This window comes from Sinorhizobium sp. 8-89 (genome assembly GCF_030124325.1).
Taxonomy (GTDB): domain Bacteria; phylum Pseudomonadota; class Alphaproteobacteria; order Rhizobiales; family Rhizobiaceae; genus Sinorhizobium.
Genome location: NZ_JASKLR010000031.1, coordinates 1 through 45,596, shown reverse-complemented (window position 1 = coordinate 45,596; position 45,596 = coordinate 1). Strand labels below are relative to the sequence as shown.

Annotated in this window: 36 protein-coding genes and 1 riboswitch; of the genes, 19 read left to right on the top strand and 17 right to left on the bottom strand. The window is 62.6% G+C overall.

The features are described 5' to 3' along the window. Positions 1 to 121 precede the first annotated feature (121 nt). The 11 genes from QN219_RS30025 (at position 122) to QN219_RS29975 (ending at position 13,462) form a co-directional block, all read left to right on the top strand. On the top strand, positions 122 to 1,582 hold the full coding sequence (locus tag QN219_RS30025) for a mannitol dehydrogenase family protein (protein ID WP_284004068.1): 1,461 nt from the start codon (positions 122 to 124) through the stop codon (positions 1,580 to 1,582). A gap of 375 nt (positions 1,583 to 1,957) precedes the next feature. Continuing rightward, positions 1,958 to 3,205, top strand: a complete 1,248-nt coding sequence (locus QN219_RS30020) for a glycosyltransferase family A protein (protein ID WP_284004067.1) — start codon at positions 1,958 to 1,960, stop codon at positions 3,203 to 3,205. Positions 3,206 to 3,432: 227 nt separating this feature from the next. Next, complete coding sequence (locus tag QN219_RS30015) at positions 3,433 to 4,458, top strand: ABC transporter substrate-binding protein (RefSeq protein WP_284004065.1); 1,026 nt, start codon at positions 3,433 to 3,435, stop codon at positions 4,456 to 4,458. A 70-nt stretch (positions 4,459 to 4,528) separates the two neighbouring features. Continuing rightward, entirely contained in the window at positions 4,529 to 6,034 is a 1,506-nt protein-coding gene (locus QN219_RS30010) for a sugar ABC transporter ATP-binding protein (protein WP_284004064.1), read from the top strand. Continuing rightward, positions 6,034 to 7,023 carry an ABC transporter permease gene (locus QN219_RS30005; protein WP_284004063.1) on the top strand — a complete coding sequence of 330 codons (990 nt, stop codon included), beginning with the start codon at positions 6,034 to 6,036 and terminating at the stop codon, positions 7,021 to 7,023. The genes QN219_RS30010 and QN219_RS30005 overlap by 1 nt, the downstream gene beginning before the upstream one ends. Beyond that, a complete protein-coding gene (locus QN219_RS30000; RefSeq protein ID WP_284004061.1) occupies positions 7,020 to 7,976 on the top strand; it encodes an ABC transporter permease in 957 nt (318 codons plus the stop codon). Before QN219_RS30005 ends, QN219_RS30000 begins: the two co-directional genes overlap by 4 nt. After that, on the top strand, positions 7,973 to 8,992 hold the full coding sequence (locus tag QN219_RS29995; protein ID WP_284004060.1) for a LacI family DNA-binding transcriptional regulator: 1,020 nt from the start codon (positions 7,973 to 7,975) through the stop codon (positions 8,990 to 8,992). The genes QN219_RS30000 and QN219_RS29995 overlap by 4 nt, the downstream gene beginning before the upstream one ends. Positions 8,993 to 9,054: 62 nt before the next feature. Continuing rightward, positions 9,055 to 10,299: a Gfo/Idh/MocA family oxidoreductase gene (locus QN219_RS29990; protein ID WP_284004059.1), complete on the top strand. Its 1,245-nt coding sequence runs from the start codon at positions 9,055 to 9,057 to the stop codon at positions 10,297 to 10,299. Between the two features lie 228 nt (positions 10,300 to 10,527). Further along, positions 10,528 to 11,295, top strand: coding sequence for a 3-hydroxyacyl-CoA dehydrogenase (locus tag QN219_RS29985; RefSeq protein WP_284004058.1), 768 nt, complete (start codon positions 10,528 to 10,530; stop codon positions 11,293 to 11,295). A gap of 500 nt (positions 11,296 to 11,795) precedes the next feature. After that, positions 11,796 to 12,215, top strand: a complete 420-nt coding sequence (locus QN219_RS29980; protein ID WP_284004057.1) for a DUF1236 domain-containing protein — start codon at positions 11,796 to 11,798, stop codon at positions 12,213 to 12,215. A 173-nt stretch (positions 12,216 to 12,388) separates the two neighbouring features. Beyond that, positions 12,389 to 13,462 carry an AI-2E family transporter gene (locus QN219_RS29975; protein ID WP_284004056.1) on the top strand — a complete coding sequence of 358 codons (1,074 nt, stop codon included), beginning with the start codon at positions 12,389 to 12,391 and terminating at the stop codon, positions 13,460 to 13,462. A gap of 61 nt (positions 13,463 to 13,523) precedes the next feature. On the opposite strand, the gene QN219_RS29970 is transcribed toward QN219_RS29975, so the two are convergent. Next, complete coding sequence (locus tag QN219_RS29970; RefSeq protein ID WP_284004055.1) at positions 13,524 to 14,015, bottom strand: LysR substrate-binding domain-containing protein; 492 nt, start codon at positions 14,013 to 14,015, stop codon at positions 13,524 to 13,526. On the opposite strand from QN219_RS29970, the gene QN219_RS29965 reads away from it, so the two are divergent. Next, positions 13,951 to 15,417, top strand: coding sequence for a catalase (locus tag QN219_RS29965; RefSeq protein ID WP_284004053.1), 1,467 nt, complete (start codon positions 13,951 to 13,953; stop codon positions 15,415 to 15,417). The genes QN219_RS29970 and QN219_RS29965 overlap by 65 nt on opposite strands. Before the next feature lie 121 nt (positions 15,418 to 15,538). Here the strand turns inward: QN219_RS29965 and QN219_RS29960 are convergent, their stop codons facing one another. The 9 genes from QN219_RS29960 to QN219_RS29920 all read right to left on the bottom strand — a co-directional run bounded on the left by QN219_RS29960 (position 15,539) and on the right by QN219_RS29920 (position 27,861). After that, positions 15,539 to 17,155: an SMc04171 family calcium-binding repeat protein gene (locus QN219_RS29960; protein WP_284004051.1), complete on the bottom strand. Its 1,617-nt coding sequence runs from the start codon at positions 17,153 to 17,155 to the stop codon at positions 15,539 to 15,541. Positions 17,156 to 17,486: 331 nt separating this feature from the next. Then, the gene (locus tag QN219_RS29955; protein WP_284004050.1) at positions 17,487 to 18,563 is read right to left on the bottom strand and encodes a sn-glycerol-3-phosphate ABC transporter ATP-binding protein UgpC; all 1,077 of its coding nucleotides are present in this window, start codon (positions 18,561 to 18,563) and stop codon (positions 17,487 to 17,489) included. Beyond that, a complete protein-coding gene (locus QN219_RS29950) occupies positions 18,560 to 20,818 on the bottom strand; it encodes a glycoside hydrolase family 2 protein (protein WP_284004048.1) in 2,259 nt (752 codons plus the stop codon). The genes QN219_RS29955 and QN219_RS29950 overlap by 4 nt, the downstream gene beginning before the upstream one ends. Positions 20,819 to 20,826: 8 nt before the next feature. Continuing rightward, on the bottom strand, positions 20,827 to 21,648 hold the full coding sequence (locus tag QN219_RS29945) for a carbohydrate ABC transporter permease (protein ID WP_284004047.1): 822 nt from the start codon (positions 21,646 to 21,648) through the stop codon (positions 20,827 to 20,829). Further along, positions 21,645 to 22,544: a sugar ABC transporter permease gene (locus QN219_RS29940; protein ID WP_284004046.1), complete on the bottom strand. Its 900-nt coding sequence runs from the start codon at positions 22,542 to 22,544 to the stop codon at positions 21,645 to 21,647. Before QN219_RS29940 ends, QN219_RS29945 begins: the two co-directional genes overlap by 4 nt. Positions 22,545 to 22,637: 93 nt before the next feature. After that, positions 22,638 to 23,912 carry an extracellular solute-binding protein gene (locus tag QN219_RS29935; protein ID WP_284004045.1) on the bottom strand — a complete coding sequence of 425 codons (1,275 nt, stop codon included), beginning with the start codon at positions 23,910 to 23,912 and terminating at the stop codon, positions 22,638 to 22,640. Between the two features lie 113 nt (positions 23,913 to 24,025). Next, positions 24,026 to 25,060, bottom strand: a complete 1,035-nt coding sequence (locus QN219_RS29930) for a LacI family DNA-binding transcriptional regulator (protein WP_284004044.1) — start codon at positions 25,058 to 25,060, stop codon at positions 24,026 to 24,028. Positions 25,061 to 25,276: 216 nt separating this feature from the next. Then, the gene (locus QN219_RS29925; protein ID WP_284004043.1) at positions 25,277 to 26,776 is read right to left on the bottom strand and encodes an FAD-dependent oxidoreductase; all 1,500 of its coding nucleotides are present in this window, start codon (positions 26,774 to 26,776) and stop codon (positions 25,277 to 25,279) included. Between the two features lie 149 nt (positions 26,777 to 26,925). Continuing rightward, positions 26,926 to 27,861 carry an AraC family transcriptional regulator gene (locus QN219_RS29920; protein WP_284004041.1) on the bottom strand — a complete coding sequence of 312 codons (936 nt, stop codon included), beginning with the start codon at positions 27,859 to 27,861 and terminating at the stop codon, positions 26,926 to 26,928. Between the two features lie 194 nt (positions 27,862 to 28,055). On the opposite strand from QN219_RS29920, the gene QN219_RS29915 reads away from it, so the two are divergent. From QN219_RS29915 to QN219_RS29885, 7 genes are all read left to right on the top strand, one after another. Then, the gene (locus QN219_RS29915; RefSeq protein WP_284004039.1) at positions 28,056 to 29,522 is read left to right on the top strand and encodes an alpha-glucosidase/alpha-galactosidase; all 1,467 of its coding nucleotides are present in this window, start codon (positions 28,056 to 28,058) and stop codon (positions 29,520 to 29,522) included. Between the two features lie 113 nt (positions 29,523 to 29,635). Further along, entirely contained in the window at positions 29,636 to 31,717 is a 2,082-nt protein-coding gene (locus tag QN219_RS29910) for an ABC transporter substrate-binding protein (protein WP_284004038.1), read from the top strand. 117 nt (positions 31,718 to 31,834) lie between these two features. After that, positions 31,835 to 32,848: an ABC transporter permease gene (locus tag QN219_RS29905; protein ID WP_284004037.1), complete on the top strand. Its 1,014-nt coding sequence runs from the start codon at positions 31,835 to 31,837 to the stop codon at positions 32,846 to 32,848. Then, complete coding sequence (locus QN219_RS29900) at positions 32,845 to 33,984, top strand: ABC transporter permease (protein ID WP_284004035.1); 1,140 nt, start codon at positions 32,845 to 32,847, stop codon at positions 33,982 to 33,984. Before QN219_RS29905 ends, QN219_RS29900 begins: the two co-directional genes overlap by 4 nt. A gap of 11 nt (positions 33,985 to 33,995) precedes the next feature. Further along, positions 33,996 to 35,666, top strand: a complete 1,671-nt coding sequence (locus QN219_RS29895; RefSeq protein WP_284004033.1) for an ABC transporter ATP-binding protein — start codon at positions 33,996 to 33,998, stop codon at positions 35,664 to 35,666. A 20-nt stretch (positions 35,667 to 35,686) separates the two neighbouring features. Then, positions 35,687 to 37,060 carry an alpha-glucosidase/alpha-galactosidase gene (locus QN219_RS29890; protein WP_284004032.1) on the top strand — a complete coding sequence of 458 codons (1,374 nt, stop codon included), beginning with the start codon at positions 35,687 to 35,689 and terminating at the stop codon, positions 37,058 to 37,060. Positions 37,061 to 37,295: 235 nt separating this feature from the next. After that, the gene (locus QN219_RS29885; protein WP_284004030.1) at positions 37,296 to 38,555 is read left to right on the top strand and encodes an adenylate/guanylate cyclase domain-containing protein; all 1,260 of its coding nucleotides are present in this window, start codon (positions 37,296 to 37,298) and stop codon (positions 38,553 to 38,555) included. Between the two features lie 19 nt (positions 38,556 to 38,574). Here the strand turns inward: QN219_RS29885 and QN219_RS29880 are convergent, their stop codons facing one another. The 7 genes from QN219_RS29880 to QN219_RS29850 all read right to left on the bottom strand — a co-directional run. Continuing rightward, entirely contained in the window at positions 38,575 to 39,180 is a 606-nt protein-coding gene (locus tag QN219_RS29880; protein ID WP_284004028.1) for a thiamine phosphate synthase, read from the bottom strand. Next, positions 39,177 to 39,950 carry a thiazole synthase gene (locus QN219_RS29875; RefSeq protein ID WP_284004027.1) on the bottom strand — a complete coding sequence of 258 codons (774 nt, stop codon included), beginning with the start codon at positions 39,948 to 39,950 and terminating at the stop codon, positions 39,177 to 39,179. The genes QN219_RS29880 and QN219_RS29875 overlap by 4 nt, the downstream gene beginning before the upstream one ends. 2 nt (positions 39,951 to 39,952) lie before the next feature. Further along, a complete protein-coding gene (gene thiS / locus QN219_RS29870) occupies positions 39,953 to 40,150 on the bottom strand; it encodes a sulfur carrier protein ThiS (RefSeq protein ID WP_284004025.1) in 198 nt (65 codons plus the stop codon). Next, positions 40,147 to 41,157 (bottom strand): glycine oxidase ThiO, encoded by a 1,011-nt coding sequence (thiO, locus tag QN219_RS29865; RefSeq protein ID WP_284004024.1) that lies wholly within the window; start codon positions 41,155 to 41,157, stop codon positions 40,147 to 40,149. Before thiO ends, thiS begins: the two co-directional genes overlap by 4 nt. A gap of 1 nt (position 41,158) precedes the next feature. After that, positions 41,159 to 42,994, bottom strand: coding sequence for a phosphomethylpyrimidine synthase ThiC (gene thiC / locus QN219_RS29860; protein ID WP_284004022.1), 1,836 nt, complete (start codon positions 42,992 to 42,994; stop codon positions 41,159 to 41,161). Between the two features lie 96 nt (positions 42,995 to 43,090). Then, positions 43,091 to 43,202, bottom strand: a riboswitch (TPP riboswitch). 73 nt (positions 43,203 to 43,275) lie between these two features. Further along, a complete protein-coding gene (locus QN219_RS29855) occupies positions 43,276 to 44,646 on the bottom strand; it encodes a sigma-54 dependent transcriptional regulator (protein WP_284004021.1) in 1,371 nt (456 codons plus the stop codon). Beyond that, positions 44,643 to 45,596 (bottom strand): ATP-binding protein (locus tag QN219_RS29850; RefSeq protein WP_284004019.1); only part of this gene is annotated, 954 nt, incomplete at its 5' end. The genes QN219_RS29850 and QN219_RS29855, both read right to left, overlap by 4 nt.

The window sequence follows — 45,596 nt, the reverse complement described above, 5'->3', positions numbered from 1 at the left end:
GCTTGTGAGCCGCTGCCGCATGTTTCCCTGAATCGGTGCCGATTCGGGTGAAACTTCTCGCACCACAATTCGTCAGCCCGACGCAGATCGTCGCGCGGGCAAAACAACAGCAGGCTTCATAATGCGGCTCTCACGACAGACACTCGACCGGTTGCCGGCTACCGTCAAACGGCCGGAATACGACCACACCCGGCTTGCCGTCGGCATTGTCCACCTCGGCATCGGCGCGTTCCACCGGGCGCACCAGGCCGTCTTCACGGACGCGGTGCTTGCACGGGACCCTGCCTGGGGGATTTGCGGCGTCTCGCTGCGCAGCCCGGAGACGCGCGATGCCCTCGCGCCCCAGGACGGGCTCTATACGGTCAAGGTCCAGGACGGCGAGGGCGAGGAGCTGCAGGTGATCGGCAGTGTCGTAGAGCTCCTCTGCGCGCCTGAGAACCCGGAAGCCGTTCTCGACCGTATGGCCGACCCGGCGACACGGATCGTTTCGCTGACGATCACCGAGAAAGGCTATTGCCACAATCCGGCAACCGGCAGGCTCGACGAAAATCATCCCGACGTTGTCCACGATCTCAGGAACCCCGCACGACCGAAGTCCGCGGTCGGCTTCATCGTGGAGGCGCTTGCCCGTCGGGCGGCCGCAGGCGTTCCCCCGTTCACGCTGCTCTCCTGCGACAATCTTCCGTCCAATGGCCACGTGCTGAAAAACGTCGTCACGCGCTTTGCAGAACTGCGCGATCCGGCCCTCGGCCGTGTGGTCGGGCAGGTTGCCTCGCCGTCGACCATGGTGGACCGGATCGTCCCGGCGACGACGGAAGGCGACCGGTCGGACATTTCCACGGCGATCGGCGTTGACGATGCCTGGCCGATCGTGACCGAACCGTTCCGGCAATGGGTCGTGGAAGACGACTTTCCGCTTGGCCGTCCGGCCTGGGAAAATGCCGGCGTCGTTTTCGTCGACGACGTCGCCGTCTTCGAGATGATGAAACTCAGGCTCTTGAACGGCAGCCATTCGACGCTCGCCTATCTCGGCTATCTCGCCGGCGCCGAGACGGTCGCCGAAGCCATGGCTCTGCCGGGCATGGGCGCGCTGGTCGAGGGATTGATGGTCGAGGAGGTCTCGCCGACCTTGCCGGCGCTGCCGGGTTTCGATCTCGCCGCCTATCGCCGGGCGCTGCTTCAGCGCTTCCGCAATCCGGCGCTGCGCCACCGGACATGGCAGATCGCCATGGACGGCTCGCAGAAACTGCCGCAGAGGCTGCTCGGAACGATCCGCGACCGCATTGCGGCCAAATCTTCCTATGACCGCCTTGCGCTCGGCGTTGCCGCCTGGATGCGCTATGCGCGCGGCATCGACGAAAAAGGAAATGTCATCGACGTCCGCGATCCTCTGGCCGCCCGGATCGCCGCGATGACGCAACCGCTGCATCAGCCAGAAGAGATCGTGGGCGCTTTCCTCGGCATCGCCGAGGTGTTCGGCGACGATCTGTCGTCGGATCAGGCGTTCCGGGAGACGCTCGTTCGCTCGCTCGCCGCCCTGATGTCTAACGGCGCCGCCACGGTGGTCAAATCCCGGGCATGACTCTAAGCACCCGGCAGCCTTGTTCTCGAAGGTAATAGAAGCCGTCGGCCTTGCCGCCACTGCTGGCGCGAAGCTGCACGCGGCGATCGATAGTCCCGAGCGTGGATCGACGATCGTGTTGGCCGTGTCCATGTGACCGGCAGGCCGTCGGCGCCGTCGCTCCCGCGCACCGCGACCGGGCAAGCCTCACACAAGATCGCAACGGAATAAGTGTGCTCATGGTTCTCAGTCTTGCGCGCAGGCTGCGCGGGGCTTTGGGGGCAGCGGCCTCTCGATGGCGTCCAGCCGCCCTTCGAGCGAACTCTTTGGAATTGCGCAATTCCGGACGGAAAACCGTTACACACTTTTCCTGGACTCGTTTTAGAGGAATACGCAGTGGATCCCGTGAAGCTCAGCATCTGCATCCCGACTTACAACCGGGCCCGCTTTCTGGAGAATGCGCTCGGCCGCTTTGTCGACCTCTACCGGATCCCGTTCAGCTTCGAGATCGTCATTTCCGACAACGCGTCCACGGACGATACCCGCGACGTTGTCGAAACCTTCGCCGACAATGGGCTGCCGATCCGCTATTTCCGCAACCTGGAGAACCGCGGGGTCGACGCAAATCTCGCCAGCGCCTTCCGCCACGCGGCAGGCGAGTATGCGGTCTATCTCGCAGACGACGACATGCTCGCGATGGATGGCCTTGCCGAGGCTATCGCCTACCTCGACAGGAACCCGGAACTGTCCGCCTGTTTTGCGCCGTGGTTCGTCCATAACGAAATCGAAGGAAGAGATACGGACCTCTTCTACCAAATCGATGCCGACATCAAATTCGACAAGGATCAATTCGAGCGGCTTTTCGCCTTCATTGTCGAGCGGCATATCTTTCCCGAAATCGGGATCTACCGTACCGCCGCGCTGCGCGTGGCGTGGCTGCCGCGTCACTTCGCCTATTGGGCCTTCTCCAACCTCGCGCATTTTCTCGAAAGCGGGGGCGTCGCGTTTCTGAAGAAACCCTTCTACAGGCAGGTCGTCCAATCGAAGATCGGGCGGGACCGCCCGCAGGCCGGCCACGACGAATTGCTGACCGCCTGGGACCGCTATCGGGGTGGTCTGGAATATTTCCTCCACGTCGGAGTGAAACGCGGAGCCGTGCGCATGACACCCGATCGTCGTGCGGCACAGGACACGTCGATCAAGCAATTCACCTGCATGCGCATGGCCGTTGCGATGCGGATGTGGGCGGCCAAAAAAGACTACGTCAAGGCCTATGAAATCTACACGCGGATGGCGCTTGCCGGGTTCGAGCACCATCCGGTCGCCCGGCAACTGAAGGATTCCTTGCCGCTGATGGTGGCCGTGCAGACGCTTGCATGGCAGATCAATGCGGCTGCCGAGGTCAACCGAGTGATCCTGCATGGCGTCGATAGCCCGCCGTCTCTTGAGGGCCTGCTGCGCGAGCTCGGCCTGCGCCAGGACGTTGCCGTCGTCGCCCCGGCTCCTGAGCTCGAGCCGAAAGAGATCGCGCGCTCGGCCGTCTTCGTCGTCGCCGAAAACGACCGCCAGCAGTTCCTTGCGCAAGGCTATTCGCCCAACCTCGTTTTCTGCGAAAACGACATCGTCGGCAACGTCGTGGTCTGAAACGCGCGGCGGCTGAAGGGCAGAGCGGATAGCGCCGCATTGGCGAGATCCTGCTGCAAGTCGACACCTGACCTTTGGAAGCGAGTGAACCGCCGGCGTCGCCCGTGGCCGCGCGGGACGTTTCGCCGCTGTTGGCCCGCCACACGGCGCAGTGCAGCTCGCCAAATCACCATTGAAATCGATTACATTTTCTGGCTTCATGTCTCCGCAAGATTTGGGAGGATCTTATGAAGAAATTAGTCGCGGTAGCGCTCAGCACAGTTGCGTCCATCGTTATCTCTGCATCGGCAGTCAACGCGGAGACCTTCAAGATCGGTCTCTCGAACGGCTGGGTCGGCAGTGAATGGCGCACCCAGATGATCGACGAGGCCAAGGCCGCTGCGGAAAAGTGGAAGGAAAAGGGCGTCGACGTCGAGGTCTCGGTTCAGAGCGCGAATGTCGACGTACCCGGGCAGATCGCCCATATCCGCAATTTCATCGCCGAAGGCGTGAACGCCATCATCGTCAACCCCAACAGCCCGACCGCCTTCGATCCGATCTTCGCCCAGGCGAAGGAAGCCGGAATCCTGGTGATCGCGACGGACGCGGAAGTCTCGTCTCCGGACGCCATCTATGTCGGCATCGACCAGACCGCCTGGGGTGCCGCCGGCGCGAAATGGCTTGCCGAGACGCTTGGCGGCAAGGGCAAGGTCGTCGCGATCAACGGTGTCGCCGGCCATCCGGCCAACGAGATGCGCGTGGCGGGCTATAAGCAGGTCTTCAAGGACTATCCGGACATCCAGATCGTCAACGAAGTCAACGCCAACTGGGATCAGGCCCAGGGCCAGCAGGCGATGCAGAACATCCTTGCCACCTATCCCGACGTGAACGGTGTCGTGGTGCAGGACGGCATGGCCGCCGGCGCCTGGAAGTCGATCATGGACGCCGGCAAGACCGGCCAGATCGCGGCAACGGGCGAAATCCGCAAGGACTTCATCGACCTCTGGGTCAAGGACAAGCTGAATTCCGGCGCGACCGTCAACCCGCCGGGAGTGATGGCGAGCGCGCTGAATGTCGCGGTGCTGATGCTGCAGGGCAAGGAACTGAAGGAGCCGGCAAAGGCCGGCCAGTACGGCAACGCCCTCTATCTGCCGATCCCGTTCATCGACAGCAAGAACCTGGGCGACGCTGCAAAGCAGCTCGAAGGCAAGCCCGGTTATTATTCCTACACCAGCTCGCTTTCGATCGAAGAAGCGGAAGCCCTCTTCAAGTGAGCGTTTCCTATGGTTGCACGGGCCGAGTCTCGGCCCGTGCTTCCCTTCGCACCGTAGTGGACGAAGTTCGATGTCGAAACTGAAACTGAGCGGCGTAAGCAAGGCTTACGGCGCCACCTTGGCGCTACGTCGCGGCGATCTGGAGGTCATGGCCGGCGAGGTTCATGTCCTCATGGGCTCGAACGGATCGGGCAAGAGCACGCTTTGCAAGATCATTGCAGGCAGCGTGCGGCCGGACGCCGGAAAGATCCTCATCGACAATAGGCCGATCACGATCACCGGGCCGCGCTCGGCGCGCGGACACGGGATCGGCATCTTCTATCAGGAGCTGAGCCTTGCGGCTCACCGCTCGGTCGAGGAAAACATCTGTCTTGCCGCGCTGCCGATCAAATCCCACCTGTTCGTCGACAGGGCTTTGCTCAAGCAGCGCGCGGCGCGCTACATCAGGCTCTTCGAAAACGTAGCCGGGGAAGGATTTTCCGCCGACGCTCTTGTCGGCAACCTGCGCCCCGACCAGCGGCAACTCGTGGAGATCATGAAGGCGCTGGCGAGCGAGGCGCCGATTCTGATCTTCGACGAGCCGACTTCCGCGCTCGATCGGGCCCAGGTCGATCGCTTCTTCGAGATCCTGCGCGACTTGAAGCGGCAGGACCGGGGCATCATCTTCATTTCCCACCGCATGGACGAGATCAAGGCGGTCGGCGACCGGGTAACGATCATTCGCGACGGCGAGACGATCACGACGCTCAACCTTGCCGAAACCGATGCGGCCTCGGTTATCCGCCTGATGGTCGGTGGCTCCGGCGACATGCCGGCTTCGCAATCGTCTGCCCCCGCTGTCGTCGACCTCGCCGACGGAACGGCGATGATTGTCCACGATCTCTCCGGTGTCGGCTTCCGCAATGTCAGTTTCGATGTCGCCAAGGGCGAGATCCTCGGCTTCGGCGGCCTCCACGGCCAGGGTCAGTCGGCGCTGCTCCGGGCGATCTTCGGTGCCGGCTCGATCTCGTCCGGCGAGGTGTTGATCGGCGACAGCCGCCTTGACGCCTCGAGCCCGCGCGACGCCATCCGGCGGGGCTGCGCGTATGTTTCCGGGGATCGTGGCCGTGACGGCGTCATCAGCGGCAGGCCGATCATCGAGAACGTCACGCCGATCCATTATCTGCGTGATCGTCTGATGATCGCGAGGCCTTCCAAGCTGCGCGACAAGGTCGCGCCGGCGCTCGAAAGCATGCACACCAAATTTGCGAGCCTGTTCCATCCGATCAGCTCGCTTTCCGGCGGTAACCAACAGAAGGTGATCATCGCCCGCTGGCTGATCGACCGGCCGGATGTCCTGCTGCTCGACGACCCGACCAAGGGCATAGACCTTTCGGCAAAGGCCGACCTTTTCGCGCTGATCCGTCAGCTGGCGGCCGAGGGCCTTGGCATCCTGCTCTATTCATCCGAAGACGCCGAACTGTTGGGCAACGCCAACCGCATCCTGGTCTTCAACGGTGGTTCGGTGAGCCGCGAACTGACGGGTGCCGACCGCACGCGCTATAATCTTTATCAAGCCGCTTACGAGGCCGCGTGATGGCAGATGTCGCAGTCACTCCGAGAGCGCGCGCCGGCGGCATCCGGAAGCTTCTGGAGCGCTATCCGTTTCTGCCGGCGCTGGTGATCGTCGCCGCGCTCCTGCTGCTCAACGGCGTCTTCTCGCCCAACAGCCTCAGCTACCGTTCGCTGACGGGGCTTCTCAGCACATATATGGCGTTGATCATGCTCGCGATCGCGCAGACTTATGTCGTCTATGCCGGCGATATCGATCTCTCCGCCGGCTCGATCCTGTCGCTCGTCAATGTCGCGATCGTCGTTCTGATGGAGCGATGGGGCGGCGGTGCCGGCGCCGTGCTGCTGGCGCTCGCCCTTGGCCTTCTGCTGGGGCTCGCCTGCGGCCTCGTGAACGGCATCGTCGTCGCCGCGCTGCGGCTGCAGGCGATCGTTGCGACTTTCGCCACGAGCATATTCTTCACCGGGTTCGCCCTTTACATCCTTCCCGTTGCCGGCACTCCGGCGCCGGCGCTGTTCTGGCGGACCTATGGCGGCCGGCTGCTCGGCGTGCCCTTTGTCTTCTATATCCTGGCGGTGCTGGTCGTCCTCCTCCTGGTGCTCAGCCGCACGCGCCTCGTCACGCAATTGCTTGCGGTCGGCGATGATCAGCAGGCGGCTTTCCAGACCGGGCTCCCGGTCGTTCCTGTGCGGATCAAGGGCTATCTGCTCTGCGGGCTTTTCTCCGCGCTCGCGGCCTTCTGCATCACCGGCGACACGGCGAGCGGCGACCCGTTGGTCGGCGGCAAGATGACGCTCTATAGCGTCGCCGCCGTGGTCCTCGGTGGCAGCGCGCTTTCCGGCGGCTGGGGCACGGTTGTCGGCTCGCTGCTCGGAGCGCTGACGATCGGCCTCATCAACTCGGTCGTCTTCTTCATGGGCACGCCGTCCGAATGGCAGAATTTCGTTCAGGGTCTCGCCATTCTCGTCGTGCTGATGGCAGGCGTGCTGGCGGGCAGGAGGGCGCGCGCATGACCCGGATCCTCACCTTCGTGCGTGAGCCGCTCATCATCGCGCTGGTGCTGATCGCGGCTCTACTTTACCTCGGCGAGATGCTGTCGCCGGGCTTTGCCTCCGGTGGACAGGTTCTGCGGCTGCTGATCGTCGCCTCACTGCTCGGCATCGTCGCGGCCGGCCAGAATGTCGTCATTCTCGGCGGCCGCGAGGGTATCGACCTTTCGGTCGGCGGCGTCGTTTCGCTTTCGGCGATCATTGCGGGCAACGTCATGAACGGGGCCGACGGGGGTATTGTGCCGGCTATCCTCGCCTGCCTCGCTGCCGGCGCCTTCTTCGGTCTTCTCAACGGGCTGGGCGTGACACTCCTGCGCATCCCGCCCCTCGTGATGACGCTCGGCATGCTTGGTGTTCTCCAGGGTCTGCTGGTCGTCATCCGCATGGGCATTCCCTCGGGTCGCGCCGCGCCGGGCCTTTCGGGCTTCGTCACGCAGCCGTTCTTCTTCGGCATTCCGGGCATCATCTGGCTGTGGATCGCAATCGGCGTGCTCATGGCCTTCATGCTCCACCGCACGGTTTTCGGACACCGCATCTATGCCATCGGCTCGAACGAGCATGCGGCCTACATGGCGGGTGTTCCGGTCCGGCTGATGCGCATCGCACTCTTCATGATCTCAGGCATGTTCGCGGCGATCGCCGGCATGTGCCTGCTCGGCTACTCCGGCTCGTCCTTCGCCAATGTCGGCGAGCAGTACACGCTCTCGTCGATCATCGCGGTCGTCTTCGGCGGCACGTCGCTTGCCGGCGGCAAGGGCGGCTATACCGGCACCATGGCCGGCGCGATCCTGCTCGTCATTCTCCAGAGCATCCTGACCACAGTGAACATCGATGAATCCGGGCGGCAGATGGTGTTCGGGGCGACGCTGCTCCTGCTGATGATGTTCTATGGTCGGGGTCGGGCGATGCGTGCATGAGAGAGCGGCTGAAGATCAAGGATATCGCCAAGCGGGCGGGCGTATCGGTCGCGACCGTGTCGCGCGCGCTGAGCGACTCGACACTGGTCACTGCTGAGACGCGCCAGCGCATCCATGATCTGGCGCGCGAACTCAACTACCGGCCGAATGTCAGCGCCCGCAATCTCAGGACCCGCAGGTCGATGTCGGTGCTGTTGGTCGTGCGCGACGTCGGCAATCCTTTCTATCTCGACATCCTGAAAGGCGTGGAGGCGACGGCTCGCGAAGCCGGCTATTCGGTTCTGATGGGCAATACCGAGAACGATCCGGCCCGCGAAACCGAATATTTCAACATGCTGCGCGACGGCCATGCCGACGGCATGATCCTGATGACCGGCAAGCTGCCGCCGGCCGGCGGAAACTGGAGCGGTGCCCCGACCCGAGTGCCGGTCGTCGTGGCGCTTGAAATCATCGAGGGCGCTGGCCTGCCGCATGTGCAGGTGGACAATGCCGGCGCCGCGCGTGAAGCGGTGGAGCACCTCATCTCCCTCGGTCATCGGCGCATCGCCCATATCAGTGGGCCAGTGCCGGAACTGATGAGCCTTCACCGTCGCGAAGGCTACCGCCAGGCCATGCGCGACGCCGGGCTCGATGTCCCGGATGCTTACGAGGTCCGCGGTGACTACCTGCTCGAAAGCGGGCAGGAGTGCTGCCGCGCGCTTTTCACCCTGCCGGAGCCGCCGACCGCGCTTTTCGTCGCCAATGACGAGATGGCCTATGGGGCTGCGTACGAACTGCGGCGCATGGGGCGCGACGTGCCGGGCGACGTGTCGGTCGTCGGTTTCGACGATCTTTACCTGAGCAAGGCGTTCTATCCGCCGCTGACGACGGTCAGCCAGCCACGCGCCGAGATCGGACACGCCGCCATGGAACTGCTTCTTAAGATCCTGTCCGGCGCCGATATCGATTGCGACGAGCCGATCATCCTGCCAACGGTCTTGCACATCCGGGGCAGCACGGCTCCGCCGCAGGGATGACAAACACGCGCGAACTGTGATGCGTCGCATCCGGTTCCGCAAAATACATTCGGGAGGAGAGAATGACTGAGCTGCCAAGGCAGACGCTGCGGGTGGGATTCGTCGGAACCGGCTTCATCGCCCATTTTCACCTGAAGTCGATGATCGGAGTCCGCAATGTGGAGGTCACGGGCGTCTATAGCCGCAGCGCGGAAAATCGCGCGCGCCTGGCAAAGGAAGTCGAGATGCTCGGGCTTGGCAAGTGCCGCACGCATGAAAGCCTCGACTCGCTGCTCTGCGCCGAGGACATCGACGCAATCTGGATCCTTTCGCCGAACTACACGCGGCTCGACGTGATGCGGGCACTCCACGCGGCGGTCACGGCGGAGCGCAGCAAGGTCTTTGCCGTCGCCTGCGAAAAACCGCTGGCACGCACGGTTGCAGAAGCCCGCGAAATGCTGCGGCTTGCCGAGGACGCCGGTCTCAACCACGGCTATCTGGAAAATCAGGTTTTCTGCACACCGGTTCTGCGCGGCAAGGAGATCATCTGGCGCCGTGCAGCCTCCACCACTGGCAGACCTTATCTCGCACGCGCCGCGGAAGAACATTCCGGCCCGCACGAGCCATGGTTCTGGCAGGGGGACAAACAGGGCGGCGGGGTGCTCTCCGACATGATGTGCCACAGCGTCGAGGTGGCGCGTCATCTCCTGACTGCGCCCGGCGCGCCGCGCGGTTCACTCAAGGTCAAGGCGGTCAACGGCACGGTCGCAAACCTGAAATGGACCCGCCCAAACTATGCGGATCAGTTGCGTGAGCGGTTCGGCAAGGACGTCGACTATCGCAACCGCCCGTCCGAGGATTTCGCGCGGGCGACGGTCACGCTCGAAGATGAGGACGGCAACGAGTTGATGATCGAGGCGACGACATCCTGGGCCTATGTCGGCGCCGGCTTACGCATCCAGCTTGAGCTTCTCGGCCCGGAATACGCGCTGGAATACAACTCGCTCGGCACTGGCTTGAAGATCTTCATGTCACGCGCCGTGAGTGGCTCTGAGGGCGAAGATCTGGTCGAGAAGCAGAATGCCGAGCAGGGGCTGATGCCGGTGTTGGAGGACGAGGCCGGCGTCTACGGCTACACGGATGAAAACCGGCACATGGTCGAATGCTTCCGCAAGCGGCAAAAGCCGATCGAGACCTTCGAGGACGGCCTCGCCGTGGTGGAGATCCTGATGGGGCTCTATCGCTCGGCGGAGATCGGCGCGACGCTCAAGTTTCCTGCGCCGGAACTGGAAGATTACGTGCCGATCGTGGCGCGAACCGGAGCGTGACGGTCCGCTCCCCCCGGTCCTCCGACGGCACGTCCAGTGGTAGTCCCCCTACAGCGCCGTGCGTCTTATCAGACACGCAAAGGACACTGTCGCCCTTTGAATTGCTCCATGTTCTTGTCCTTAAATCAGCTCCGATTTAAGGAAACAGTAGGATTCGCAGCGCAGCGCGAGACGGGAGGATGAGACGATGCAGGAGAAATCGGGCCCACGGCTTAAAGGAGCGCGGCCATGCTGATCCGGGACAAGGTCTTTCTGGTGACCGGGGGCGGATCGGGTCTCGGGGCGGCCGTCGCACGCGCCCTTGTCGCCGATGGCGCCTCCGTCGTCATTGCCGATGTCAATGTCGACGCGGGCTCCGCGATGGCGGCCGAGCTTGGCGAGAACGCGCGTTTTGCGCCGACCGACGTGACAAGCGAAGCGGAGGGCGAGGCGGCCGTCGCTGTGGCCCTTGAGAGCTTCGGACATCTCCACGGGCTGGTGAACTGCGCCGGCATTGCGCCTGGCGAAAAGGTGCTCGGGCGCGACGGGCCGCATCGGCTCGAAAGCTTCACCCGGGCGATCGGCATCAATCTCATCGGTACCTTCAACATGATCCGCCTCGCCGCCGCGGCAATCGCGAAGGAAGAGCCGGATCGCGACGGCGCCCGCGGCGTCATCATCAACACGGCCTCGGTTGCCGCATTCGACGGGCAGATTGGCCAGGCCGCCTATTCGGCATCGAAGGGCGGCGTCGTGGCGATGACGCTGCCGATCGCGCGCGAACTCGCACGCTTCGGCATCCGCGTCGTCTCGATCGCGCCGGGCATTTTTGAAACGCCTATGATGGCCGGCATGCCGCAGGAAGTGCAGGACTCGCTCGGCAAGAGCGTGCCGTTCCCGCCACGCCTCGGCCGCCCGGCGGAATATGCCGCGCTGGTGCGGCATATCTGCGAGAACGACATGCTGAACGGCGAGGTCATCCGCCTCGACGGCGCCTTGCGGATGGGTGCGCGCTGAGGATCGGCTCGATGATGGGCCGTGTGGATGAGCAGACCGCGCCGCCTGAAATTTCGCCGATCGGTCAACCCGACGGGGAGAGCATCGCGAACACGAATACCGTGAGCACTACGATCAGCACCATGAAGCTGAGAACGCAAATCTCGCGCATGCGGCAACCTCCGCCGACGATCAAACCTCGTCGGCGCTCCCGGGTTCCGCATTTTTGACGAAGCAGAGATGAAGGTCCCAGAACAGGGCAGAAGGGACTATTGGGGCGTTGCTCTGGGACCCTCGCGCGCGCCCGCTGCGGCGTTGGGGGTAACCCGCCGCAGGCGCTCAACTACAGCAATATGCGCCGGGAGGAACATTCCGCAACGGGCCTAGGACCTCTGGCTGTGCCGCATCGGACTAAGGTCTGATACCCCGCTTTTTTGGCTGTCTTCGGCGAGGAGCGCTGGAACATCTCTTCAACGCAACGGGTTGTTTTGTGGAAGGGATGCATAACTGGAGGACCTCTGATGAAAGGTGTCATCATCAAGAGTGCCATCGCCCTGAGTCTCGGACTAGGTTCGATTGCTGTTCCCGTCGCAGCGCACGACACATCTGAAAATACCACCGTGACCGGCGCCGCTGGCGGAGCCGCCGCCGGCGCGGTCGTTGCAGGGCCGATAGGTGCCGCCGTTGGAGGAGTCGCGGGAGCGATGGTCGGCGCGGCAATAGATCCACCGCCGCCAAAGGTCATAGAGTATGTTGAGGCCCAGCCGCTTCCGCCAAGTCCGCTGGTCCTTAAAGAAGAGATAGTGGTCGGCAAGCCGGTGCCTGAAACGGTTCTTCTGACCCCCGTTCCCGAGGACAAGCGGTATGCTTATGCCGTCGTCAATCAGAAGCGCGTAATCGCTCACCTGAGGACCCGTACGGTGGTTCAGTTGGTCCAATAAACGGGGCTCGCCCGACGAGCGACGCGGATTGGGCCATGGCGAGCTTGCAGCGCGACGCAGGTCCGCCAACCGGCCAGGTCGCAGTGAGCGCGGGTGCCGAGCACTACGCAGGAATATTTTGACAAGTCCGTTGCCATGGCACCAAACTGCCGGAAACGGAGCGGTCTCACGCGATGGCGAAGAATGTTTCGGTGCAGGCAACGATAGCTCCGGATCGGTTGCTGACGACGCGGCGTTCGCGAGCGGTCGCGCTCCTGGTCGCGTTCGCGGTGGGAGCAGTCGTTTGTTATCTGCTTGCGGTCCCCTTTTTGCCGGCCCTGACTTGGGGGCTGGTCCTCGCAATCATGTTCCATCCGCTTCACCGGCGTATCCTGAAGGATCTCCGCTATCCGGGACTCGCCGCTGCGATGACCGTGGTAGTCGCCGCTTTTATCGTTGTCGTACCCATTACTTTCGTGGCGGAACGGCTGGTGAATGAGGCGGCGAGGGGTGCGCAGATCGTCGCCGACGCCCTGAGGTCCGGCAACTGGCGCGAGGCGCTTGCCAGTTATCCGCGGATCGCGCCCGTTCTCCTATGGATGGAGACGCAACTCGATCTCGCCGGCCTTGCTGGCAACGCCGCGACTTTGCTCACCAATTACAGCGCACTGTTCGTGCGCGGCTCGGTGGCCCAGATCATCAATATCGTCCTGACTTTCTATTTTCTGTTTTATTTGCTGCGCGACGGACACGAAGCGCTGGCCATGCTCAAGAATTTCTCGCCGCTTGCGCCCGAAGAGATGAACAGGTTGTTCGTTCGCGTGAGCAGCACCGTCCACGCCGTCATCTTCGGAACCTTTGCCGTCGCTGCCGTGCAGGGCACGTTGGGTGGTCTTATTTTTTGGCTTCTTGGCCTGCCGTCGCCGCTGGTCTGGGGCATGATAATGGGCCTGCTCGCGATAATGCCGGTTCTCGGCGCCTTCGTAGTCTGGGTCCCGGCCGCGCTGTCTCTCGCCCTGAGCGGCGAATGGGAGAAGGCGCTGGTCCTTTTGGCGTGGGGTGCAGGCGTCGTCGCGACGGTGGACAATCTGCTTTATCCGATCCTCGTCGGAGACCGCCTGAAGCTGCATACAGTGGTGGCCTTCATCGGCATGATCGGCGGCATCATCGTATTCGGTCCAGCGGGCGTCGTCATCGGGCCAGTTATCTTCACGGTTATGCTGCTGCTGCTGGATATTTGGCGCGAGCACAACAGGGAAAGCCAATAATCAGACGGTGCCGGGTTACGCGCGCGATCCAACCGGGCGGAACGGCCCGCAGGCTGCGCGCTTACGCCGGTGTTCGTTGGCTGTCGCAGCCAATTGCGGCGCGTCCTCGTGGTTCGTCGGAATGCAAATGCGGAGTGACGGTATTTTGCGAACTCGAGTAGCCGATCACATCGACGCCATCCACCGCCTTGATCGCCGGAACAACAAAGTCCGCAAAGGCCCGCACCGCCGGTCGCATGAATTTTACCGACGGATAGGCCATGAAAATATCAGCCGATCGAACTTCATATTCCGGGAGAACTCGAACCAAGCGACCGTTCTTCAGTTCATCCGAAATCAGAAGGTGCTGGACGGGGCCTGCGACTTTGCCGCTGAGAAGTGTGTTGGTGATCACCTGAGCATTGTTGGTCCTCAAGACCGGACGAACAGGCAATTCAACCGTTTCCGATGCTCGGACAAGCGTCAGGGTGTCACGGGGGGAGTTGCATATGACCGATGAAATCAAGAGGCCGCCGCTGACCCACGCTTCGGGCGCGCCTGTCAGCGATAACATCAACATCCAGACTGCCGGACCTCGCGGCCCCGCTCTCTTGCAGGATGTCTGGCTGATCGAAAAGCTCGCTCACTTCTCCAGAGAAGTCATTCCGGAACGGCGCATGCACGCCAAGGGCGCGGGCGCCCACGGCACGTTTACCGTCACGCGCGACATCACTCGCTACGCAAAGGCGAGGATCTTCTCTCAGATCGGCAAGCGGACGCCGATGTACGCCCGCTTCTCGACCGTTGCTGGCGAACGCGGCGCGGCCGACGCCGAACGCGATATCCGCGGCTTTGCCCTGAAATTCGACACGGAAGAGGGCAATTGGGACGTCGTCGGCAACAACACGCCGGTCTTCTTCTTCCGCGATGCGCTGCGTTTCCCCGATCTCAATCATGCCATCAAGCGCGATCCGCATACCGGCCTGCGCTCGGCCGACAACAACCGGGACTTCTGGTCGCTGCTTCCCGAAGCGTTGCACCAGGTGACGATCGTGATGAGCGAACGCGGCATTCCGAAAAGCTTCCGCCACATGCACGGCTTCGGAAGCCATACATACAGCTTCCTCAGTGCGACCAATGAACGAACCTGGGTCAAGTTTCACTTCCTTACCCAGCAAGGCATCCAGAACCTGACGGACGCGGAGACGGAAACTCTGGTCGGCAAGGATCGGGAATCGCACCATCGCGATCTGTTCCAGAGCATCGAAAGAGGCGAATTCCCGCGCTGGACGCTCTTCATTCAAGTGATGACCGACGAGCAGGCCACTGCTTTTCCGTTCAATCCTTTCGATCTCACCAAGGTCTGGCCGAAGGGCGAATTTCCATTGATGGAAGTCGGATTTTTCGAGCTCAACCGCAATCCCGACAACGTCTTTGCCGAGACGGAACAGGCTGCGTTCTCGCCGGCAAACATTGTGCCCGGCATCGGCTATTCGCCGGACAAGATGCTGCAGGCCCGACTGTTTTCTTATGGCGACGCGCAGCGCTACAGGCTCGGCGTCAATCATCACCACATTCCGGTCAACGCGCCGAAATGCCCGGTCCACAGCTATCACCGCGACGGCGCGATGCGCACGGACGGCAATCTCGGGGGTACGCCGACCTATTGGCCGAACAGCCGCGGCGAGTGGACCGACCAGCCGCAACTCAACGAACCGCCGCTGGAGATTGCCGGCGCGGCCGCACATTGGGATCACCGTGTCGACGATGACCACTATCAACAACCGGGCAACTTGTTCCGAAAGATGAGCCCTGCCCAACAGCAGGTGCTATTCGACAATACCGCACGCGCCATGGGTGACGCCAGGGCCGAGGTGAAACAACGCCATATCGACAACTGCGCCAAGGCCGATCCGGCCTATGGCAAGGGCGTTGCAGACTCGGTCGCGAGATTGGTCGCGACCGAGCGCAAGTAAGCCGAGGGGGAGGCGGCTCCTGCCGCCTCCTATCCATTTTCAGGTTTTGCCCCGGCATACGCGAGGACAAGTCGCCATCTCATGTCACGACCGGCCGCCGATCGTGGACTGCACGATGACGCTAGGCGAAGATGACGTCGTTTGCCGAGAGATCGGAGAGCGAAAGGTTGTCCAGGAGGAGGCCAAACGTCTGGGACTCGTTGAAGGCGATGTAAAGCCCGTCCTCCGTTTCGGTTGCTGCGGCGATGAGGTCTGCGAAGCTGTCGATGCGCGTGACGGAAGGCGCGTAGCCGCCGAAGCGCAGTATGTCGCCGCTTTCGGTGTCGAAGTCGGTGATGCGGTCGACGCCCGTGCGGGGAGATGTATCAGACGTCCACAGGAACGTATCGGCGCCGGCGCCGCCTGTCATCACGTCGTCGCCCGCCCCGCCCCAGAGCAGGTCGCTGCCCGCCCCGCCGTCGAGGCGGTCGTTGCCACCGAGGCCGGCAAGCTGGTCGTTGCCGGCAAGGGTGCGGATCGTGTCGGCGCCGGAGCCGCCCTCCACCTGAAACGTCTCTATATTGGCGAAGATCAGCCTCGAACCGAGCATGCCTGCCGCCGCGTCGAAGTTGACCGCTTCTGAAAGTGACCAGGTGACGTGAAGCGTATCCTGACCCTCCCCGCCGTTGATGATGCCAGCGGGAGCACGAACAAGGATCAGATCGTCGCCGTCGCCGCCGTTGATCACCGTGTCGCCGTCGTCGATGCTCGTTCCCGAGTCGTGAATCTCATCGTTGCCGTCGCCGCCCACCATCACATCGTTGCCACCGACGCTGATCACGATGTCGTCGCCCGCGCCGCCATAAAGGGCGTCGTCGCCGCTTCCGGACTCGAGGTGATCCCTGCCGCTGCTGCCTTCAACGTAGTTGTCGCCCTCGCCGAGATGGGCATAGAGGGAGGCGAGATCTCCGCCGATCACGGTATCGTTGCCACTGCCGAGATGTATGCTGGCGACCTCTATGCCGCTGATCAGCGTGCCGGTCGAGGCAAATCCCCGCGCGAAGTCGACGATCAGGTCCTCGCTCCTCGCTTCATCGAACAGCGAGAGCGTATCTGAGCCTTCCCCGCCATCGATCACCGCGGAAGCGAGCGTGGTCGTGATCTTGTCGCTGTGATTGCCGGCAAAGATACGGTTCGCGCCGCTCCTGTCGACGATGATGTCGCCGCCGTCGCCAGTGGCGATCGTGTCGTCGCCCAACATGCTGGTGCCGTCGTCTCCGTCGGTGCCGTAAGGGCCTACGATGTCGTCTCCGGCGCCCGTCGAGATGATGTCGTCGGTGGCCGCGCCGAAGATCCGGTCGTTGCCGCTCCCGGTGGTCAGCACCAGTCTCTCGATCCGGTTGAAGAAGATATGTTCCCAGTTCGATGTACTGTAGCCGATGATACCGTGGCCGTGCTCGCCGCTGAACCGGACGGTGGTGCTGACGCTGGAGAGGTCGATCACCAGACTGTCGAAGCCTGCTCCGCCTGTGATTGCACCCCCTGTGCCGATCAGGGTGATCTCATCGTCGCCGTCGCCGCCATCGAGCCGGTCGTAGCCGCTCGTGCTCGTCAGGAGATCGTCTCCCGCGCCGCCGTCGACCAGATCATCACCATTGCCCGCATCGATCGTGTCGGCGCCGGTCAGCCCCCAAATGCGATCCTTCTCGTCCGTTCCAAGTATCGTATTATCTTCAGTTGTGCCGACGATCGTGGCCATGCCCCATTCTCCCTAAATAATGAATAGGATTCATAGCGTGTATTAATGCACTTTTGAATCGAGAATATAAATTTATGAAAACAATACTTAATGATGTAAATATATGTTATTTTAGTTCAAACTTAGAATTACAATGTATCTACATTATACTGAAATCACGAACGGGGCGATTTACGATACCGCCATGGTCGCCGCTATCGCCGAGCGCAGCTATGGGCCCTGGCCCAACTCTGTCCAAAGCGGCACACGCACGCAAGGTGCTCAGACGGGGGCGTGTCCTCCTGCGCCGACGTCCCTTCGGCGATTGGAGTCCGGACTAGCTTTCGAGTCGCTACCGCAGGCGCTGGCCGTTCGCGTCGAACACCAGAGCGCAGGCCGGATCGAAGCGGGCGGCGATGCGCTCGCCGGATTTGAGGCCGCGGCCGTTCTTCGTTTCGATCACGACGAGATCGCCTTGGCCCTGGCGGGCATAGGCAAAGGTCTCGCCGCCGAGATGTTCGAGCATGTCGATCGTGAGATCGAGGGCAGCTGGCCCGGTCTCGTTGAAATGCTCCGGGCGGATGCCGATGGTTACGGGTGCGCCCGCTGCACCCACTTCGACCGCGACCGGTATCGTGACGTCAGCAAAATCCGGTAGCCGGGCAATTGTCCGGCCGCTGCCGTCAGCTTCCAACACCCCCCTGAGGAAGTTCATCTTCGGCGACCCGATGAAGCCGGCGACGAAGAGATTGGCGGGATCGTCATAAAGGTCCAGCGGCGAGCCGACCTGCTCGACCACGCCGCCGCGCATCACCACGATCTTGTCGGCAAGCGTCATCGCCTCGACCTGGTCATGGGTGACGTAGACGATCGTGGTCGCGAGCGTCTTGTGGAGCCGCGCGATCTCGATGCGCATGTGCACGCGCAACTCGGCGTCGAGATTGGAAAGCGGTTCGTCGAAGAGGAAGATCTTCGGGTGCCTGACGATCGCGCGGCCGATCGCCACGCGCTGGCGCTGTCCGCCGGAAAGCTGCTTCGGCTTCCGGTCGAGCAATGGATCGAGTTCGAGGATTTTCGCTGCCTCGCCGACGCGGCGTTCGATCTCCGCCTTGGCGACGCCGGCGAAGCGCAATGCAAATCCCATGTTTTCGCGCACGGTCATATGCGGATAGAGCGCATAGGACTGGAAAACCATAGCGATGCCGCGCTTCGACGGATCGACATCGTTCATCCGCTCGCCGTCGATCGCGAGGTCGCCGGAGGTGATCTCCTCGAGGCCGGCAATCATGCGCAAGAGGGTCGACTTGCCGCAGCCAGACGGGCCGACGAACACGACGAACTCGCCCGACTTGATGTCGAGATCGACGCCCTTGATGACGTCCAGACTGCCATAGGATTTGCGGATGCCGCTGAGTTGCAGGTCACTCATGCGCTCGCTGCTCCTTCGGCGGAGAGCGCCAGCTTTGCCGAGCCGAGACGTGACGAAGCGACGGTGACGTCAATGGCGCCAGCTTTCCCTGTCGACTCCAGCCAGAGGCCGGTAGAGCCTCCCTGCAAGACGATCCTGCCCGGCCCGATAAGCCGCGCCGGGCCTTCAACCGTGATGTCGACGGCATCGTTCAGGAAGGGAAGGATGTTGCCGGCCTGATCCAGCGCGCGGACGATGACGCGCACGCTGTCGCGGCCTTCGGCACGAAGCGTCCTGCTGTCGGCCTCGACCTGCAGGGTGGTCGGAACGGGATCGGCGACCATGCGCAGACTGGCCACGGGCTTGCCGGCGATGAAGCCGGTGAATTCTGCGTCCTCCCATTTCATGCCCCAGACGCCGAGCTCGTCCTTGGTGAAGTGGCGATGGTCGATGACGACCGGCGGATGCGGCAGATGCGGGAAATTCTGGCGATCGGGTCCGACGCGTTTTGTGAGCGAGCCGTATTTCAGCTCGACCTCGTCGCAATTGGTGAGCACGATCAGCGGCAGCACACCGCCGATATTCCGCTCGCCACGCGCCCAGAAGGTGACCGGCTTCATCACGACTTCTTCCGAAGGATCGCATTGGCTTGCATAGACGTAAGCCGCGAACTTCGGCTCGCGGAACATGTCCATGACGCCGTGATAGCAGATCCGGTCGCCGGAGCCGAAATCCTTGTGGGTGTTGTAGTCGAACATGCACCAGCCGATCGCGCCGGAAATGCCGGGATCGCCATGGGCGGCGTTCAGCACTTCGAGGTGCCGGCGCACATGTTCGGCCTGACGCTGCTCCTGATCGTAGATCTTCGTCGGGAACATGTGGCCGCCGAACTCGGTGATGAGGTAGGGCACCTTGCGGTCGAGGCCGGTGCACTCCTGCTGCGGGCGAAGGGCCGTGCGCGGCCGGTTCGCGCCCGGCAGTTCCTCGTTGCCGAGGATGAAGTCGTTCATCGTATAGACGTCTTCGAGGAACTCGCTGTCGGTGATGTAACGCACGCCGCCGGTCTGCCGCGTTGGGTCGAGCTCGCGCGCCAGCCGGTTGGTCTCGACGTAGAAGTCGTGCGAATCCTGGGACTCGTTGATGCGTACGCCCCAGATGACGATCGAGGGATGGTTCCAGTCGCGCTCGATCATCCGGCGGACGTTCTGGATCGCCTCCTCTTTCCACACCTTGCCGCCGATATGCTGCCAGCCCGGAATCTCCTCGAAGACGAGCAGGCCGATCCGGTCGCAATGATCGAGGAACCATTTTGATTGCGGATAATGCGAGGTGCGAACGAGGTTGCAGTGAAGCGTATTCTTCAGGATTTCCGCGTCGCGCTCCTGGGCGCTGCGTCCCATGGCGTAGCCGACATAGGGGAAGGATTGGTGGCGGTTGAGGCCGCGGATCTTCAGCGGCCGGCCGTTCAGCCGGAAGCCTTCCGTCGTGAACTCCGCCGTGCGAAAGCCGAAATGCGAGGAAAGCAGGTCGCGGCCGTGATCGGTCCTGAGCTGCACCTCGATCTGGTAAAGCACCGGATCGTCGATATCCCAGAGCGAGAGCCCCGTGAGGCCGCTCATTTCGAGCGTGACGCTTTCGCCGCGGGTTTCGCCGACCGCCTCGGCCAGGAGTTCGCCTTCCGCGTCTCTCAGGAGCGCCGTCACCGTGCCGGAGAAGGTAAGCCCTTGCGGATTGGAAAGATCGCAGCGAACGGCGACGGACTTCGCCTCTGCGTGCACGTCGCGCGGTTCGATCTTGATATTGGCGATGGCGACCGCGTCAGCGATCTTCAGCCAGACGTCGCGATAGATGCCGGCATAGGTGAGATAGTCGATCCGGCCGCCGAAGGGCGGGATCTCCGGATTCTCGCTGCCGTCGATCTTGACAGTGATCAGGTTGTCGCCTTCGCGAAGCTTGCCTGTGAACCGCGCCTCGAACGGCGTATAGCCGTCCTTGTGCGCGACGATCTCCTCGCCGTTCAGATAGACGACGGCATCCGCCATCGCGGCATCGAAGACGAGAGAGACTTCGCGGTCTGCGAATTCGGCGCGCCAGGGCAGCACCCTTTGATAGGTGAAGGCGCGCTGATAGGACGTCTCGTCGAAATAGTTGAACGGAAGCTCGACGGCATTGTGCGGCAGGCTGACAGCCTGGCCGGCCTTGAGCGTGCCGGCTTCGGCAGCGGTAAAGCCCTCGGAAAAGAACCATGAATCGTTGAACGAAGTAACAGAGCGCATCATCATTCCTATTTGACTGAGCCCAGCATGCCCTGGACGAACTGACGTTGCATGAAGAAGAAGACGGCAAGGGTCGGAAGCGTTGCCAGCACGGTTCCGACCATGACGACGCCGTAATCGGGGTAATAGGCGGAGGCGAGTGAAGAGATGACCAGCGTGATGGTCTTCGTCTCGTTCGACTGCAGCACGATCAGCGGCCAGAGATAGTTGTTCCAGGCCGTCATGAAGACGATGATGAAGGCGGCCGCATAGGTGGAGCGCATCACCGGCACGTAGATAAAGAGAAAGATCTGCCATTCCTTGAGGCCGTCGACCTTCGCGGCGTCGCGCAGTTCCGACGGAAACGCCTTGGTGCTCTGGCGGAAATAGAAGACGATGAAGGCTGAGCCGATCGAGGGCAGCACGACAGCGATGTGCGTGTTGATGAGACCCATCTGGCCCATCATGATGAAGAGCGGGATCATCAGTGCCGCAAACGGGATCATCAGCGTCAAGAGCATGGCGCGATAGAGGCGTTCGCGGTGGCGCGAGCGGAATATCTCGAAGCCGTAGCCGGCGAGCGACGAGACGGCGAGCGTCAGGACGGTTGCGAGGATTGCGATCTTGGCGGAATTCCAGAACACGAGCGGTGCGTTCACCTGGGTGAAGAAGGTGTTGATATTGGCTGCGAGCGCGGCGCCCGGCAGCACCTTTCCCTTGATGATGTCGATCGACGTATTGGTGGCGCCGAGCACCATCCAGACGAAGGGAAAGACGGAGAGAAAGGCCATCAACCCCAGGAAGCCGTAAGTGAGAAGCGCGCCTGCCGCGCGTCCGATGCCGTTCGTCATTTGTCGCGCTCCCGGGCTGCAAAGAACTGAAGGAAGGCGAGAAGCGCGACGAGAACGACGATGACGTAGGAGACCGTCGCCGCGTAGCCGAAATTCGGCATGAAGCGGAAGGTGAGATTGTAGATGTAGAGCGACAGCGTCAGCGTCGCATTGGACGGTCCGCCCCGGCCTTCGGTGAGATTGTAGACCTCATCGAAGAGCTGCAGTGTGCCGATCGTCGAGATCACCGTGGTGAAGAGGATGACCGGTTTCAGGAGCGGGATGGTGATGTGGATGAAGCGGGCCCAGGCCGGGACGCCGTCGATGCGCGCCACCTCGTAGATCGACTTGTCGATGTTCTGGAGCGCCGCGAGATAGAAGATCATGTTGTAGCCGGTCCAGCGCCAGGTAATGGCGATGATCACGAGCACCTTCGCCCAGAAGGGATGCGTCAGCCACGGGATCGGCGAGGAGACGATGCCGAGCGCTGCAAGCGTCGAATTCACGACGCCGTCGGTCGCGAACATGCCCTTGAACAGCACCGAATAGGCGACCAGCGAGCTGACGCAGGGCAGGAAGATCGCCGTGCGGAACAGCCCGCGTCCGACGAGCCGCGGATTGTTGAGGATCGATGCAAGGATGAGCGCCAGCACGATCATGATCGGCACCTGCACGACGAAATAGGTCATCGTGTTGGTGAGCGCCTTGATGAACACCGGGTCGTTCCAGAGACGGACGATGTTCCCGAAGCCGACGAACTTCATCATCATGCCGCGGCCGGACTGGAAGGACATCCAGAGCGACCAGACGATCGGATAGATCATGAAAAGGCCGATCAGCCCGAGCACCGGGGCGACGAAGAGCCAGCCATTAACGTCGTAGTAGCGGCCGATGCCGCCGCGGCGTGCGGGAACCATCATCATCCTCACGGGTAGCGAACGAAAACCAGTCAGCCGCGTGTCAGCCGCGGCCGGAAGCGTGGGCGGTCGCCCGCCCACGTGCCTATCCGCTCACTGGATCTGCGCGCTGACCTCGGCGTCGATCGCCTTGAGAACGTCGTCGACGGGCGTTCCCTGTGTCAGCGCCGGAAGCTGTGCGGTGACGGCGGTATCCGCCTCGTTGGTGAAGATGCCGTAATTCACCGACGGCACCTTTGCCAGCCAGTCGGAGAAGTTCTGCCAGACCTTCTCGCCGCCGAAGAAGGGATCGGCCGCCTCGTAGGCCGCGCCGCCGCGCGCGGCGAGGAGTGAGCCTACGGCGCCGCGATCCTGCAGGATCGTCTGGTAGAAATCGACGTCCTTGGCGTAGATCTCGTTGAGGAAGTCGATCGCCTCCGCCTTCTCGGCCGAGCTTTCAAGCACGTACCAGCTCGATCCGCCAAGGTTGGAGGCGTGTGTTGCGCCGTCGATCGCAAGCTTCGGAATAGGCGCGACGCCCCATTTGCCGGCCTGGTCCGGCTGCGCCTTGACGGTGCCGGTGATCCAGACGCCGGTGACGACCGCCGCTACATCGCCGGAGGTGAAGGTTCCGACCCAGTCGGACCAGCCGGCGGCCGGCTTGTAGATGTTCGCCGACATGATCTTGCCGACGGTCTCGAGTGCGGCCTTCAGCGCCGGGTTGCCGGTGATATTGGTCTTGCCGTCCTTGTCGAAATACCATTGCCCGGCCGACTGCATGATGATGCGGACGAGGCCGGCATCGTTCGGGTCGAGCCCCATCATCTTCTTGCCGGTCTTGGCCTCGACCTGCTGGCCGATCTCGATGAAGCGATCCCAGGTGAGGTTCTGCATCTCTTCCGGCTTGAAGCCGGCCGCCTCGATGTAGTCCTTGCGATAATAAAGCCCGGTAACGCCGGAATCGAAGGGCATGCCGTAGACCTGGCCGTCAACGGTCATCACCTCGACCTTGTAGGGAGCGAAGCCGGAGTAATCGACGGTGCCGGAGAGGGCCGCGAAGGCGCCGGGGAAGGATTGCAGATATTTCTGCGCGCCGTAGTCCTCGATCAGAACGATGTCGGGCAGCGCATCGGCGGTGCCGGAGGCAAGACCCGTCTGAAGCTTCTGCTCGACGTCGGTCTTGGCGAAATCGACGACGTTGAAGGTGACGTCCGGATGGGTCTTCGTGTAGCGGGCGCCGGCCTCCTTCATGATCGCGACGTTGAAGTTCGGATCCCAGCACCAGATGGTGATTTCCTTCGCCTCCGCGGCGGTCACCGCCAGGAAGCTCACGCTCGCCAGTGCAAGACCGGCGATGCGTGGCAGATAGGCACGCGCCAGATTGTCCATTGTTTCCTCCCGGAATTTTGTGTTCCCCGAGACAGTCCTCCCTGTCTCGCCGCGGAGTATTTCTTAAAATTCTGAACGGCGCAATATTTTCAGTAAATTTTTACCTCGGTTTTTCACTCCGCCGCGGCGGCGGCCGGTGCCGGCGTGCTGCCACGCCAGATGATCTCGGTTCCGAGAACGACCTTTTTGGCGATCTCGCGCCCCGAAAGGCGCTCAAGGAGCAGGTCGACCGCCGTCTCGCCGATCAATTCCGCCGGGATCTTCACGGTGGACAGCGGGGGACCCAGAAACTGGGCGACGGGAATGTCGTTGAAGCTCGCTACGGCGACGTCCTGCGGGATCCGGAGGCCCATCTCGTGGATCGCCCTGTAGGCGCCGAGGGCCATGTTGTCATTGCAGGTGATCAGGACTGTCGGCGGATTGGGCTTGGTCAGCATCGCTTTGGCGAGCGTATAGCCGCTGTCCGGTGTCATTCGCTCGACCATGCACAATTCCGGATCATAGAGGCCGGCCTTGGTCATCCAGTCGATGTAGGTGCGGCAGCGACGTTCCGCATGGATGTTGTCGGGGCCGTAGAAAGCGTCGATCCAGCCGATGAAGCCGATGCGGCGATAGCCCATGCCGTGGATGGCTGTCAGCAGCCGGCTCATGGCGAGGGAAACGTCACTCAGCACGGCGTCGTCTACGTCTCCGGCAGGCGCATAATCGGCGAATACCAGATGCCGGCTATGGCGGCGCAGCCACTCGAGCTCGTCGCCATAGTAGTGGCCCACGGCCACCACGCCCGAGGCTCCCTCCAGCATCGTCGCTTCGGGAGCGCTTCCGGTCAGGAAGACCTTTACGACCTCGCTTTTCAGCGCCTGGCAGCGGCTTTCGATGCCGAGCCTGACGCCGACATAATAGGGATCTGCAAGTTCCTGGGCGGGATCGAGGAAATGGACGAGCGCGATCTTCAGCCCGGCGCCGCCGCCCTGAGCCGCGGCGCGGATGCGGTTGCGCGGTGTCGCATAATTGAGCGCCTCGGCGGTCTCGATGATCGCCTGGCGCTTGCTGGTGGAAATCGACAGCGTCGGATCGTAGTTCAAGACCCGCGAAACGGTCGCCGATGATACGCCGACCGCCGAAGCGATTTCCTTTATCGTAACCATGTTGCACTTGTCCTCGTCTCAGCCGCCCACGATTATCAGGGATCATCGGTCGATGCCACGCGGCAAACGTGGGGAACACGATCTTGGCGCGAGCGCACAAGTAAATTTTTACTAACGCTGCGCCATTTGCAAGCGGCAGTTTTGGAAACTTGCCCCCGAGACAAGCTCAAACTGTTGAAATCCGATGCGGATGCGCTTGGTTGCCGGACGGCTCGTTCATCCGGTGCTGGCGGAGCCGAGGGGCGCGGTGGCGGGTCCGTGCATGACTTCTCCATCGAGACCGAAACGCGATCCGTGGCAGGGACAATCCCAGGTGCGATCGGTCTCGTTCCAGCCTACGATGCAGCCCATGTGCGGGCATACGGCCGACACGCTGTGCACGCGGCCCTCATCGTCCCTGTAGGCGGCAACATGTTTGCCGTCGATCCGCATGATAGCGGCCTGCCCTGGCGGAAGCTCGTCAAAGGAATGCAGTTTGCGAGACAGATAGCCGCCCACCAGGTGGGCGCCGACGATCGCGTTCTCCTTTACATACTGCGCGGCTCCGCCGAATACTGTCGTACGTTTGGCATCGAACAGCGATAGCCAGGGGTGGTGGTTGCCTGCCGCAAGTTCCGCCAGGATCATCGCGGCAGCGGTTCCGTTTGAAATCCCCCAGGCGGCGAACCCGGTTGCGACAAGGTAGCCATCTTTGGTTGCTGACCAGCCGACGAAAGGCAGCTTGTCGACAGACGAGTAATCCTCGTTGATCCATTGGTACTCGATGGGTCCCGAATCGAAGTTTTCACGCAGCCACCGCTGCAGATCCGCCATGTATCGACGCTCATCGTCGGTATGGCCCGGTTTAAAGCTTTCGCCGGCGACGATCGCGTAAACCTCTCCGTTTTCCCGCCTGTGGGTGCGGATCGAGTGGCCGGGCTGATCGACACTGATATACATGCCCGGCGGCGGGCTCTGGATACGCGCGGCGGCAACGGGCTCGGCATAGGGATGAGCCGCGGTGTAGAAGCCTCCGATCTGTCCGAGCGGGAGATGGGTCGCCATGATGACGTGGCGTGCGCCGACGCTACCCGTTCGCGTGACCACGCGCGTCGGCTCCCAATCCGTGACCGGGCTGTTTTCGAAGACATGACAGCCATCGCCGGGGATCGTTTGCGCCAGGCCCGCTACATATTTCGTCGGGTGGAACTGCGCCTGGCCATCGAAGCGTATCGCGCTCGATACTTCGAATGGCAGTCCTGTGTCGCGGGTGAGGACGGCCGGCAGGCCCAGGCGCCGCGCCACTTCTGCTTCCGTCTCTATACGATCGACCGACTTTTCCTCGCGGGTATAGACGAAGGCCGACTTCTCCTCGATGTCGCAATCGATCGAATGCTCTCGGGCGAGACTGCGGATCTTTTCGATGGCGCTCTGCTGCGCCTCGCCATAGAGGCGGGCGTGGTCCGCATCGAACTTCTGCTCCAGTGTCTGATAGATGAGCCCGTGCTGGGAGGTCATCTTGGCGGTTGACTTGCCCGTCACCTGCCGGCCCGCTTTGCGAGCCTCCAGCAGGACGACGCGCAGGCCCTTGTCCTTGAGGAGGCGTGCCGTCGTGCAGCCGACGATGCCGCCGCCGACAATGACGACGTCGGTGGTGGTATCCTGCTCCAGACGGGGAAAATCCGGAGCGTCGCAGGTCGCGTTCCAGTAGCTGCTTGAATCCGGTGCGTCGGGCATGTTTGTTCCTCGCGGGTGTAATCAGTCCGTACCGTGGGCCGGACCTTCGCATCCAACAGGGAACACCATGCTTTGTTCCTCAGGCGCCCAGCCCTCTCGCGGCGAGAGAGCCACCCCGCTTGCCTGCTTGCGAGCGGCACGCGCCGCGTTCAATCGCAAGCGGCAGCGAGCGTGGTCACGGACTCGCTTACCTTCTGAGCTTTTGCGGGCACGCTCGCATACATGCCGGTGGTGCGGAACTCGGTCGGGCTCGCACCGAAGACGCGGCGGAAGACCTTGGCAAAATAGTTGGGGTCTTCGAAGCCGGACATGATTGCCACTTCCTTGACCGGCAGGTCCGCGGTCTTGGTGAGGAGTTTCACCGCCCGCTGCAGCCGCTTCTGCAGAACGAATTCGGCCGGCGGCATGCCCTCGCTCGCCGCGAAGACGCGCGAGAAATGCGCGCGGCTCAGGCCCGAGACCTTTGCCAGTTCCTCGACCGGCAGCGGCTTTTCGAGGTTCGCCATGATGTGATCGATGACGTGATGCATGGTCCGGTATTCCTGGCTGAAGACCGGATGCGAGCCGAAGACGTCGTCATAGAGCGCCATCGCCGCCTCGTAGGCGATCGCCGATGCGCGACCCGGCGTCTCGCCGCCGGTGATCAGCCGCAGGCTGCAATCGGCGAGATGCTCGATCGTTTCGGGCTGCAGCTTCAACACCGGGCCCGTTACCGCCAGGATGGCGCGATGGATGCGTAGCGCCTCTTCGCCGTTCATCGATATCCAAAAGAATTCCCAACGCCCGCCATCCTCCAGCCAGTAGCGATGATTGTGCGGCACGAGCAGGAGCAACGTCTCGCCCTCGCGCAGACGATAGCTGCGGTTTTCGTAGCGCAGGTTGCCCGCGCCGCCGATCGTGTGCTGCAGCACGGTGAACGGCGTCTGGCCGCGCTTTCGTCCGTCCCAATTGTAGGTCGCGTCAGTCCTGACCTCATAACCCGTGCTGGTCGGCATCGTGTGCAGGCTCTGTCTTCCCCGCGGCAGCGAAACCGTCCGCATGACCGGGCCGTGGTCGATCAAATCTTGAAGCACAGAATTACCCATGAAAGCACAATACCTCTCTAGTCGCGCGGTCGATTATACACATAATGGCCACAGATCGCGCAAGACGGCCGCTTTTCCGCAGCGGGAAAGGGCCTGGGAGAGGAGGGGTCGCGCTTTGCGACCGGCGTCAATTCGATGAATTGATTTTACCCTTATAGCGCGAATTCTGCAGGACGAGGAGGGACAAGACGACCATGAGCCGCTTCAAGATCGCCATCATCGGTGCCGGCAGCATCGGTTTCACCAAGAAGCTCTTTACCGACATTCTTTCCGTGCCGGAGCTCCAGGACGTCGAATTCGCGCTGACCGATCTGAGCGAACACAACCTCGGCATGATCAAGACGATCCTCGACCGGATCGTCGAGGCGAACAGGCTGCCGACGCGGGTGACCGCCACCACCGATCGTCGCAAGGCGCTCGAAGGCGCGCGTTACATCATCAGCTGCGTCCGCGTGGGCGGGCTCGGCGCCTATGCCGACGACATTCGCATTCCCCTGAAATACGGCGTCGACCAGTGCGTCGGCGATACGATCTGCGCCGGCGGCATTCTCTACGGCCAGCGCAATATTCCGGTCATCCTCGACTTCTGCAAGGACATCCGCGAGGTCGCCGAGCCGGGCGCGAAATTCCTGAACTACGCCAACCCGATGGCGATGAACACCTGGGCCGCGATCGAATACGGCAAGGTCGACACCGTCGGCCTCTGCCACGGTGTCCAGCACGGGGCCGAGCAGATCGCCGAGATCCTCGGCGCCAAGGACGGCGAGCTCGACTACATCTGCTCCGGCATCAACCATCAGACCTGGTTCATCGACGTGCGGCTCAACGGCCGCAAGGTCGGCAAGGACGAGCTCGTCGCCGCTTTCGAGGCCCATCCGGTCTTCTCGAAGCAGGAAAAGCTCCGGATCGACGTGCTGAAGCGCTTCGGTGTCTATTCGACGGAAAGCAACGGCCATCTCTCCGAATACCTGCCCTGGTACCGCAAGCGTCCGGAAGAGATCACCAAATGGATCGACATGTCGGACTGGATCCATGGGGAAACCGGCGGTTATCTGCGTTATTCGACCGAGACCCGCAACTGGTTCGAAACGGAATATCCGCAGCTCTTGGCTTCCGCCGGCAAGCCGATCGATCCGGCGAAGCGCTCGAACGAGCATGCGAGCCATATCCTCGAGGCGCGCGAGACGGGCCGGGTCTATCGCGGTCACTTCAACGTCAAGAACAACGGTGTCATCACCAACCTGCCGGCGGATGCGATCATCGAATCGCCCGGCTTCGTCGATCGCTTCGGCATCAACATGGTCTCGGGCATCACGCTGCCGGAAGCCTGTGCCGCCACATGCATCTCGTCGATCAACGTCCAGCGCATGTCGGTCCACGCGGCGATATCCGGCGACATCGACCTTTTGAAGCTCGCGGTGCTGCACGATCCGCTCGTCGGCGCCATCTGCACCCCAGAGGAGGTGTGGCAAATGGTCGACGAGATGGTCGTTGCCCAGGCCGAATGGCTGCCGCAATACGCCCACGCGATCGATGCGGCGAAGGAGCGGCTCGCCCGCGCGACGGTCAAAACCCGCGACTGGAAGGGTGCGGCGCGCCGCGAGGTACGCTCGATCGAGGAGATTCGTCAGGAGAAGGAAGCGATGCGCGCCGCCGGCTGATCGGCGGTCGCGCGTCCGGCATCTGCGTGAGGAGACGCGGCTGCCGCCGGCGAGAGCTAGGAGGAGCGCCACCCGTCCCGGCGTGGCGATCAGTGGAGGGAGAACCAGAGGCAATGAAAACGTACCGACTGAAAACAACGACCGCCCTGCTCATCGGCGTTTCCGCTTTCGCCGTGCAGGCCTTCGCATCGGAGCCGACCGTCGTGCCCGAGCAACCGCCATTCCCGGCCCAGGGCAAGATTACCTATGTGCCGCGCGACGCGCTTATCGAGTTCAAGGCGCTGCCCGAATATCACGAGCCGGACTGGGTCACGGAGAAATTCGTGAAGGCCGGCAAGCTGCCGCCGGTTGCCGAGCGGCTGCCGAAGGAACCGATGGTCTTCAAGACCGGCAACATGCCCGACGGCGTCGGCGTCTATGGCGACGTGCTGCGCCATGTCATCGGCGGTCGCCCGGAAGGCTGGAACTACAGCGCCGGCCAGACCCAGGGCTGGGGCGGCATCGACATTGGCATGTCCGAATGCCTGACGCGCACCGCGCCGCTCTTCCAGGTCGAGGCTGCCGACGTGGAGCCGCTGCCGAACCTTGCGAGAAGCTGGGAGTGGTCCGAGGACGGCCACAAGCTCACCATGCATCTCGTCGAGGGCGCGAAATGGTCGGATGGCGATCCCTTCGACGCCGAGGACGTGATGTTCTACTGGGACGACAATGTCGTCGATCCGAATGTTTCGCCGTTGAACGGCGCCACGCCGGAGACCTTCGGCGAGGGGACCACACTGAAGCAAATCGACAAATACACGGTCGAATGGACCTTCAAGGACGCCTTTCCGCGCCAGCATCTCTATGCCATGGCCTACGGCACCTTCTGCCCCGGTCCGTCGCATATCCTGAAGACCAAGCACCCGAAATATGCCGGCACGACCTACGACCAGTACAAGAACGGCTTTCCGGCGGAATACCTGAACATTCCTGTCATGGGCGCCTGGGTCCCGGTCGCCTACCGGCCGGACGACATCATCGTGCTGCGCCGCAATCCGTACTACTGGAAGGTGGACGAGGCCGGCAACCAGCTGCCCTACCTCAACGAGCTGCACTACAAGCTTTCGACCTGGGCCGATCGTGACGTGCAGGCGATTGCCGGTTCCGGGGATTTCTCGAACCTGGAGCAGCCGGAAAATTTCGTCGAGTCGCTGAAACGCGCCGCTGACGAGGCAGCGCCTGCGCGCCTTGCCTTCGGTCCCCGAGTCATCGGCTACAATCTGCGCATGAACTATTCGGCCAACGGCTGGGGCGAGCCGGACGCCCGGGCCCAGGCTGTGCGCGAACTCAACCGCAATCTCGACTTCCGCAAGGCGGTGACGATGGCGATCGATCGCAAGAAGCTCGGCGAAGCCCTGGTCAAGGGCCCATTCACGGCGATCTATCCGGGCGGGCTTTCCTCCGGCACGAGCTTCTACGACCGCCAGTCGACCATGTACTACCCCTTTAACCTTGAAGGCGCCAAGGCGTTGATCGAAAAGGCCGGGCTCTCGGACACGGACGGCAACGGCTTCGTCAACTTCCCCGAGGGAACCGCGGGCGGCGCGGACGTGCAGATCGTGCTGCTCGTCAATTCCGACTACGGCACCGACCGCAACCTCGCCGAGGGCCTGATCGGCCAGATGGAGCAGCTCGGTCTCAAGGTCGTCATCAATGCCGTCGACGGCACCAAACGTGATGCGACGCAATATGCCGGCAAGTTCGATTGGCTCATCCGCCGCAACGACCAGGAACTGACATCGGTGGTGCAGAACACGACACAGCTTGCGCCGACCGGTCCCCGCACGAGTTGGCACCACCGTGCCCCCGAAAGCGGCACTGTCGACCTGATGCCCTACGAGCAGGAGCTTGTCGACATCGTCAACAAGTTCATCGCCAGCAACGACAATGATGAGCGGGCGACGTTGATGAAACAGTTCCAAAAGGTATCGACCACCAATGTCGATACGGTCGGCCTGACGGAATATCCGGGCGCGCTGATCATCAACAAGCGCTTCTCGAACATTCCGACCGGAGCTCCGATCTTCATGTTCAACTGGGCCGAAGACACGATCATCCGCGAGCGGGTCTTCGTCGCTGCCGACAAGCAGGGCGACTTCGAGCTCTATCCGCAGCAGCTTCCCGGCAAGCCCGGCGACAGCGGCCCGAGCAACTGAGCCCCGAACCATCCTTCCGGCTTCACGACGAAAGCCGGAAGGATGAGCGTCCTTTCAATGCGCCCGGGAGGTCGGAAGCAACGGCGTCCCGCGCGAAGAACGACAGAAGGAAACGGCATGTTCAGGTTTCTGCTTGTCCGCATCGCCTCTGCCATTCCGGTATTGCTTGTCCTGAGCGTGGCGACCTTTGCCATCATCCAGGCGCCTCCCGGCGACTACAGCGACTACATCCGCTCGCAGCTGATCAATCAGGGCGGAGCCTCGTTCGAGGAAGCCGACGCGCAGGCGCAGGCCTATCGCAAGGAGCATGGCCTCGATCAGCCGCTGCCGATCCAATACGTCAACTGGATGACCGGCATCCTGACCCGAGGCGATTTCGGCCACAGCCTTTATTACAACAAGCCGGTTGCCGACGTCGTCGGCGAGCGCCTGCCGCGCACGCTGGCGCTGGCGCTGGTGTGCCACTTTCTGGCATCGGTCATCGGCATATCCTTCGGCATCCTTGCCGCGACGCGGCAATATTCCTGGGTCGACAGCCTGCTTTCGACCGTGTCGTTTCTCGGCATGACCGTGCCGCGCTTCCTGATGGCGCTGATTATCGTCTATGTCCTCGTCTTTCATTTCAATGTCAGCGAGATCAACAGCTTCAATTCCGCCCGCTACGGCGGCGCGCCCTGGTCCTGGGACAAGTTCGTCGATCTGGTGAAGCATGTCTGGCCGGTCGTCGCGATCGCCACCTTCGGCGGCCTCGCCTACAATATGCGCGTCATGCGCGGCAATCTGCTCGATACGCTGAACGCGCAATATGTCGAGACAGCGCGCGCCAAGGGTCTCAGCGAAAGCGCGGTGGTCATGCGGCATGCCGTTCCGAACGCGCTGCATCCGCTGATCATGTATCAGGGTGTCGTGCTTCCCTACATGCTGACCGGCGAGATCGAAACGGCGATCATCTTCGCTCTGCCGACCGTCGGCCCGGCGATCGTCGGTTCTATGTGGGTGGGCGACGTCTATGTGACCGCCACCTTCATGCTGGTTCTGTCGGCGACGCTGATCGTCGGCAACATCATCGCCGACCTGCTGCTTGCCGCGCTCGATCCGAGGGTGCGCATGGGAGGGGGGGCCTACGCATGACCATGGAAGCGCACAGCACCATTCCGGTAGCCACGCAGCCGAAGGAGCAGCCGAAGGAAAAGCACCACAATGAAAGCTATTCCGCTCTCGTCTGGCGTCGCCTCAAGCGGTCCTGGACCGGTCTTCTCGGCCTGGTCCTCGTCAGCCTGCTGGTTCTCATGGCGCTCTTCGCCGATTTCTTGTCGCCCGTCGATCCGAAGGCGACCGGCGTCGGCTTCGCGCCGCCGCAGGCCGTCAGCTTTTACGACAAGGACGGCAACTTCGTCTTCCCGCCGCGCAGCTATCCGGTGCGCGAAACGGAAGAGCTCGATCCGATCACCTTCCAGCCGGTGATCGGCCCGGATTACGACAATCCGCAGATCCTCGGCTTCTTCGTCAAGGGCGCGCCGTACCGCCTTCTGGGTCTCATCCCGGCCGAGCGCCATCTGTTCGGTGCGGTTGACAGAACGGCAGTTCATTTCCTCGGCACCGACAAGTTCGGCCGCGACGTTCTCTCGCGCATTCTTCATGGCTCGCGCATCTCGCTGATGATCGCGCTCATCGTCGTCTTCATCGTCACCGTGGTCGGCACGACCGTCGGCATGGTGTCCGGCTATTTCGGCGGACGCTTCGACGCGTGGGTGCAGCGCTTCGTCGAACTCGTGCTAGCATTTCCGCAACTGCCGCTCTATCTGGCGCTGGCCTCGCTGATCCCGGTGACGGCACCGACCAGCGTGTTCCTCGCCTTCGTCATCATCGTGATGTCGGCACTCGGCTGGGCGCAGATGTCGCGCGAGGTCCGCGGCAAGACGCTGGCGCTTGCAAGAATCGACTATGTCCGCGCGGCGATCGCCATCGGCGCGACGGACCGGCGCATCATCTTCCAGCACATCTTCCCGAACGTGATGAGCCACGTCATCGTCGCGGTGACGCTGTCGATCCCGCAGGTCGTGCTGCTCGAATCCTTCCTCGGCTTCCTTGGATTTGCCGTCAAGCCGCCGCTGATCTCCTGGGGGCTGATGTTGCAGGACACGGCAAATTACTCGGCGATCGGTTCCTATCCCTGGATTCTCTCGCCCGTCGCCTTCGTTCTCGTCACCGTCTTCGCCTTCAACGCGCTTGGTGACGGCCTGCGCGACGCAATCGACCCCTATTGAGGAGCACGCCGATGGCGACGACAGAGATTATTGCCCCCGCTCCTGAGGAAAGGCGCGATCGCCACACCAAGGATATGCGGCCGGTCATCGACGCCCGCAAGGTGGCGGTCACCTTCAAGGTCGAGCATGGCACCGTCGAGGCGGTGAAGGACGTTTCCTTCCAGCTCTTTCGCGGCGAGACGGTGGCGATCGTCGGAGAGTCCGGCTCCGGAAAGTCGGTGACGGCACGGACTGTCATGGGGCTTTTGTCCAAGCGTGCGACGATCGCTCCGCAGGCGCGCATAGAATATGACGGCCGCGACGTCCTGAAGTTTTCGAAGAAGCAGCGCCGGGCGTTGCGCGGCGATCGGATCTCGATGATCTTCCAGGAGCCGATGAGTTCGCTCAATCCCGTTTACACGATCGGCAGCCAGATCGTGGAGGCGATCCGCGCCCATCGGCGGATGAGCCGTCGCGCGGCGAACGAACGGGCATTGGAACTCCTGCGCCACGTGCAGATACCGGATCCGGAGGCGCGGCTGAACCAATATCCGCATCAGCTTTCCGGCGGCCAGCGCCAGCGCGTGATGATCGCGATGGCGCTCGCCAACGACCCGGACGTACTGATCGCCGACGAGCCGACGACGGCGCTCGACGTGACCGTGCAGGCGCAGATTTTGAATCTGATCCGCAAGCTGCAGAAGGAACTCGGCATGGCCGTGATCCTGATCACCCACGACCTGACGGTCGTCCGGCAGTTTTCGGACTATGTCTACGTCATGCAATACGGCGAGGTGAAGGAGCACAACACGACGGCCGCGCTCTTCGCCGACCCGCTGCACGCCTACACCCGCCGGCTGCTCGCCTCCGAACCCTCGGGCTCGGCCAATCCGCTGCCGGACAATGCGCCGATCATGCTCGACGGCCGCAGCGTCCGCGTCTCCTTCATGCTTAAGAAGGGCGGCTTCTTCAGGCCGGAGCTGAAGGAACTGGTCGCGGTCGACAGCCTGAACCTTCACTTGCGTCGGCACGAAACGCTCGGTCTCGTCGGCGAATCGGGCTCTGGCAAAACCACCTTCGGCCAGGCGCTGATCCGCCTCATCAACACCGACAGCGGCGAGATCTACTTCGACGGTCAGCCGATCCATGGCAAGGATCGCAAGGCGATGCGGCCGCTTCGCTCGCGGATACAGGTCGTCTTCCAGGACCCGTTCGCCTCGCTCAACCCGCGCATGTCGGTCGGGCAGATCATCGAGGAAGGACTCATCGTCAACGGCATCGGCGAGAACCGACAGGACCGATTGGCGCGCGTCGAGGACGCGCTCGTCAGCGCCGGTATGCCCGCCAATATCCTGTCGCGCTTTCCGCACGAATTTTCCGGCGGCCAGCGCCAGCGGATCGCGATTGCACGGGCGATCGCGCTGGAGCCGGAGTTCATCCTGCTCGACGAGCCGACATCGGCGCTGGATCTCTCGGTACAGGCCCAGATCATCGACCTGTTGCGCAAGCTCCAGGACGAGCGGGGCCTGAGCTATCTTTTCATCTCCCACGACCTCAAGGTCGTGCGCGCGCTCTGCCATCGCGTGGTGGTCATGCAGCACGGCAAGATCGTCGAGGAGGGGCCAGTGGACGAAATCCTTTCCAATCCCAAGACCGCCTACACCGAACGGCTCGTCCGGGCCGCCTTCGATGTGGCCGCATGACCTTCAAACAGAGGTATCCCATGACCAGGCAACCCAAGATCACCTTCATCGGCGCGGGCTCCACCGTCTTCATGAAGAACATCATCGGCGACGTCTTGCAGCGCCCGGCGCTTTCCGCCGCCACCATCGCGCTGATGGACGTGAACCCGGAGCGTCTCGCGGAAAGCGAGATCGTCGCCGGCAAGCTCGTGCGCTCGCTCGGCGTCAAGGCAAAGATTGAAACCCACTCGAACCAGCGCAAGGCACTTGAGGGGGCGGATTTCGTCGTCGTCGCCTTCCAGATCGGCGGCTACGAGCCCTGCACCGTCACCGACTTCGAAGTACCGAAAAAATACGGTCTACGCCAGACGATCGCCGATACGCTCGGCGTCGGCGGCATCATGCGCGGATTGCGGACGGTGCCGCATCTCTGGAAGATTTGCGAGGATATGCTTGAGGTCTGCCCCGAGGCGATCCTGTTGCAATATGTCAACCCGATGGCGATCAACACCTGGGCGATCGCAGAAAAGTACCCGACGATCCGGCAGGTTGGCCTCTGCCATTCGGTTCAGGGCACGGCCTTCGAGCTTGCCCGAGATCTTGACATCCCGGTCGAGGAAATCCGCTACCGTGCCGCCGGCATCAACCACATGGCCTTCTACCTGAAGTTTGAGCACCGCCAGAAGGACGGCAGCTATCGCGACCTCTATCCGGATCTGATCCGTGGCTATCGCGAAGGCCGCTTCCCGAAGCCCAGCCATTGGAACCCGCGCTGCCCGAACAAGGTGCGCTACGAGATGCTGACGCGGCTCGGCTATTTCGTCACCGAAAGCTCGGAGCATTTCGCCGAGTACACGCCCTATTTCATCAAGGACGGCCGCCCGGATCTCATCGAGAAATTCGGCATTCCGCTCGATGAATATCCGAAGCGCTGCATCGAGCAGATCGAGCGTTGGAAGGGTCAGGCGGCCGCCTACAAGGAGGCCGAGACGATCGAGGTCGCCGAGAGCCACGAATATGCCTCGTCGATCATGAACTCGGTCTGGACCGGCGAACCTTCAGTTATCTACGGCAACCTCAGGAACAACGGCTGCATCACCTCGCTGCCGGAGAACTGCGCGGCGGAAGTTCCGTGCCTCGTCGATGCGTCCGGCATCCAGCCGACTTATATCGGGGCGCTGCCGCCGCAGCTAACCGCGCTGATCCGCACCAACATCAACGTCCAAGAACTGACGGTTCAGGCGCTCGTCACGGAGAACCGCGAGCATCTCTATCACGCGGCGATGATGGATCCGCATACGGCCGCCGAACTCGACCTCGATCAGATCTGGTCGCTTGTCGACGACCTGCTCGCAGCCCATCGCGACTGGATCCCGGAATGGGCACGCGTTTCGAAAAAGGTACAGGCCGCCTGATTTTTTCTCCCGGTCAGGTGGCAAGAAAGCCCCGGAACGATCGTTCCGGGGCTTTTCCGTGGCCGGCCCTTAAAAATCGTCCGCCGGTGCGCCACATTAGCTACATGGTTCTACTGGGTGTTTCCTCAGATCGGTGTCGATTTAGGAATGAAACATGCATTAATTCAAAGTGCTACAGCGACTTGTGTGCGTCTGCAGAGACGCACCGCGCTGTCGGCGATGATGGAGTGTCGCGATGCCGTCGCTGTTGAATCCGAGCCTTGCCACTTCGCGCCAGGACGATGGAACCCGGCCGGGGCAAAGGCGGAAAATCGTTGAGTGGCTGATCAATGAGACGCGTGACGAACGCTTCATCGACAACATCTTCGTGGAGATGTGCGAAAGGCTGGTGGCGAGCGGCGTACCGGTCGCTCGCGCGACGCTTCATTTCAGGATTCATCATCCGCAATGGATCGGCGCGCGCATCCTCTGGCGGAAAGGGCTGTCGGAGGCGGAACTCCAGACCTATGAATACGGAATCGAGGACACGGAGCAATATCTGAACAGTCCGCTGCACGAGTTCAACAATGGAGCAGCCGAAGTCCGGCGGCACCTCGACGATCCCGCGGCGGAGGGCCCGCAATACCCCCTCTATGACGAATTGCGCGCCAGCGGCCTTACCGACTATTTCATCTGGCCGCTCGAGCATACGCTCGGCAAGCGGCATGCGGTGACCTTCGCAAGCGACAGACCGGGCGGCTTCAGCAAGGACGACATGGCGGTCTTCGCCGATCTCCTGCCGGCGCTGGCGCTCGTCAGCGAGATCAGGCTGAAGAACCGCTTCGCCCGGACGCTTCTGGAGACCTATGTCGGGCCGCATGCGAGCGAACAGATCCTGGCCGGCGCGACAACGCGCGGCAGCGGGGTGACGGTCGGTGCAGCGATCCTGATCTGCGATCTTCGCGACTTCACGAAAATCTCGGATCTCTGGCCCCGGGACGACGTGATCGAGCTGTTGAACGGCTATTTCGACGCCATGTGCGAGCCGGTCGAGCGGCATGGCGGCGAGATACTCAAGTTCATGGGCGATGGCCTGCTCGCGATTTTTCCGCTGAGTGACCCGATGGCCTGCAACAAGCTGCTGAGCGCGATCAGTGAAGCACAGGCAGCGTTTGCCAGATTGAACGAGGAGAACTTGAAAAAGGGGCACGAGCCGCTCGGCTACGGCATCGGCGTCCATGTCGGCGACGTGATGTACGGCAATATCGGCTCACGCAAACGCCTGGACTTCACGGTGATCGGGCCGGCCGTGAACATCGCCTCCCGCCTCGAAAGCCTGACGAAGGTGATCAAGCGGCCGGTCCTGCTCTCCAGGGCCTTCGTCGAAATGGCGAAATGCCAGGGCGAGTTGGAAAATCTCGGCTCCTATCCGGTTAGGGGGCTCGACGAGCCGATCGACGTCTTTGCTTTTTCCGGCAATGTCGCAGTCGCGGGAGAGGTTCCCGCCGCGCTGTAGCGGGGTCCGGAACGCCGTTTCAGCGCCATGGCGCGGTCTCGGCGATCCATTCCCGCGTCCGGCCTTCCGGATCAGCGTTCATAGTGATGTCCGTGACGACGGCCGCACTGTCGGCTCCATGCGCGAAGACGCCTTCGAGCCTGTCCGTGTTCAATCCGCCGATCGCGACGAGCGGAAGCGGCCGCACGCGCTCGCGCCAGGCGGAAATGCGGGAAAGTCCCTGCGGCTGCCATTTCATCTTCTTGAGGATCGTCGGATAGATCGGCCCGAGCGCCACGTAGTCCGGCTTGGCGGCGAGCGCCGTTTCGAGCTCCGCTTCGTCATGGGTGCTAAGGCCGAGCTTCAGCCCGGCCGTGCGGATCGCCGCGACATCAGCTTCGGCGAGATCTTCCTGGCCGAGATGGACGAAGTCGCAGCCTTCCTCGATTGCGATTTGCCAGTAGTCGTTGACTATCAACTGGCAGCCGTGGAATGCACAGACTGCCTTGGCGCGGCGGATCTCGCTTCTGATCTCGGAGCCCGGACGATCCTTGATCCGAAGCTGCACGAGCTTGACGCCAAGCGGCACCAGGCGCTCGATCCAGGCGATGCTGTCGACGATGAGGTAGAAGGGATCGAGCTTCACGAGAAGACTGCCTTTCCGATGACGGGGGTCGAGGGAACAGCCATGTCGCGCGGTTCGAGCATGCCCGCCTCGAAGGCGGCACGGCCGGCATCGATCGCCTTGGCGAAGGCTGAAGCCATCAGCGCCGGGTTTCCCGCGCCGGCAACGGCGGTATTGAGCAGCACCGCGTCGTAGCCGAGCTCCATCACGGTCGTGGCATGCGAGGGCCGGCCGATGCCGGCGTCGACGATCAGCGGCACATCGGGAAAATGCGCGCGCATGGTTCGAAGCGCCGCGATGTTCTGCGGCCCGCTGGCGCTGCCGATCGGCGCGCACCAGGGCATCAGCACCCTGCAGCCCGCGTCGATCAGCCGTTCGGCAACGACGAGATCGTCGGTCGTATAGGGGAAGACCTCGAAACCCTCGCCGGCAAGGATGCGCGCCGCCTCGACAAGCGCGAAGACGTCCGGCTGAAGCGTATCGTGATGGCCGATGACCTCCAGCTTGATCCAGTTCGTACCGAAGACCTCGCGCGCCATCTTCGCGGTCAGCACCGCCTCCGACACGGTGTGGCAGCCGGCGGTATTCGGCAGAACGCGCACGCCGAGTTCGCGGATGAGTTCGAAGAAGGCGCCGCCCTGTCGGCCGCCGGCTGTCTCACGGCGGAGCGATACCGTGACGGCTTCGGTGCCCGCCTGCCGGACGGCCTCGGCGAGGATAGCGGGGGAGGGGTAGCGCGCCGTGCCGAGCAGCATGCGCGAGCCGAGTTCCGTTCCATATAGTGTCAGCATGCTCAGCCTCCCTTCATCGGCGAGAGAATTTCGATCCGGTCGCGATCATTGAGCCGATGGTCTGCCCTGTCGCTCCGGTGAACGAGTTCGCCGTTGACGGCGGTTGCGAGCCAGTCGCCCTCGTATTCGAGCGCCAGCAGCAGCTCCGACAGCGTCTTTGCGCTGCTCTCCAAGGTCTCGCCGTTGACGATGTAGGTCATTGGGTTGCTCCGTGCCGAAAAGAAGAATTGGGGGAGAATGGCGGACGGTCCGCTCCACAGAGCCTTTCCGCGAGTTGCCGCGCCATGGCGGGGGCAAGCAGAAAGCCGTGGCGGTACATGCCTGCGATCGCGAAGCCGTCGTCACGGTCGAGGATACGTGGCAGGTTGTCGGCGAAGGCGGGTCGGACTCCAACGCCCATCTCCACGACGCGCGCCTCGCCAAACGCAGGATGAACAGCGTAAGCGGTGTTCAGGAATTCCATCACCGAGCGGGCGGTGATCGGTCCGTCATCATCGGTTTCGATCATGGTCGCGCCGACCATGAAACGATGGTTGTCACGCGGCACGATATAGAGCGGGTGACGTGGATGGAGCAGGCGGACAGGCCTTGAGAGGCTGATCTCGGCGGTTTCCAGAAAGAGCATTTCACCCCGTACCCCACGAAGGCCGGGTGTGGCGGCGATCGCCGCCGCACCTGTGCATTCGACCACGGCCGAGAAGGATGCCTCGGACGGCACGTCAGCACTCCCGAGATGGAAACGGACGCCTTGCTCCACGAGCGCCGCGTAAAGACCGGCCATTGCCTTTCGCGGATCGAGATGGGCTTCTTCGGAAAAGAACAGCGCGCGGTCGAAGCGGCCTGCGAGATCCGGTTCGAGTTCCCCGATCGTGTTGCCGCCGACCCATTCGTATCCGCGGGTACGGGCGGCGAAGCGATCAAGCTCGCCGCTGTCCCGTCCTGCGGCGATGACCAATGTACCGTTGCGGAACACCTCGCCGGGCACGGCTTTCTCCCACCAGTCGGCGGCGGAAAGCCCCAGCGTCAAGACCGCTTCATCGGCCGCTTCGCGTTCGCAATAGGGCGCGATCATGCCGCCGGCATAGCTGGATGCGCCGGCTCCAACGATTTCAGCCGCATCGACCACCTCCACCGCGATCCCGCGACGGTTGAGTTCGAAGGCGGCGGTGAGGCCGGCGACGCCGGCTCCCTTGATCAGTACCGTCATCTTATTCTCCCGCTTGCGCTTCCGAGGCTTGCGCGACCGGCATATAGAGGTCGCCGCCCTCGCGGTATTTCGCCGCCATCGCCTCGAGCCCCTCCTTCTGCGCCTCGGCGCGGATATCGTGGGAGATCCGCATCGAACAGAATTTCGGGCCGCACATGGAGCAGAAATGCGCGACCTTGTGCGCTTCCTTCGGCAGGGTTTCGTCGTGGAAGCTGCGCGCCGTTTCCGGATCGAGCGAAAGGTTGAACTGGTCTTCCCAGCGGAATTCGAAACGCGCGCGGGAAAGTGCATCGTCGCGAACGCGGGCGGCCGGGTGCCCCTTGGCGAGGTCGGCGGCATGCGCCGCGATCTTGTAGGTGATGACGCCCGTCTTGACGTCGTCGCGGTCGGGCAATCCCAGATGCTCCTTCGGCGTCACGTAGCAGAGCATCGCGGTGCCGAACCAGCCGATCATTGCTGCGCCGATGCCGGAGGTGATGTGGTCGTAGCCGGGCGCGATATCGGTGGTCAGCGGCCCCAGCGTGTAGAAGGGCGCCTCGCCGCAGACGGCAAGCTGCTTGTCCATGTTCTCCTTGATCTTGTGCATCGGCACGTGGCCGGGGCCTTCGATCATCACCTGGCAGTCTTTTGCCCAGGCAATCTTCGTCAGTTCACCGAGCGTTTCGAGTTCGGCGAACTGAGCGGCGTCGTTGGCGTCGGCGATTGAGCCGGGACGCAGGCCATCGCCGAGCGAGAAGGAGACGTCATAGGCGCGGCAGATGTCGCAGATCTCCTCGAAATGCTCGTAGAGGAAGCTCTCGCGGTGGTGATGCAGGCACCACTTCGCCATGATCGAGCCGCCGCGCGAGACGATGCCGGTGACGCGGTTGACGGTCAGCGGAATGTAGTGCAGCCGGACGCCCGCATGGATGGTGAAATAGTCGACCCCTTGCTCGGCCTGCTCGATCAGCGTGTCGCGATAGACCTCCCAGGTCAGATCCTCGGCGATGCCGTTCACCTTCTCGAGCGCCTGATAGAGCGGAACGGTGCCGATCGGCACCGGCGAATTGCGGATGATCCATTCGCGGATGTTGTGGATGTTGCGGCCGGTCGAAAGGTCCATGACGGTGTCCGCACCCCAGCGCGTCGCCCAGACCATCTTCTCCACTTCCTCGGCCATCGACGAGGTGACGGCGGAATTGCCGATATTGGCGTTGATCTTAACCAGGAAATTCCGGCCGATGATCATCGGCTCGGATTCCCGATGGTTGATGTTGGCCGGAATGATCGCCCGGCCGGCAGCGACTTCCTGGCGAACGAATTCGGGCGTGACGAAATCGGGGACCGAAGCGCCGAAGCTTTCACCGTCGCGCGTCAGTGCTTCCTTCGCCGCCTTGCGGCCGAGATTTTCGCGGATCGCGATGAATTCCATTTCCGGCGTGATGATGCCGGCGCGGGCATAGGCAAGCTGGGTAACCGCCTGTCCTGCCTTTGCCCGCAATGGTTCCTGGCGAACGGGAAATTCGGGCGTCAGCTTTTCGCCCGTCGCAAAGCCGTTATCTTCCGCCTTGACGCTGCGGCCCGGATAGGCCTCGACGTCGCCGCGTCCAAGGATCCAGTCGCGGCGAAGCTGCGGCAGGCCCCGATCGATGCGGATGTCCGCGTTTTCCAGCGTATAGGGACCGGAGGAATCATATACGGTGACCGGCGGCTCGCCGGACGTTGGATGCAGCGCGATCTCGCGCATCGGCACACGGATCTCCGGGTGGATCTCGCCGGCCTTGTAGACCTTCTGCGAGGCGGGAAGCGGACCCTGCGTGACCGAGGGCGCCGTGCGCGGCGGGTTGATGATATTCATCGTGAGGCTCCAAAGTTCGACGTTGGAGACCCAGTTCTGAAGTCGGAAGGATGAAAGGACGCTGCGCCGATGGATCGCGAAAATCGGAATCCTGGCTGTCGCACGTCCGCACCGTCCCTACGCCAGTATGAACTGGATCAGGTTCAACGGGTCACTGCGCGCTTTAGCAGTATCTCAGCCCCTTGCCGGGACCCCCCTGGTGAATGGTGCAGATAGTGCCGGATATAGGCGCCGCGTCAAGCCCCTTGAGCGTGAATAGGCACCCATCAAGCTCTCGCTGGTCAGGTCTCGCCCTTGCTCGAAGACGAGCGCTCGACATAGTCCGCCCGGTTGATGCCGTGGCGCTGGAGCTTGTCGTAGAAGGTCTTGCGGGGAATGCCAAGCGCTTCAAGCGTTTCCTTGACGTCGCCCCGATGCGCCGTCAGAACTTCTTTCAAGATCTCGGCCTCGTAGCGTTCCAGCCGTTCGGGAAGCGATGCGCCGGCCTCCGCCGCCGGCGGGACCGGGTTGCCGAGATTTCCCTCCACGCCGAGCGCCACGCGCTCGGCGAAGTGCGACAGTTCGCGCACGTTTCCGGGCCATGAATGCGACATCAGGTGATGCTGGACAGCCGGGGAAATCGATGGAACGTCACGTTCGAAACGTTCCGCGGCGCGCGTCAGGAAATGCGAGAAGAGTAGCGGAATGTCCTCGCGTCGTTCGCGCAGTGGCGGAATCGAAAGCGTTACGACGTTCAGCCGGTAATAGAGGTCCTCGCGGAAGTCGCCGCGCTCGGCGGGATCGCCAAGATCCACCTTGGCGGCGGCGACGACCCGGATGTCGACCGGGCGCGTCTCGTTGGTGCCGAGCGGGGTGATCTCGCGCGCCTCCAGAACGCGCAGCATCTTGACCTGGGTCGCCGGCGGCATCGCCTCGATCTCGTCGAGGAACAGCGTGCCGCCGCTTGCATGCTCGATCCGACCGATCCTCTTCTTGACGGCTCCGGTGAAGGCGCCCGGCTCGTGGCCGAAGAGTTCGCTCTCGATCACCGTTTCCGGGAGCGCGCCGCAATTCAGCGCCACGAAATTGCCGTCCCTACGCCGGCTCCACTGGTGCAGAAGAGTCGCGACCACTTCCTTGCCGCTGCCGGTCTCGCCGGCGACCAGCACATCGACATCGGTGTCGGCAATGTGTTTCAATGTCTGCCGCAACCGCTCCATGACAGGAGTCTGGCCGATCAGCGGCAGGCTGTCGGAGGCCGCTTCCGCCGCGCGTCGAAGCGCGCGGTTTTCCATTACAAGGCGGCGCTTTTCCCCGGCGCGCCGCGCGCTCTGGACGAGCCGATCGGCCGCAAAGGGTTTGGCGATGAAATCATAGACCCCATCCTGGATGGCTTGGACCGCCATCGGGATGTCGCCATGCCCGGTGACCAGAATGACGGGAAGGTCCGGATCCAGCGCCGCCACTTTCCGGAAGAAGGCCAGCCCATCGAGACCCGGCATGCGGATGTCGCTAATGATGACGCCGTCGAATTCGGGGCTGAGGGCGCCAAGAGCTTCGACCGCGCTGGCGAAGGGGAAGACGGCAAAGCCGGCGAGCTCCAGGGTCTGCTGCATCGCCTTGCGCAGGTCGCGGTCGTCGTCGATCAGGAACACGGGTGCGGCGTCGCTCATTGCGCTTGAGCCTTCTTCAAATGGACAGTGAACGTCGTTCCGGACGTGCTCGTCTCAACCGCGATATCGCCGCCATAGTCGGCGACGATCTCCTTGGAGATCGCCAGCCCGAGGCCGAGCCCCTCGTCCTTCGACGTGTTGAAGGGTGTGAAAAGCTCATCCCGAACATGCTCCGGAATACCGGGGCCGTTGTCGGCGACCGTAAGCTCGATACGGCCGTCGGTCTCCGTGCAACGTACCTTGATCTCGCCGTCCTCGGCGTCGCCGAGTGCTTCCAGCGCGTTCTGGAGAAGATTGATCACCACCTGTTCCAGACGGATGCGGTTGCCCATGACCTTCAGGCCGTTGGGAGGAAGAGAGATCTTGATCGTATCCATGCGACCGGCAAAGCGGCTGCGAAGCAAGAGCATGGCCCCTTCAATCACATCCCGCATCTCGGTCGGCTCGGCGACGAAGTTTCCCTTTCGGGCGAAGCGGCGCAACTCGTCGGTGATTGTGCCGACGCGCTCTGTAAGCTCCGCGATGCTGGTCAGGTTTTCCGCCGCTGTCGCGCTTTGGCCGCGATCGAGGAAGGTGCGGGCATTGTCGGCATAGGCGCGGATCGTGGCGACAGGCTGGTTGATTTCATGCGCGACGCCGGCGGCGACCTGCCCGAGGATCGCCAGCCGATTGGCCTGCACGAGGTCCTGCTGAACCGCCTGCAATTTTTCGGTCGTCAGCCGATGGTCGGCGATTTCCGTTTCGAGACGATCGCGGGCCATGGTGAGGTCACGCGTCCGCTCCTCGACACGCGCCTCGAGCTCGTTGCGTGCCGCGCGTTCGGCCGCCGAACGCAAGGCGACCATCTGGCGCCGGCGCATGAGAAAGGCCGCAAGGGCCAACAGCGGCACCAGAATCGCGAGCATCTGCAGCCTTGCATCGCGTGCGCCGACCGAGAGTGAGGGGGCCAG

What these genes read in the sequence shown, in the direction of transcription:
- QN219_RS29930 (WP_284004044.1), bottom strand. Translation starts at nt 25,060, where the DNA reads ATGGTTACGATAAAGGAAATCGCTTCGGCGGTCGGCGTATCATCGGCG.
- QN219_RS29995 (WP_284004060.1), top strand. Translation starts at nt 7,973, where the DNA reads ATGAGAGAGCGGCTGAAGATCAAGGATATCGCCAAGCGGGCGGGCGTA.
- thiC (WP_284004022.1), bottom strand. Translation starts at nt 42,994, where the DNA reads ATGAATATCATCAACCCGCCGCGCACGGCGCCCTCGGTCACGCAGGGT.
- QN219_RS29960 (WP_284004051.1), bottom strand. Translation starts at nt 17,155, where the DNA reads ATGGCCACGATCGTCGGCACAACTGAAGATAATACGATACTTGGAACG.
- QN219_RS29905 (WP_284004037.1), top strand. Translation starts at nt 31,835, where the DNA reads ATGTTCAGGTTTCTGCTTGTCCGCATCGCCTCTGCCATTCCGGTATTG.
- QN219_RS29855 (WP_284004021.1), bottom strand. Translation starts at nt 44,646, where the DNA reads ATGAGCGACGCCGCACCCGTGTTCCTGATCGACGACGACCGCGACCTG.
- QN219_RS29885 (WP_284004030.1), top strand. Translation starts at nt 37,296, where the DNA reads ATGCCGTCGCTGTTGAATCCGAGCCTTGCCACTTCGCGCCAGGACGAT.
- QN219_RS29965 (WP_284004053.1), top strand. Translation starts at nt 13,951, where the DNA reads ATGACCGATGAAATCAAGAGGCCGCCGCTGACCCACGCTTCGGGCGCG.
- QN219_RS29940 (WP_284004046.1), bottom strand. Translation starts at nt 22,544, where the DNA reads ATGGTTCCCGCACGCCGCGGCGGCATCGGCCGCTACTACGACGTTAAT.
- QN219_RS30000 (WP_284004061.1), top strand. Translation starts at nt 7,020, where the DNA reads ATGACCCGGATCCTCACCTTCGTGCGTGAGCCGCTCATCATCGCGCTG.
- QN219_RS29985 (WP_284004058.1), top strand. Translation starts at nt 10,528, where the DNA reads ATGCTGATCCGGGACAAGGTCTTTCTGGTGACCGGGGGCGGATCGGGT.
- QN219_RS30015 (WP_284004065.1), top strand. Translation starts at nt 3,433, where the DNA reads ATGAAGAAATTAGTCGCGGTAGCGCTCAGCACAGTTGCGTCCATCGTT.
- QN219_RS29990 (WP_284004059.1), top strand. Translation starts at nt 9,055, where the DNA reads ATGACTGAGCTGCCAAGGCAGACGCTGCGGGTGGGATTCGTCGGAACC.
- QN219_RS29920 (WP_284004041.1), bottom strand. Translation starts at nt 27,861, where the DNA reads ATGGGTAATTCTGTGCTTCAAGATTTGATCGACCACGGCCCGGTCATG.
- QN219_RS29900 (WP_284004035.1), top strand. Translation starts at nt 32,845, where the DNA reads ATGACCATGGAAGCGCACAGCACCATTCCGGTAGCCACGCAGCCGAAG.
- QN219_RS29950 (WP_284004048.1), bottom strand. Translation starts at nt 20,818, where the DNA reads ATGCGCTCTGTTACTTCGTTCAACGATTCATGGTTCTTTTCCGAGGGC.
- QN219_RS29980 (WP_284004057.1), top strand. Translation starts at nt 11,796, where the DNA reads ATGAAAGGTGTCATCATCAAGAGTGCCATCGCCCTGAGTCTCGGACTA.
- thiS (WP_284004025.1), bottom strand. Translation starts at nt 40,150, where the DNA reads ATGACCTACATCGTCAACGGCGAGACCTTGGAGAGCAGCGCAAAGACG.
- QN219_RS29955 (WP_284004050.1), bottom strand. Translation starts at nt 18,563, where the DNA reads ATGAGTGACCTGCAACTCAGCGGCATCCGCAAATCCTATGGCAGTCTG.
- QN219_RS29970 (WP_284004055.1), bottom strand. Translation starts at nt 14,015, where the DNA reads ATGTTATCGCTGACAGGCGCGCCCGAAGCGTGGGTCAGCGGCGGCCTC.
- thiO (WP_284004024.1), bottom strand. Translation starts at nt 41,157, where the DNA reads ATGACGGTACTGATCAAGGGAGCCGGCGTCGCCGGCCTCACCGCCGCC.
- QN219_RS29895 (WP_284004033.1), top strand. Translation starts at nt 33,996, where the DNA reads ATGGCGACGACAGAGATTATTGCCCCCGCTCCTGAGGAAAGGCGCGAT.
- QN219_RS29935 (WP_284004045.1), bottom strand. Translation starts at nt 23,912, where the DNA reads ATGGACAATCTGGCGCGTGCCTATCTGCCACGCATCGCCGGTCTTGCA.
- QN219_RS29890 (WP_284004032.1), top strand. Translation starts at nt 35,687, where the DNA reads ATGACCAGGCAACCCAAGATCACCTTCATCGGCGCGGGCTCCACCGTC.
- QN219_RS30010 (WP_284004064.1), top strand. Translation starts at nt 4,529, where the DNA reads ATGTCGAAACTGAAACTGAGCGGCGTAAGCAAGGCTTACGGCGCCACC.
- QN219_RS29945 (WP_284004047.1), bottom strand. Translation starts at nt 21,648, where the DNA reads ATGACGAACGGCATCGGACGCGCGGCAGGCGCGCTTCTCACTTACGGC.
- QN219_RS30005 (WP_284004063.1), top strand. Translation starts at nt 6,034, where the DNA reads ATGGCAGATGTCGCAGTCACTCCGAGAGCGCGCGCCGGCGGCATCCGG.
- QN219_RS29975 (WP_284004056.1), top strand. Translation starts at nt 12,389, where the DNA reads ATGGCGAAGAATGTTTCGGTGCAGGCAACGATAGCTCCGGATCGGTTG.
- QN219_RS30025 (WP_284004068.1), top strand. Translation starts at nt 122, where the DNA reads ATGCGGCTCTCACGACAGACACTCGACCGGTTGCCGGCTACCGTCAAA.
- QN219_RS29910 (WP_284004038.1), top strand. Translation starts at nt 29,636, where the DNA reads ATGAAAACGTACCGACTGAAAACAACGACCGCCCTGCTCATCGGCGTT.
- QN219_RS29915 (WP_284004039.1), top strand. Translation starts at nt 28,056, where the DNA reads ATGAGCCGCTTCAAGATCGCCATCATCGGTGCCGGCAGCATCGGTTTC.
- QN219_RS29925 (WP_284004043.1), bottom strand. Translation starts at nt 26,776, where the DNA reads ATGCCCGACGCACCGGATTCAAGCAGCTACTGGAACGCGACCTGCGAC.
- QN219_RS29875 (WP_284004027.1), bottom strand. Translation starts at nt 39,950, where the DNA reads ATGCTGACACTATATGGAACGGAACTCGGCTCGCGCATGCTGCTCGGC.